At 39.9% G+C, this 57,671-nt stretch carries 52 protein-coding genes and 1 tRNA gene (1 of these 53 running past the window's edge); 29 read left to right on the forward strand and 24 right to left on the reverse strand.

The genetic code is table 11. The features are described 5' to 3' along the window. Window positions 1-684: 684 nt before the first annotated feature. The 5 genes from BIZ36_RS10560 to BIZ36_RS10580 form a co-directional block, all read right to left on the reverse strand. Window positions 685-1,041: a heavy-metal-associated domain-containing protein gene (locus tag BIZ36_RS10560; protein WP_187457873.1), complete on the reverse strand. Its 357-nt coding sequence runs from the start codon at window positions 1,039-1,041 to the stop codon at window positions 685-687. Window positions 1,042-1,062: 21 nt separating this feature from the next. After that, window positions 1,063-3,327, reverse strand: coding sequence for a TonB-dependent receptor (locus BIZ36_RS10565; protein WP_187457874.1), 2,265 nt, complete (start codon window positions 3,325-3,327; stop codon window positions 1,063-1,065). A gap of 15 nt (window positions 3,328-3,342) precedes the next feature. Further along, window positions 3,343-5,838, reverse strand: a complete 2,496-nt coding sequence (locus tag BIZ36_RS10570) for a heavy metal translocating P-type ATPase (protein ID WP_187457875.1) — start codon at window positions 5,836-5,838, stop codon at window positions 3,343-3,345. A 72-nt stretch (window positions 5,839-5,910) separates the two neighbouring features. Continuing rightward, window positions 5,911-6,474 carry an AraC family transcriptional regulator gene (locus tag BIZ36_RS10575; protein WP_187457876.1) on the reverse strand — a complete coding sequence of 188 codons (564 nt, stop codon included), beginning with the start codon at window positions 6,472-6,474 and terminating at the stop codon, window positions 5,911-5,913. 90 nt (window positions 6,475-6,564) lie between these two features. Continuing rightward, window positions 6,565-6,978, reverse strand: a complete 414-nt coding sequence (locus BIZ36_RS10580) for an HYC_CC_PP family protein (protein ID WP_187457877.1) — start codon at window positions 6,976-6,978, stop codon at window positions 6,565-6,567. Window positions 6,979-7,190: 212 nt separating this feature from the next. Between BIZ36_RS10580 and BIZ36_RS10585 the strand changes: the two genes are divergently transcribed. From BIZ36_RS10585 to rodA, 8 genes are all read left to right on the forward strand, one after another. Then, entirely contained in the window at window positions 7,191-8,318 is a 1,128-nt protein-coding gene (locus BIZ36_RS10585) for a hypothetical protein (protein ID WP_222937352.1), read from the forward strand. Between the two features lie 123 nt (window positions 8,319-8,441). Next, window positions 8,442-8,906, forward strand: a complete 465-nt coding sequence (locus BIZ36_RS10590) for an XrtF-associated fRMsr-like GAF protein (protein WP_187457878.1) — start codon at window positions 8,442-8,444, stop codon at window positions 8,904-8,906. Between the two features lie 180 nt (window positions 8,907-9,086). Next, complete coding sequence (gene purH, locus BIZ36_RS10595) at window positions 9,087-10,613, forward strand: bifunctional phosphoribosylaminoimidazolecarboxamide formyltransferase/IMP cyclohydrolase (protein WP_187457879.1); 1,527 nt, start codon at window positions 9,087-9,089, stop codon at window positions 10,611-10,613. 69 nt (window positions 10,614-10,682) lie between these two features. Continuing rightward, window positions 10,683-11,711, forward strand: coding sequence for a rod shape-determining protein (locus BIZ36_RS10600; protein ID WP_013992538.1), 1,029 nt, complete (start codon window positions 10,683-10,685; stop codon window positions 11,709-11,711). Between the two features lie 90 nt (window positions 11,712-11,801). Continuing rightward, window positions 11,802-12,623: a rod shape-determining protein MreC gene (gene mreC / locus BIZ36_RS10605; RefSeq protein ID WP_187457880.1), complete on the forward strand. Its 822-nt coding sequence runs from the start codon at window positions 11,802-11,804 to the stop codon at window positions 12,621-12,623. Beyond that, the gene (mreD, locus tag BIZ36_RS10610; RefSeq protein WP_187457881.1) at window positions 12,613-13,122 is read left to right on the forward strand and encodes a rod shape-determining protein MreD; all 510 of its coding nucleotides are present in this window, start codon (window positions 12,613-12,615) and stop codon (window positions 13,120-13,122) included. Before mreC ends, mreD begins: the two co-directional genes overlap by 11 nt. Before the next feature lie 54 nt (window positions 13,123-13,176). Continuing rightward, window positions 13,177-15,087, forward strand: coding sequence for a penicillin-binding protein 2 (gene mrdA / locus BIZ36_RS10615; protein ID WP_187457882.1), 1,911 nt, complete (start codon window positions 13,177-13,179; stop codon window positions 15,085-15,087). Between the two features lie 8 nt (window positions 15,088-15,095). Further along, window positions 15,096-16,379 (forward strand): rod shape-determining protein RodA, encoded by a 1,284-nt coding sequence (rodA, locus tag BIZ36_RS10620; RefSeq protein WP_187457883.1) that lies wholly within the window; start codon window positions 15,096-15,098, stop codon window positions 16,377-16,379. On the opposite strand, the gene BIZ36_RS10625 is transcribed toward rodA, so the two are convergent. After that, window positions 16,376-17,176, reverse strand: a complete 801-nt coding sequence (locus tag BIZ36_RS10625) for a DNA/RNA non-specific endonuclease (RefSeq protein ID WP_187457884.1) — start codon at window positions 17,174-17,176, stop codon at window positions 16,376-16,378. The two genes, rodA and BIZ36_RS10625, sit on opposite strands and share 4 nt — an antisense overlap. Before the next feature lie 182 nt (window positions 17,177-17,358). Between BIZ36_RS10625 and msrB the strand changes: the two genes are divergently transcribed. The 4 genes from msrB to BIZ36_RS10645 all read left to right on the forward strand — a co-directional run bounded on the left by msrB (window position 17,359) and on the right by BIZ36_RS10645 (window position 19,458). Further along, window positions 17,359-17,820, forward strand: a complete 462-nt coding sequence (msrB, locus tag BIZ36_RS10630) for a peptide-methionine (R)-S-oxide reductase MsrB (protein ID WP_187457885.1) — start codon at window positions 17,359-17,361, stop codon at window positions 17,818-17,820. Beyond that, on the forward strand, window positions 17,813-18,352 hold the full coding sequence (gene msrA / locus BIZ36_RS10635; protein ID WP_187457886.1) for a peptide-methionine (S)-S-oxide reductase MsrA: 540 nt from the start codon (window positions 17,813-17,815) through the stop codon (window positions 18,350-18,352). Before msrB ends, msrA begins: the two co-directional genes overlap by 8 nt. Window positions 18,353-18,469: 117 nt before the next feature. Beyond that, a complete protein-coding gene (locus BIZ36_RS10640) occupies window positions 18,470-18,886 on the forward strand; it encodes a DoxX family protein (RefSeq protein ID WP_187457887.1) in 417 nt (138 codons plus the stop codon). Between the two features lie 80 nt (window positions 18,887-18,966). Further along, on the forward strand, window positions 18,967-19,458 hold the full coding sequence (locus tag BIZ36_RS10645; protein ID WP_187457888.1) for a peptide-methionine (S)-S-oxide reductase: 492 nt from the start codon (window positions 18,967-18,969) through the stop codon (window positions 19,456-19,458). Window positions 19,459-19,509: 51 nt separating this feature from the next. On the opposite strand, the gene BIZ36_RS10650 is transcribed toward BIZ36_RS10645, so the two are convergent. Beyond that, window positions 19,510-21,648, reverse strand: coding sequence for a carboxy terminal-processing peptidase (locus tag BIZ36_RS10650; RefSeq protein WP_187457889.1), 2,139 nt, complete (start codon window positions 21,646-21,648; stop codon window positions 19,510-19,512). Between the two features lie 190 nt (window positions 21,649-21,838). Between BIZ36_RS10650 and surE the strand changes: the two genes are divergently transcribed. The 5 genes from surE to BIZ36_RS10675 are packed head-to-tail and all read left to right on the forward strand — an operon-like array spanning window position 21,839 to window position 26,643. Next, the gene (surE, locus tag BIZ36_RS10655) at window positions 21,839-22,615 is read left to right on the forward strand and encodes a 5'/3'-nucleotidase SurE (RefSeq protein WP_187457890.1); all 777 of its coding nucleotides are present in this window, start codon (window positions 21,839-21,841) and stop codon (window positions 22,613-22,615) included. Between the two features lie 16 nt (window positions 22,616-22,631). Beyond that, a complete protein-coding gene (locus tag BIZ36_RS10660) occupies window positions 22,632-22,916 on the forward strand; it encodes a hypothetical protein (RefSeq protein WP_187457891.1) in 285 nt (94 codons plus the stop codon). A 13-nt stretch (window positions 22,917-22,929) separates the two neighbouring features. Beyond that, window positions 22,930-24,042 carry a lipid-A-disaccharide synthase gene (lpxB, locus tag BIZ36_RS10665; protein ID WP_187457892.1) on the forward strand — a complete coding sequence of 371 codons (1,113 nt, stop codon included), beginning with the start codon at window positions 22,930-22,932 and terminating at the stop codon, window positions 24,040-24,042. 35 nt (window positions 24,043-24,077) lie between these two features. Beyond that, entirely contained in the window at window positions 24,078-24,629 is a 552-nt protein-coding gene (locus BIZ36_RS10670; RefSeq protein ID WP_187457893.1) for a C40 family peptidase, read from the forward strand. Between the two features lies 1 nt (window position 24,630). Further along, complete coding sequence (locus tag BIZ36_RS10675; protein ID WP_187457894.1) at window positions 24,631-26,643, forward strand: ComEC/Rec2 family competence protein; 2,013 nt, start codon at window positions 24,631-24,633, stop codon at window positions 26,641-26,643. Window positions 26,644-26,657: 14 nt separating this feature from the next. On the opposite strand, the gene BIZ36_RS10680 is transcribed toward BIZ36_RS10675, so the two are convergent. Next, window positions 26,658-28,154, reverse strand: a complete 1,497-nt coding sequence (locus tag BIZ36_RS10680; protein WP_187457895.1) for a peptide MFS transporter — start codon at window positions 28,152-28,154, stop codon at window positions 26,658-26,660. A gap of 67 nt (window positions 28,155-28,221) precedes the next feature. After that, on the reverse strand, window positions 28,222-30,453 hold the full coding sequence (locus BIZ36_RS10685) for a S9 family peptidase (RefSeq protein ID WP_187457896.1): 2,232 nt from the start codon (window positions 30,451-30,453) through the stop codon (window positions 28,222-28,224). A 155-nt stretch (window positions 30,454-30,608) separates the two neighbouring features. Here BIZ36_RS10685 and BIZ36_RS10690 point away from each other — a divergent pair, with 155 nt between their 5' ends. Both BIZ36_RS10690 and BIZ36_RS10695 read left to right on the forward strand, forming a co-directional pair. Beyond that, entirely contained in the window at window positions 30,609-31,925 is a 1,317-nt protein-coding gene (locus BIZ36_RS10690) for a hydroxymethylglutaryl-CoA reductase, degradative (protein WP_187457897.1), read from the forward strand. After that, complete coding sequence (locus BIZ36_RS10695) at window positions 31,922-32,839, forward strand: GYDIA family GHMP kinase (RefSeq protein ID WP_187457898.1); 918 nt, start codon at window positions 31,922-31,924, stop codon at window positions 32,837-32,839. Before BIZ36_RS10690 ends, BIZ36_RS10695 begins: the two co-directional genes overlap by 4 nt. A gap of 49 nt (window positions 32,840-32,888) precedes the next feature. On the opposite strand, the gene BIZ36_RS10700 is transcribed toward BIZ36_RS10695, so the two are convergent. The 6 genes from BIZ36_RS10700 to BIZ36_RS10725 form a co-directional block, all read right to left on the reverse strand. After that, window positions 32,889-35,009, reverse strand: a complete 2,121-nt coding sequence (locus BIZ36_RS10700) for a peptidylprolyl isomerase (protein WP_187457899.1) — start codon at window positions 35,007-35,009, stop codon at window positions 32,889-32,891. 136 nt (window positions 35,010-35,145) lie between these two features. Next, the gene (locus tag BIZ36_RS10705; RefSeq protein ID WP_187457900.1) at window positions 35,146-36,435 is read right to left on the reverse strand and encodes a hemolysin family protein; all 1,290 of its coding nucleotides are present in this window, start codon (window positions 36,433-36,435) and stop codon (window positions 35,146-35,148) included. A gap of 198 nt (window positions 36,436-36,633) precedes the next feature. Beyond that, a complete protein-coding gene (gene lptC, locus BIZ36_RS10710; RefSeq protein WP_187457901.1) occupies window positions 36,634-37,242 on the reverse strand; it encodes an LPS export ABC transporter periplasmic protein LptC in 609 nt (202 codons plus the stop codon). Window position 37,243: 1 nt separating this feature from the next. Then, entirely contained in the window at window positions 37,244-38,617 is a 1,374-nt protein-coding gene (locus tag BIZ36_RS10715) for a hypothetical protein (protein WP_222937353.1), read from the reverse strand. Window positions 38,618-38,859: 242 nt separating this feature from the next. After that, window positions 38,860-40,146, reverse strand: a complete 1,287-nt coding sequence (gene bamG / locus BIZ36_RS10720) for a BamG family beta-barrel-assembly machinery protein (protein WP_187457902.1) — start codon at window positions 40,144-40,146, stop codon at window positions 38,860-38,862. Further along, window positions 40,147-40,875 carry a type III pantothenate kinase gene (locus tag BIZ36_RS10725; RefSeq protein ID WP_187457903.1) on the reverse strand — a complete coding sequence of 243 codons (729 nt, stop codon included), beginning with the start codon at window positions 40,873-40,875 and terminating at the stop codon, window positions 40,147-40,149. A 112-nt stretch (window positions 40,876-40,987) separates the two neighbouring features. Here BIZ36_RS10725 and BIZ36_RS10730 point away from each other — a divergent pair. From BIZ36_RS10730 to BIZ36_RS10740, 3 genes are all read left to right on the forward strand, one after another. Continuing rightward, a tRNA-Phe gene (locus BIZ36_RS10730) sits at window positions 40,988-41,060 on the forward strand. A gap of 67 nt (window positions 41,061-41,127) precedes the next feature. Continuing rightward, entirely contained in the window at window positions 41,128-42,102 is a 975-nt protein-coding gene (locus BIZ36_RS10735; protein WP_187457904.1) for a phosphotransferase, read from the forward strand. After that, window positions 42,099-43,385, forward strand: a complete 1,287-nt coding sequence (locus tag BIZ36_RS10740) for an ADP-ribosylglycohydrolase family protein (RefSeq protein WP_187457905.1) — start codon at window positions 42,099-42,101, stop codon at window positions 43,383-43,385. Before BIZ36_RS10735 ends, BIZ36_RS10740 begins: the two co-directional genes overlap by 4 nt. A gap of 5 nt (window positions 43,386-43,390) precedes the next feature. Here the strand turns inward: BIZ36_RS10740 and BIZ36_RS10745 are convergent, their stop codons facing one another. Further along, on the reverse strand, window positions 43,391-44,839 hold the full coding sequence (locus BIZ36_RS10745) for a glycoside hydrolase family 32 protein (protein ID WP_286174696.1): 1,449 nt from the start codon (window positions 44,837-44,839) through the stop codon (window positions 43,391-43,393). A gap of 187 nt (window positions 44,840-45,026) precedes the next feature. Here BIZ36_RS10745 and BIZ36_RS10750 point away from each other — a divergent pair, with 187 nt between their 5' ends. From BIZ36_RS10750 to BIZ36_RS10765, 4 genes are all read left to right on the forward strand, one after another. Further along, window positions 45,027-45,539: a rhodanese-like domain-containing protein gene (locus BIZ36_RS10750; RefSeq protein ID WP_187457907.1), complete on the forward strand. Its 513-nt coding sequence runs from the start codon at window positions 45,027-45,029 to the stop codon at window positions 45,537-45,539. 86 nt (window positions 45,540-45,625) lie between these two features. Continuing rightward, complete coding sequence (locus tag BIZ36_RS10755) at window positions 45,626-46,243, forward strand: TIGR04282 family arsenosugar biosynthesis glycosyltransferase (RefSeq protein WP_187457908.1); 618 nt, start codon at window positions 45,626-45,628, stop codon at window positions 46,241-46,243. Further along, on the forward strand, window positions 46,240-47,055 hold the full coding sequence (locus BIZ36_RS10760; RefSeq protein WP_187457909.1) for a purine-nucleoside phosphorylase: 816 nt from the start codon (window positions 46,240-46,242) through the stop codon (window positions 47,053-47,055). The genes BIZ36_RS10755 and BIZ36_RS10760 overlap by 4 nt, the downstream gene beginning before the upstream one ends. Before the next feature lie 46 nt (window positions 47,056-47,101). After that, window positions 47,102-47,791, forward strand: a complete 690-nt coding sequence (locus BIZ36_RS10765; RefSeq protein WP_187457910.1) for a TIGR04283 family arsenosugar biosynthesis glycosyltransferase — start codon at window positions 47,102-47,104, stop codon at window positions 47,789-47,791. 2 nt (window positions 47,792-47,793) lie between these two features. On the opposite strand, the gene BIZ36_RS10770 is transcribed toward BIZ36_RS10765, so the two are convergent. Continuing rightward, entirely contained in the window at window positions 47,794-48,846 is a 1,053-nt protein-coding gene (locus tag BIZ36_RS10770; protein WP_187457911.1) for an N-acetylmuramoyl-L-alanine amidase family protein, read from the reverse strand. Between the two features lie 247 nt (window positions 48,847-49,093). On the opposite strand from BIZ36_RS10770, the gene BIZ36_RS10775 reads away from it, so the two are divergent. Then, complete coding sequence (locus BIZ36_RS10775) at window positions 49,094-49,894, forward strand: DUF6503 family protein (RefSeq protein ID WP_187457912.1); 801 nt, start codon at window positions 49,094-49,096, stop codon at window positions 49,892-49,894. Between the two features lie 10 nt (window positions 49,895-49,904). Then, on the forward strand, window positions 49,905-50,435 hold the full coding sequence (gene def, locus BIZ36_RS10780) for a peptide deformylase (RefSeq protein WP_187457913.1): 531 nt from the start codon (window positions 49,905-49,907) through the stop codon (window positions 50,433-50,435). A gap of 3 nt (window positions 50,436-50,438) precedes the next feature. Here def and BIZ36_RS10785 read toward each other — a convergent pair whose 3' ends face one another. The 7 genes from BIZ36_RS10785 to BIZ36_RS10815 form a co-directional block, all read right to left on the reverse strand. Further along, complete coding sequence (locus tag BIZ36_RS10785; RefSeq protein WP_187457914.1) at window positions 50,439-51,704, reverse strand: BamA/TamA family outer membrane protein; 1,266 nt, start codon at window positions 51,702-51,704, stop codon at window positions 50,439-50,441. Window positions 51,705-51,755: 51 nt separating this feature from the next. After that, window positions 51,756-52,502, reverse strand: a complete 747-nt coding sequence (locus BIZ36_RS10790; RefSeq protein WP_187457915.1) for a hypothetical protein — start codon at window positions 52,500-52,502, stop codon at window positions 51,756-51,758. After that, window positions 52,480-53,490: a glycoside hydrolase family 113 gene (locus BIZ36_RS10795; RefSeq protein WP_187457916.1), complete on the reverse strand. Its 1,011-nt coding sequence runs from the start codon at window positions 53,488-53,490 to the stop codon at window positions 52,480-52,482. The genes BIZ36_RS10790 and BIZ36_RS10795 overlap by 23 nt, the downstream gene beginning before the upstream one ends. 47 nt (window positions 53,491-53,537) lie before the next feature. After that, window positions 53,538-54,485 carry a hypothetical protein gene (locus tag BIZ36_RS10800; RefSeq protein WP_187457917.1) on the reverse strand — a complete coding sequence of 316 codons (948 nt, stop codon included), beginning with the start codon at window positions 54,483-54,485 and terminating at the stop codon, window positions 53,538-53,540. Between the two features lie 24 nt (window positions 54,486-54,509). Continuing rightward, entirely contained in the window at window positions 54,510-55,226 is a 717-nt protein-coding gene (locus BIZ36_RS10805; protein ID WP_187457918.1) for a DUF547 domain-containing protein, read from the reverse strand. Window positions 55,227-55,356: 130 nt separating this feature from the next. After that, window positions 55,357-55,662 (reverse strand): hypothetical protein, encoded by a 306-nt coding sequence (locus BIZ36_RS10810; RefSeq protein WP_187457919.1) that lies wholly within the window; start codon window positions 55,660-55,662, stop codon window positions 55,357-55,359. A gap of 35 nt (window positions 55,663-55,697) precedes the next feature. Next, complete coding sequence (locus BIZ36_RS10815) at window positions 55,698-56,300, reverse strand: hypothetical protein (RefSeq protein ID WP_187457920.1); 603 nt, start codon at window positions 56,298-56,300, stop codon at window positions 55,698-55,700. A gap of 302 nt (window positions 56,301-56,602) precedes the next feature. Here BIZ36_RS10815 and BIZ36_RS10820 point away from each other — a divergent pair, with 302 nt between their 5' ends. Next, window positions 56,603-57,671 carry the 5' portion of an NAD(P)/FAD-dependent oxidoreductase gene (locus BIZ36_RS10820; RefSeq protein WP_187457921.1) on the forward strand. The gene runs 284 nt beyond the window's last position, so only the first 1,069 of its 1,353 coding nucleotides appear in the window; its start codon is at window positions 56,603-56,605; its stop codon lies off the right edge, out of view.

The following is a 57,671-nucleotide window of genomic DNA, read 5'->3' on the forward strand; positions in this document are numbered from 1 at the left end:
ATTTACTCTACATTAATATAACCGTATAAATTAGAATCTAAATCTTTAACTTTAGCTTCAAAAATTGATTTTAACTGGGGGTTGTAACTATTTCAGGAAATAAATCATCCCTTAAACTGGTATTCACCCACTAGCTTGAGCATCTTCCTCTTGCCCTTTGTTAATTTGTTTATCAATAACTTCAACGGTTCTTTTAGAGTTTTGTTTTTCAGCACTTTCTCTCTTTTTAACAACTCCCTTACTCCACCTCTAGGAGTGAATGCATCCCCCGCCCTGCGGGCACCCCCTTCAAAGGGGAAATATCAATTGTCCCCTTGAGGGGACAGTAAAAACCAAAACGGTTTTTACAGGGGTGTTTTGTTATTGTTTTCTATTCATTATAAATCCCTCAACCGCCCCCAAACCATAACCTTAAAAATAAAAAAACCATCTCTTTCGAGATGGTTTCATTTCCTATTTCTGGGCTCTTTAGCAAGAGCCATCATACTTACTTCTTTTTAGAAGGTGCCTTCTTAGCAGCTTTTGGAGCTACTTTTTTGGCAGCGGCTGCAGGAGCCGGTTTCTTTGATGTTGCCATAATTTGACAGAATTAAATTTGAATTAAATGTAGGCTGTTTTTGAATCTCCCAAATTTAATTATGAAGAATTTAACACTTCCTAAAAAAGATTGTAAACCCTTCATTTTCAATGATGACCGCTATCATCGAAACCATCTTCACGGTACCTGCAACAAGGGTGCACCTTATTGTAAACTTCCTCGGTCGCTTTTAATTCCTTGGTATCATGCCCAACCTCTGCCATGGCCATTTTTACCTGCATGGCATTGGTCTTTCGCTCATCTAAAACCAACGACAGTTGATGAGTAGGTATATCCCACATGGCATATTTAACCCCTTTTACGCCCAGAGCCGCTTTCTCAATACGGGTTTTGCACATATCACACTTACCGTCTACTTCCATCTCCACTTTTTTGTTTTTGTCCTGGGCAAAAACGGATGTGATTGCCAAACTTAAAACAAGGGTCCATACTAGCTTTTTCATTATATCTATTTTTAGTTGTTATTATAATTTTAATCTAAATCCTGCATAAAACATTCTACCCATAATCGGCCGGTATACTATACTCGTATCAAAATACGGTCCAAAAGGGTCATCGGCTCCCAAAACAGGATTTTCTTGCTGCACATCACTTAAATTCTCCCCTCCCACATAAACCTCAAAAGCATTTGAGAACACCTTGGTTACCTGGGCGTTCATTTGGTTGTAGCGCGATGCATTTTCTGCCAATCTATAGGCAACCGGGTTATCGGCTGTATTGGGCAAGCGTTGCTCTCCAAAGCTGTGCAGGGTATAATCAAAACGCCATTGTGCCCCATTTTCTTTGATTCGGGTCTCGTAACTGGCATTGGCAAAAAAGCGATGCTGTGCTTGAAGGGGTTTTTGCAACCTACCCACTTTATAATCTACTTGTACATCGTAATATTTATAAGCGCCCCTTAAATAGGTTCGCGGCAAAATTTCGTAATCTACTTCTGCCTGAAAACTGGTCCCCTGGCTTTCGCCATCGAGATTGTAAAAGGATACTTCCCGTGGATTTTCCCAATCCACCACTATTTGATTTCTGAAATCGGTACGATAATAATCTAGGGATACATTTCCCTTTTTACCCAAGAATGTAAAGCCTTGTAAAAAGCTAAGGCCGTAGTTCCAGGCATCTTCGGGCTCCAGCCCATACACACTTCCACCGGAATCCATTATGTTTATGTTTCTAGAGGAAGCGAACAATTGCTGGTTTTCTGCAAAAATATTGGCCGCCCTTTTTCCCCTACCAAATGAACCTCTTAAACTGGCCCTTTCCCATGGGGTATACCTCAGGTGAAAGCGGGGCGTAATATACGTACCCAGACGGTTATGGGTATCGATACGCAAGCCGGCGGTAAAGCTCAATTTCTCCAAATTTTCATAGCCGTACTCAAAAAAAGCACCTGCCGAGCGGTCGCTTCTACCATAATCAGTGGCACTTACCATTTCTTCATAACCGTCATAGGCAAAGGTGAGCCCTGTTTTAAACTTGTTTCGGGTATCGCCAATGATACTGTTAAAGATAAAATTGGTATAAATGCTCTCATGGTCAATATCGTAGCTTCTAAGTCCAAAATAAGAATCCTGTAAGTGCTTGCTATAACTTGCTTGAAAACCCATACTTTGAAAGGGCAACTCCGGAAATACATAACCCAGCTTAATAGAACTATCGAATCTTCGGGTATCTATTTCCCCTCCCCATATTTCATTGCCGTTCAACACAGGGTTGCTTGCTGTAATTCTATCGGTATTGGGATGAAAGTCTACTTCCCCAATTTGCTTTTCGTCGTTTAAAAAACGAACGTTTAAAAAAATCACGTAGCCCGTTTCCGGATTTTGGTACTGCCAGCGGTTCATAACATTAATTTGGTCCGCAAGGGGCGCATCTAAAAACCCATCGCCATTATCATCCTCTTTTTGGGTTCTTTTATTTCCATGGATGTACAGACCGGTACTCCACTTGTCGTTCAACTTGGCATTCAAATGCGTATTGATTTCATACCGTCCATTTTGGTTGGCATAGCCATTGACAAATAAGGGTTGGTCTGTTAACGGTTTTACGAGCTCGGTATTTATTTGCCCTGATATACTTTCGTACCCGTTTACTACACTACCGGCTCCTTTGGTAATCTGAATACTCTCTATCCACGTACCGGGTGTAAAAGTTAACCCAAAAGCTTGCGAAGCCCCACGTACCATAGGTATGTTCTCTTGGGTAATCAACAAATATGGACTCGTCAACCCCAACATTTGTATCTGTTTGGTTCCGGTAAGTCCGTCTGAAATATTGACGTCTATGGAAGGATTGGTCTCAAAACTTTCGGCCAGGTTGCAACAGGCCGCCTTCAATAGTTCCGCACTGTTGACCGTAACCACGTTTTGCGGACTGTAAAACGCTTTTTGCATCGGTTCTTTTTTCTGGGCTACAACCACTTCATCCAACTCATTGGAGGGTTTTAGAAATACATTTACGGATTTCGGTTTTTTTATGACCAAGGTATCCGACTCAAAACCGATATAACTAACAATCAAATGGTCGTACTCCTTTTTAAACGGAATTTCAAAATTTCCGTCCGTATCGGTAACCGCACCCAAAGGCGAATTCAACCAGTACACACTGGCTCCGGCAAGGGGAAGTCCGTCTCCATCTGAAGTAGCTTCGGCCACTTTGCCCGTCACCGTTTCCTGAGCGTAAACGGCCTGCAATAAAAATAGTAGGATTAAAGAATTTAGTATTTTATTCATCAATTGTATTTCATATTAATTAAGCGAAACGGTTTTTAAACGTAAGGCATTGGCTATGACGGAAACCGAACTAAAACTCATGGCCAACGCCGCCAACATGGGCGACAACAACATTCCAAAAAAGGGAAACAATATCCCCGCAGCTACGGGCACACCCACTGAATTATAAATGAGAGCAAAAAATAGGTTCTGCTTAATGTTTCTCATCGTCGCTTCCCCAAGTCGGTAGGCTTTTACAATCCCCTGCAAATCCCCTTTGACCAGCGTAACTTGTGCGCTTTCAATGGCCACATCGGTACCGGTGCCCATGGCAATACCCACATCACTTTTGGCCAATGCCGGGGCATCATTGATACCGTCACCGGCCATGGCCACTACCCTGCCTTTTGCTTGTAGCTTTTCAACTTCGGCCAATTTATCTTGCGGAAGCATTTCGGCCCTAAAGGAGGTCACCCCCATTTCTCTGGCAACTGCGTGGGCAGTAGCATTGTTATCCCCTGTAAGCATAAGCACCTCAACTCCCATTTTTTGCAGCTCTTGAAGGGCTTTTTTACTGGAAGCCTTTATTTTGTCCGAAATCACCACATAACCAAGAAGTTCTCCATCCACCGCCAGATAAGAGACCGTTTTTCCCTTTTCCTGCTGATGGGCCACAGCCTCTTTCAATTCACCCGAAGGTGAAATGCTTTTCGTTTCCAGCATCTTTAGGTTCCCAAGAACTACCACTTTTCCGTTGACATTTCCCGAAACGCCTTTTCCGCTTTCGGAATTGAAATCAGTGACCTCACTAAGTGACACCCCTTTCTCCTTGGCATAACGAACAGTTGCTTCCGCCAATGGATGTTCGCTACTTTGGTTGACACTCGCCATCAACCTAAGCAATGTAACATCCTTTATTTGCTCGGAAATACCCACAATCTGTTCCACGGAAGGTTTACCCTCGGTAAGGGTTCCGGTCTTGTCCACCACCAACACATCGATTTTGTTCAACTTCTCCAAGGCTTCCGCATTCTTGATCAACACACCATTTTGGGCTCCTTTACCAACCCCTACCATTACGGACATTGGCGTGGCCAAGCCCAGAGCACAAGGGCAGGCAATGATCAGAACCGCGATGGCATTAACCAAGGCGTACACATAAGACGGTTCGGGCCCAAAAATGGCCCAGACAACAAATGTGACAATGGAGATAAGGACCACTATAGGAACAAAGTAGGCCGATATTTTATCCGCCAATTTTTGAATAGGTGCACGACTACGGCTGGCGTTATTGACCATTTCCACAATTTGGGCCAGCAGGGTTTCTTGTCCTACTTTTTGGGCTACCATTACAAAAGACCTATTTCCGTTAATTGTTCCCGAAGTAACCCCATCGCCCACCGATTTCTCCACAGGAACGGGCTCGCCCGTAATCATGGATTCATCTATTGTACTTTCGCCCTCGGTAATTTTACCATCCACCGGAATTTTACCTCCCGGTTTTACCCTGAGCAAATCCCCTTCCTGTATTTCATCTATAGAAACACTTTCTTCTTCTCCGTTAACCAACCTTAAGGCTTTGTTGGGCGCCAGTTTCAACAATTCTTTGACTGCGGAATTGGTCTTGCTATGCGCCCTTGCCTCCAACACTTGACCTAACAACACCAGGGTCAAAATCACGGTAGCGGCCTCAAAATACACGTGTACCGTACCACTTTCGGTCTTGAACTGTTCCGGAAAAAAATCAGGCACCAACAATGCAAAAACACTAAAAAGCCAGGCTACACCGGCACCTATACCTATTAGGGTAAACATGTTCAGATTCCAAGTTTTGATTGAGCGAAAAGCTCGCTCAAAAAACATCCAAGTGGCATAAAAAACTACAGGAAGCGAAAGGCCCAGCTGTACCCAATTCCAATATTTTAAGGGCATTACCATAAAAAGTGGGTTATTAGGTAGCATCTCGGACATGGCAATGAGAAAAATGGGCAGGGTAAAGCTCAAAGCCATCCAAAATTTGGATAATAACTGTTGGTAATTACGCTCCTCCGCGGAAATATTCACTTCTTTTGGCACCAAGTCCATTCCGCAAATAGGACATTCGCCCGCTTTCTCTTCTTCAATCTCCGGATGCATAGGGCAAGTATAAATAGCTCCCGAAACAGAAGTTGAATCGGCCTCCTCGACCAAATCCATACCGCACACTGGGCAATCGCCCGGGGCATTATACGTTTTATTGCCCTCACAATGCATGGGACAATAAAAGGAACCGTTTCCATTTTCAACCGGCTTCTTTTTCGTCCTTTTTTGCTGCGGCACCTCCTTTTCATGAATGGAATAAGAACCACCGTTCTTTTCAAAAGCTTTCTCGAGGGTTTTTAAAGGAATATCCGTGTCCATTTCCAACTCCGCCTTTGCTTCCTCCAAATTAACGGTCACTGCTGCGACTCCAGCCACATTTTCCAAAATATGCTGAACATGTGCCCTGCATCCAGTACAGGTCATACCGTGTATGTGATAGGTCTTCTTCATGCTAATAGAACAAATTACAGTACAAAGCTAAGGGCCATAAACCGTATTGTTTTGACGGTTTATGGATAAGATTTATACAATTTGGTCCAAGGAGGTTCTTTGATTTTGCCCCTTTTTATATTCTGACATGGAGAGTCCGGTTACCGATTTAAACTGGCGGGACAAGTGACTACTGCTCTTATAGCCCAAACTATAGGCAATCTGCGTAAAATTCAATTGGTTCATCTGTACCAATTCCTTCACCCGTTCCATCTTTAACTTAATGGCATATTTTTCTATGGATATACCTTCTCGTCTACTAAAGAGTTTGCTTAAATAGGAATAATCCCTATACAGCTTTCGGGATAGCACTATGGAAATATTCGCATCTTGCTGTACTGAATCCGGATGCACTAATTCTACCAAGCTGGTCTTTATTTTTTCCGAAAGAATCGCCTCGGAATCAGAAATCAATTCAAATCCCTTTTCTTCTAGAAGTTGTGCGATTTTTAAGATATTCAACGGCACTTGGTGCGTTAAAGTAACTGAACCTAAATCTATTTGCGCATCGGGAAACCCCAATTGTGCCATGGTTTGACCGACCATCATTTTGCAACGGTCGCACACCATATTTTTTATATGTAGTACTGTTTTCATTTTTAAGAAGTAATCAATTAGAAAATATTCCTTAAAGGCAACAAAAGTGTTGCACCCAAAAGGGTTTTAACTGAAAAATCTTAAAAAAAATCAAAGGAGGTAAACTTCGTCAAGCAATTGAATATCCTTGACTATTTTGGGGGGATGATAGGAGTTATAAAAGGATTCTTTGGAATCTAACGGCGTCAGAACTTCCAGAAAACTAAGGGTGTAGGCAATCAGGAATTGTTGTTGATCTAAATCCAAATCGTTGTAAACAGCGGTCACCTCATCCTGACCTTCTAGCAGAATCACCTCATTATCACAACATGTTTTTTGATTTAAGGTAACCTCCTGTTCAGCCAAGACCGGCATATCCATCCCACAAGCATCGGCATCTACAAAAAAGGCTACATTGATCAACCTACCCATACAATAATGCTTTTCCACTTTCCAAGACGTGGTGGAAGCCAATAAAAGCAGGGCCATGCAACATGAAAAAATGCGATGTAGGAATTCCTTCATGTGGCAAAATTACGAAATAGACTTTAAATGAAATTAGAATTGGAAAAAATAAGCCCCGCCAAGCACCTACAAAGATATCGGTTAAACAAACTCGGCTTTAACCACTCTTTTAAACAAGGAAAATAATTTAAGCTTTGGAACGTTGTAACTATTTATTGGGATGTGCATAAAGCACATTCACCTAAAACCATTAACGTTTAAATTAAATCCTGATGATGAAAAAAAATATGCTTACAAAATTTACGTACAAAGCTGCGATTGTAGCTTTCTCCTTGTTTGCGGCCAGTTGTAGTTCCGATGACGGAAATGTTTTTGATACTCCTGACAATCCACAACAAGAAAATCCAGATGGTGAGCCCAATGAGGAGGAGGAAGTTGCTACCCTAGTTTTTAACGAGGGAGATCCCTCTAACGACATTTTGGTGGCAGAAGCCAGCGGTGAAGTCGGGACCGAAGTTCCTGGACGTGTCATTTTTACATCCACTGACCTTACGCAAAGAAGAATGTACATTACCCAAAATATAGGAGGAAGTGGAGATATGCCCTTCAACAATTTTGATTTGGACAGTGATGACCTTAAAAAAGCTACCAAGGCGGATGGATCTATTGATTTGGATGGGGCTACCAAAAAAGAAATTGATTTTACCTTTAGTCTACCAGTACCAGATATTGACAATGGAGAAATTGTTTACAGCTTTTGGACCACTACTGGAAAAGGAGATTTTAGGGACCCTACCAAAAGAAAAGCTTTGGGTGTAGGAACCATTACCGTAACCGTTGGTAATGGAAATAATCCTGATGCAGAGGTGATGAGCTTTACCGATGTTCAATTGTTTGCACCGGCACAAGACGGCACCACTGAATCCTTCTTCTCTTTCTTAGAGCAACCGGACACAGAGGACGACCATATTTACCGTATTAATGAAGGTCCTGAATTTAGAGCTTACTGGGACTTTGGCTATTACTATGGAGCTTCAGGGGTTTCAGCGGACGACAAGGCTACCTTGGCATCTGCTTCTACGTTTAATGAGTCGTTTGGATTTTTTGTGGACGGTCTAGAACCTGATGATACAGAAGATGACGCCGAAAACGAAGAACTAAATGAAATGTTCTTCCAACTTTCCGCAAAAACAGGTGCCGAATTTGATGCCATAACCATGGCTAGCGAATTGGCTTCTATCGATAAGACAGATTTTCAAAAATTCACTAATATCAATGCAGGCGACGTTATCGAGTTTGTGGACAACTACGGTAAAAAAGGTCTAATAAAGGTTACGGCCATTGAACCAGGGTTTGATAACAACGATTATATCATGTTCGATGTAAAGATTCAACCATAGGTTTTATTCAACTTTCTGAACTTCAAAAAGGATGCCTTACGGGGCATCCTTTTTTTATTTCCTTGTTAAGAAAATTTATAATCTACGACCAAGGTGATACGTATATTTGCAAAAAAATTGAGCATGTTTACCCAACTTCGCCATAAGGCAATGGAAATATTAAATTCTAACAAATCTCTTGAACAAAAGCAGCAGGAGGTTTGTGATTATCTCCAATCTACCGTTCCCCATTATGACTGGGTAGGTTTCTATTTCAAAAATGGCGACAAAGAAGAACTTAAATTAGGCCCTTATGCCGGTGAATCTACAGACCATACCATCATTCCCTTTGGAAAAGGGATTTGCGGTCAGGTAGCGGTTTCCAATCAAAATTTTGTGGTCCCTGATGTAAAGGCACAAGACAATTATATTGCTTGCAGCATCACGGTAAAGGCAGAAATTGTTGTTCCTTTATTTGTCAACGGGGAAAATATTGGTCAAATAGATATTGACTCCAATACTCCAGACCCTTTTACGGAGGAAGATGAGCGCTTTCTAGAATTTATCAATAAAGAAATTGCCCAATTGATCGAAAAAGCCGCGAAGTAGACAGTTTTATAAACTTGAGAAGGTAAAACATCTACTCTTTGTAGTCGAGTCCGTTTTTGGGCATTAATAGAACTAAAGCGTTTACAACTTAGGCTTATTTGTTGATAACCTCGTCGGTTTTTAATCTATAATCAATTACTTTTGCGTGTCATTAAAGTACGATAACCACACGCAAAGAAAATGAGCACTAAAAAAGCAACCTCCGCATTAATTTCCGTATTTCACAAAGATGGGCTGGAGCCTATTGTAAAAAAGTTCAATGAGCTTGGAATTACCATCTATTCTACTGGAGGAACCGAAAAATTCATCAAGGACCTAGGAATCGATGTTGTACCTGTTGAGGATGTTACCAGTTACCCCTCCATTTTAGGCGGAAGGGTCAAAACATTGCACCCTAAGGTCTTTGGAGGTATTCTTAACCGCCAGGATAACGAAACGGATGTTGCCCAATTAGAAGAGTTTGAAATTCCACAGATAGACATAGTGATCGTGGATCTATATCCTTTTGAAAAAACCGTTGCAAGTGGCGCATCGGAACAGGATATAATTGAAAAGATTGACATTGGCGGTATTTCCTTGATCCGTGCCGCAGCAAAGAATTTCAAGGATGTACTTTGTGTTTCATCCATGGAAGATTACGCAGAAGTGCTTGAAATCATCACAAATGGAGGTGGTAGCACCACTCTTGAGGAAAGAAAAAGGTTCGCCACCAAATCCTTTAATATCTCTTCCCATTACGACACGGCCATTTTCAATTATTTTAACCAAGGAGAAATTCCTGCCCTTAAGATGAGTGAAACCAACGGAAAAACCCTTAGATACGGGGAAAACCCACATCAGAAAGGGTATTTCTATGGCGATTTTGATGCAATTTTCAACAAATTGCACGGCAAAGAGTTATCGTATAACAACCTGTTAGATGTGGATTCTGCTGTGAACCTCATGGAGGAATTTAAGGATGACGCTCCTACTTTTGCCATTCTAAAGCACAACAACGCATGTGGTCTAGCCCAACGTGACACCATTCACCAAGCCTATATTGATGCCTTGGCGGGAGACCCGGTTTCGGCTTTTGGCGGTATCTTGATTAGCAATGTGGAAATAGATAAACCCACAGCGGAAGAAATCCACCAGTTGTTCTGCGAAGTTGTTATTGCCCCTAGTTATTCAGAGGAAGCTTTAGAAATACTTAAAGGCAAAAAGAACCGCATCATTCTGGTTCAGAATGATATTGCGCTACCAAGCAACCAAGTAAGAACTTGTCTAAACGGGGTTTTGGTACAGGATAAGGATAATAGAACGGATGCGGTTGAAGATTTGCAATATGTAACGGACAAAAAGCCTACACAAGAAGAAATTGAAGACTTGATTTTTGCCAGTAAGCTTTGCAAACACACTAAATCAAACACAATTGTACTTGCTAAAAACAAACAGCTGTGTGCCAGTGGAACAGGACAAACATCTCGCGTAGACGCCTTAAATCAGGCAATTCACAAGGCAAATCACTTTAATTTTGACCTCAACGGAGCCGTAATGGCCAGTGATGCGTTCTTTCCATTTCCAGATTGTGTAGAAATTTCGCATAAAAATGGTATTTCTAGCGTTATACAGCCGGGCGGATCTATTAAAGATCAATTAAGCATCGATTATTGTAATGAAAATAATGTGTCTATGGTGATGACGGGCACCCGTCATTTCAAGCACTAATTTCACTACATTTGTCGATAACAAGCACACCCCAATCGAGCTTAGTAACATAACCAAAGTAAATTACAAATGGGATTTTTTGATTTCTTGACTGAGGAAATCGCTATCGACTTAGGTACTGCGAACACCCTCATCATTCATATGGACAAAGTTGTTGTAGACAGTCCATCTATTGTTGCACGCGACCGTATTTCCGGCAAAATCATTGCCGTAGGTAAGGAAGCCAATATGATGCAGGGGAAGACTCACGAAAATATCAAAACCATTAGACCCCTTAAAGACGGGGTTATTGCGGACTTTGATGCATCTGAAAAGATGATCAATATGTTCATTAAGAATATTCCGGCCTTAAAGAAAAAGTGGTTCCCACCTGCATTGCGCATGGTTATCTGTATTCCGTCGGGTATTACCGAAGTGGAAATGAGAGCGGTAAAGGAATCCGCCGAAAGGGTAAACGGTAAAGAAGTTTACCTTATCCATGAACCTATGGCTGCTGCCATTGGTATTGGACTTGACATCATGCAACCCAAAGGGAACATGATCGTAGATATAGGTGGAGGTACTACAGAGATTGCCGTAATTGCTTTGGGCGGTATTGTTTGTGACAAGTCCGTTAAAATTGCGGGTGACGTTTTCACCAATGATATTATTTACTACATGCGTACGCAGCACAACTTATATGTTGGGGAAGCTACCGCTGAAAATATTAAAATTGAAATTGGTTCCGCAACAGAGGATTTACAAACTCCTCCAGATGAAAAATCGGTACAAGGACGTGATTTGCTAACGGGTAAACCAAAGCAAGTTCAGATTTCCTATCGTGAAATTGCCAAGGCATTGGACAAGTCCATTCTAAGGGTAGAAGATGCGGTTATGGAGACTTTATCCCAAACTCCTCCGGAATTAGCTGCCGATATTTACAACACAGGTATTTATTTGGCCGGTGGTGGTTCCATGCTACGCGGTTTGGATAGAAGATTGTCCCAGAAGACAGATTTACCGGTATACATTGCGGAAGATCCTTTAAGGGCGGTTGTACGAGGAACAGGTATTGCTTTAAAAAACCTTGAGCGCTACAAGAGCATCCTTATCAAATAAACCTTAAAAGAATTCGGGGCGATTTCGAAGGTTTTCTATTTCTATTTCCAATCGGAATGGCTTCGCAGGATTCAAAAAAATCTATAGCGAATGCAGCAGATCATCAATTTTATCATAAGGTATAAGAATTTCCTTCTTTATATCCTGTTGATGATCATCTCATTGGGTTTTACTATCCAATCCCATTCATACCATCAATCCAGATTCTTTAACTCCTCAAATTGGGTAACCGGGAATATTTTACGTACTTCCAATAATGTAACTACCTATTTTGGGCTGGATCAAGAGAATCAAAGGCTCATGGAAGAAAATGAACGGTTGCGTTACCTATTGTTCAACAAAAGCTCTTTAGACACTGTAGCCCTCGATTCCGTGCAGCAAACATACACTGTAACTACAGGAAAGGTCATTAAAAACAGTTACGCCCATCCAAGGAATTATATCACCATCAATCAAGGAGAAAAAGATAGTGTAAAACCTGATATGGGGGTGATTACCAGCAAAGGAATTTTAGGAATCGTAGAGAACGTTTCCAATAATTTTGCCACGGTACAGAGCATTCTCAATGAAAAATCCAATATCAACGCCAAAATAAAAAATACAGACCACTTTGGTTCCTTGGTATGGGACATGAAACGTTTTGATGTTGTGCAATTGGTGGATATTCCTAGATTGGTACCCTTAACTATTGGCGATACCATTGTTACTGGAGGAATGAGCAGTATTTTTCCGGAAGGGATTCCTATCGGGACCATCCGAAAATTTGACTTGAACAGCTCTCAAAGTTTTTACAGTATAGATGTTACTCTTTTCAACGATATGACGAACATTAAAAACGTATATATCGTAAATAATAGATATAGGGAAGAGATTTTGGAACTTCAAAACCAGACGGAAGCAGATGATAAGTAATTACTACATCTTAAATGTTTTGAGGTTTATCCTGTTGGTATTGGTGCAGGTATTGGTATTTAACCGATTGAACTTTTTTGGTTTCATAAATCCAATGGTATACATTTTGTTTCTTTATTGGTACCCCATTAAAGAAAATAGGGCCGCATTTATAGGGCTTGGGTTTTTACTTGGGCTGGCAATAGATTTCTTTTCGGATACCATGGCCATTCATACCGCATCTACCATAACCATTGCCTATATAAGACCGGCTATTATGCGCTTTGTCTTTGGTGTAAATTTTGAATTTCAAAGTTTTAAATTAAGTAACACCACTCAGGTACAACAAATTACATTTTTAACGTTATTGATATTAGTACATCACTTGGTTTTCTTTACGTTGGAAATTTTCAGTTTGGCCAATTTCCTATTAGTTTTGAAAAAAGTTCTGGCTACGGGGGCGGCCACTCTTATCCTTTGCTTACTATTCGGTTCGCTGTTTAGTGTTCGGAAGGAATAAAAAACCCGATACATAAATTCGAATAAATGCGATAAAACCCAAATTTCATCATAGATGAAAAAGCTACTTTTATCTTCCATCATCGTAATCATCGCCATCACCTTTTTGGGAAGGTTATCCTATTTGCAGATTTTCACCTTTTCTCCTGACCAGGTCCTGGAAGACCCCGCCATAAAAAGGGTATATGACTATCCGGAAAGGGGCTACATCTATGATCGAAATGGAAAGCTTTTGGTGGGTAACGACCCTGCTTACGATGTCATGGTCATTCCTAGGGAAGTTAGACAACTGGACACCTTGGAGTTTTGCAGGCTATTGGGCATTGACAAGCTAAAATTCAAAAATGAACTAAGAAAGGCACGCATTTATTCACCTCGCCTACCATCTGTTTTTGTACCTCAACTATCCAAGGAGGATTATGCCAAACTTCAAGAGAAGATGCGGCACTACAAAGGTTTTTACATTCAAAAACGTTCCCTCAGATATTATGACACTAAAAGTGCGGCTAACGTCTTAGGCTACATTAGTGAGGTAAATGAACGTGATTTGGCTAAAAACCCCTATTACGTACAAGGAGAACTTACTGGGCGAACCGGTGTAGAAAAACAATATGAGGATATCCTAAGAGGAAGAAAAGGCGTACAATACATTCAAAAAGACCGCTTTAATAGGGATATTGGAAAATACAAGGATGGAATGATGGACACCTTGCCGGAGCAAGGCATGGAAATCAATATTACCATTGATAAGGCCTTACAGGAATATGGGGAAAAATTGATGCACGGCAAAAGGGGAGGTATCGTTGCTTTGGAACCGGCTACAGGCGAAATTTTGGCAATGATTTCAGGGCCTACTTATGACCCCGCTCTTTTGGTGGGTCGTGAACGATCAAAAAATTACAGCAAATTACATTACGACTCTATTGCCAAACCCTTGTTTGATCGTTCCATATTGGCCGAAGGTTCGCCCGGATCACCCTTTAAAACCTTAAATGCCTTAGTAGCTTTGCAGGAAGGGGTCATTACCCCTAATACCACGGTACAATGCTATAATGGTTTTTATGTAGGCCGAAAGAAAAGGGGGTGCCATTGTGGTGGAGGTCTTCGTAGATTGAACGATGGTATCTATAAATCCTGTAATGCCTATTTCGCCGCCACCTTTAGAAAGATCTATGAAAAGTTTGAGACTACGGACGAAGGCATGGATGTATGGGAAAAACATATGAAGAGCTTTGGCCTAGGTCAGTATTTGGGATATGACCTACCTACGGGTAAAAAGGGCAGGATACCGAGTAAGGAATATTATGACAAGTGGTATGGGGATAATAGATGGGCTCCCTCTTATATTATCTCCAATTCAATTGGGCAGGGAGAGGTGGCCGTTACTCCAATTCAATTGGCCAATATGACGGCGGCTATTGCCAACAGAGGGTTTTATTTCACTCCTCATATCCTTAAAAAAGTAGATGGTAAAAATATTAGTATACCAGACTATGTTGAGCCTAAACATACCACTATAGACAAGCAGCATTTTGAGCCTATAATTCAAGGTATGGCCGAAGTATATGAAAAGGGAACCGCAAAATATGTACAAATACCTGATATTAGAATTGCAGGAAAGACTGGAACCGTGGAAAACTTTACAAAAATAGATAGCGTTCGCGTTCAGCTTACGGATCACTCCGTTTTTGTTGCCTTTGCCCCTGTGGAAAAGCCGGAAATTGCTTTGGCCGTATACATTGAAAATGGCTATTACGGTTCTAGATACGCAGGTCATATAGCCTCCCTACTTATAGAAAGATATCTTAAAGGTGAAATTACCCGTACCGATTTAGAAAAACGTATGCTCGAAAGAACGCTTGAATATGAATATGCCAAACCCTACTTAGGAAAGGAGTTCAGAATCAATGAATACGATTGGAGCCAGCATTCAAAACCCTTGGAAGAACTTATTTCTAGAGAATAATCGCATTTATGGCAGGCAAAAGTGTACTTAAAAGGGTTGATTGGCTCACCGTTCTTTTTTATCTATTATTGGTAACCATTGGATGGGTAAACATCTATTCCAGTACTTTCTCCGAAGCCGATTCTTCCATCTTTGATTTTGGCGCGTTACATGGCAAACAGTTATTTTTTATTCTGGCAAGCTTTGCTTCCATCGTCATTTTATTGGCCTTGGAAGCCAGTTTTTATGAACGCTTTTCCAGTTTGCTCTATATTATCTGCCTAGTATTGCTCCTAGGCCTGTTTGTTTTTGGCAAAACAATTTCAGGGGCTACTTCTTGGTACAATTTAGGTTTTTTCAATTTCCAACCTTCTGAACTTGCCAAGGTAGCTACAGCATTGGCTTTGGCCAAATATCTTAGTGATATACAAACGGATATCAAAAGGCGTAAAGACCAACTATACGCCTTTGCCATAATACTAATTCCCGCTATTCTCATCATACCACAGCCAGACCCAGGTAGTGCATTGGTATTCTTCTCTTTGACATTTGTCATTTTTAGGGAAGGTCTTCCCCTCTACTATCTTGGTATTGCCATGTTGGCTATTTTAACTTTTATTAGCACCTTAATGTTTGGCACTATTTGGGTGGTCATATTCATCGCTCTTTTATTGATCCTGTTTTTTCTATTGAAGAACAAAAAATTCAGGGTACCTGTTATACCCTTGTCTGTAGCCGTCATTGTGACCATTTTATTTTCTCTTAGCGTAAATTTTGTTTTCAATAATGTTTTTGAACAACGCCACAGAGACCGTTTTAGCCTTTGGCTTCGATTGGAAAAAGACCCCAATAAATTAGAGCAAATAAGAAAAACTATTGGCTATAATACCTACCAGTCTGAAAAGGCCATAGAATCTGGAGGTTTTTTTGGAAAAGGTTTTTTAGAAGGTACACGAACCAAGGGAGATTTTGTACCCGAACAACATTCAGATTACATTTTTACGACCGTAGGAGAAGAATGGGGATTTATTGGAACAGCAACTGTAGTTCTGCTATTTACCCTTCTTCTATTACGACTGGTCTATTTGGCCGAACGGCAAAAAACAGATTTTAGTAGAATGTATGGATATGGAGTGGTTTCCATCTTACTAATCCATTATTTTATAAATATTGGGATGGTAATTGGAATCTTGCCCACTATTGGTATACCACTGCCGTTTTTCAGTTATGGAGGTTCCGGACTATTATTCTTTACCGCCTTGCTCTTTGTTTTTCTAAAGCTCGATGCCAACCGATTGAAAGAAGGAATCTAGAATTCCCAATCGGCAACATTATTCTTTGCTTCCAACTTTTTTTCTAGCTCCTCCGGTAAGTTTTCAAAAAAATCGATGCCCGTTCTCTTTTCTATTTCATCAATTGGCACCGTAAACTCTTGTAGCGGCCTTTTACTTTCCTGTCCTAAAAATAGAAAACCTACTATTTTAGGCCCGTCTGAATCCCGCCTGGCCAATATCTTATAGTAATATTTGGGTACATCTACATCTTCCTCTCCTATCTCTTCCAATCCATCCTCCAAAACACCCGCTGTAACCACAAATATTTCGCCATACCTTCGGGCCATATTCCTAACTTCAATTTCCAGGCGGTTCCAGATACCGGAATTGAAAGCACGGTTTTGAGGACTTATATTGCTCGTGTAAAAAGTTTCATCGTAGGCTTGCTTAGAAAAGCGCCTATCCCCTGCAGGGCAAAGGTGTCCTCGATCGTACCCAGAACCTCTATAGTTACGCCAATCCGCAGATTTTGTTTTTACTTTAGGATCTTCTATAAAAAATGGCCTTTTTCGTTGGTCACTGGTGAGATGTTCCTTTTTCAACGTATAGGCCACCCACTCTGCCTGTTCATAGGGTTCGTTATAGGAAAGGGTGTAGTAATTATGTTCCACAATGTCGCCTGTAGTAGACTGAGGCATAAAATCACGAGATATATCAGTTCTAAAGGCCGGTATGGCTTCTTCTGTATAAGTGGCTGGTGTATAAAAGTTCTCAAAAATCCAGAATCCCACTACACAACATATCACCAAAATAGAATAAATAGTTTTCTTTTTCATACTCGGCAAAAATAGATAATTACCCAGTATGTAAGGATTCAGTCCATCAGTATTTAATTTTAGACATGAAAGGATAGCAGCTAATATCCGACAAATAACCTGTGATACCAGTCTAAATTTTCGCTAAAGGGATAGGTTGGTTTAGGAAGCTTTTCTATCTTGTTTTATAAAAATAATTGAGTATGATTACATGGAAAGAAGTCATTAATTTTAGTGTTAAGGGAAATCCTGCACCTGATAAACGTGTAGAGAAGACCGAAAAAGAGTGGCGGGAGCTTTTAACACCAGAGCAGTTTTACATTACACGAAAAAAGGGAACGGAAAGAGCGCATACTGGAGCCCTTTGCAGCGCGCACGAAGCCGGAAAGTATAATTGTATTTGTTGTAACACCCCTCTTTTTGATTCTACTATAAAGTTTGAATCCGGTACTGGTTGGCCAAGTTTTACACAGCCTATTAAAGAGAACGCCATTAAATATGAAAAGGATACCACCTTTGGAATGGTACGAGTAGAAGTTATGTGCAATACCTGTGATGCCCATTTAGGACATGTTTTCCCCGATGGACCCGAACCTAGTGGATTAAGATATTGCGTAAACTCAGAATCATTAGAATTACAAAAAGAAGAATCAACACATGAGTAAATCAAATACTGAAATTGCTACCATAGGTGGTGGATGTTTTTGGTGCGTAGAAGCACTTTTACAGAATTTAAAAGGCGTAGAGAAAATTATATCTGGATACAGTGGAGGCAATGCCCCTGGCAAACCCACTTATAGAGAGGTCTGTTCCGGCTTAACGGGACATGCAGAAGTAGTACAGGTCAGTTTTGACCCAAATGTAATTTCCTATAGAGATTTACTATCTGTATTTATGACCAGTCATGACCCCACAACTTTGAACAGACAGGGGGGCGATGTAGGCACGCAATACAGATCGGTCATTTTTTATCACGACCAAACTCAAAAACAAATAGCTGAGGAGGTAGTTAAAGATATACAGCCCTATTATGATGATCCGATTGTTACGGAAATATCTGAGGCTCAAATTTTTTATGAAGCTGAAGATTACCATCAAGATTATTATAGAAATAATACGGAACAAGGCTATTGCAGTGCGGTAATCACTCCTAAACTGGCAAAATTCAGAAAAATGTATGCAGATAAATTAACATAGCCTGTTGCCCTCAAGAAAATAGCCACTTATCTACAGTAATTTGTCAACCAACGACGTTGAAAAAGCAAATGGGTAGCTTAATTGTAATTTTAGAATAGAATTAAAAATCCCATATCTATGAAAACTACTAAAATAAGCTACTTACTGGCACTGAGCTCATTCTCCATTGCCATGGTATACGCAGTTGCGAATTCATTTGTAAATTATGAAACTATTGTTGGAACATTTGAAAAATTAGGATATCCCTCTTATCTTATTTTTGTAATTGGAGCGGCACAGCTGATTGGTTTGGCAGTCCTTATTCTCAATAAAAACAATTGGATGACCGAATGGGCGTACGCCGGATTTTTTATAAATTTTATTTTTGGCATAATTGCCCATTTAATGGCTAAAGAAGGTAATGGTGCAGCTGCTGTTCTTTGTATCATTCTACTTTGGTTAACTTATGTACAAGGTAAAAGAATGCACGAACAAAAAGGTCTAGAACAAGAAGCCAGTACAGAAAACACCAATGCTTTAAGATCCGTTGCTTAGGGTATAAGTTTGTAAATTTCGATTCTTAAGACCTGCTTTAAAGGCAGGTCTTTTTATTTTGTAGAAACAAAATACTAATTATGAAAAAGATTGGTTTAGGTGGCGGATGTCACTGGTGTACAGAGGCTGTTTTTCAATCGCTAAGAGGAGTTTTTAAAGTAGACCAGGGGTTTATTGCTTCCCATGGAAGATATAATACCTTTTCAGAGGCGATTATTGTACATTTTTCAGGTTCGCAAATTACGCAAAGGAAACTGATCGAAATCCACCTGGAAACTCATAATAGCACGAGCAACCATTCTATGAGAGACAAATACCGTTCTGCCATCTATTCCTTTGACCTAGGACAAAAGGTACAGGTTGACAAAATTCTAAGTGAATTGCAAAATAATAACAATCAAAAGATTATTACCCAATCCCTATTGTTCTCAGAGTTTAAAGCATCTGAAGAAAAGTTCAAGAACTATTATATAAAAGGTAGGAAAAAACCATTTTGCAAAACCTATATACCCCCTAAACTAGCGCATGTTGAAGCAAACCATAAAGAGCATTACCAAACTCCCCCTAAATAAAAAAGCTCCAGAAAAACCGGAGCTTAAATAAGATATAAGTTATTATTTCAATTACCCTTTAACAGCTAATTTTCCATGTTTAATATTGTTAACCTTCAAATCCTGAAGAACATTGACTGCCTCTTCGACATAAACATCTTTGGCCAAGCTTTTATGCCATCTATCCCTTTTTTCCCTTAAGACTGAATCTTGGGTAAATAATTCTTCTTCATATTTCAAGGACTCAAATGATAATTTACTATCATATTCATTGATAGTTTTAAAATAATCCGACTTTACTTTATCCTTTTCCTCCTCCTTTTTGTAAGCATCATAATTTAAGGAAATAACCATTTCATCTTGCTGTGATTTTAACCACTTAGCATTCTCCTCTATCAACTTGATCTGAGGGTTATTTTCCATTCTGCGAGTGCTATTGGCCACCGTTTGCTCATAATCTATGTAACCGTCCCAAGGTTTGTAATCGGCAGGAGAAATTTTATCCCACTTCAAAGGATTGCTTTGATCTCTCTCACCAAGGTCTATATAACTATATTTATCCGGCACCACCACATCACTTTTTACCCCTTCCAATTGGGTAGAACCACCATTGATTCTGTAAAACTTTTGAGTTGTAAGTTTAATGGCCCCAAGCTGCCCATGTTCGTTGCTCCTAACTATATTATCCAAGGGTATAACATTTTGTACAGTACCCTTACCAAACGTTTGCTTACTACCAATTACAATAGCCCTTTTGTAGTCTTGCATGGCTGCAGCCAAAATTTCAGATGCCGAAGCGGAAAGCTCGTTCACCAAAATTACCAACGGACCATCCCACTGAATGCGTTCATCCTTATCATCATATACATCCTTCCCCTTTCCAGAAGAACGTACTTGTACAATAGGCCCGTCTTTAATGAAAAGTCCCGCCATTTCCACAACAGTCTTTAAAGAACCTCCACCATTGTCCCGTAAGTCCAAAATCAAGCCTTCCGCTCCTTCTTGCTTTAAACGCTCCACTTCTTTAGCCACATCTGTGGCTGCATTCCTTTCCGTGTAGTCATCAAAATCAACATAAAATTTAGGCAAATCTATTAAGCCGAATTTTTGGTTTCCCTTAATAATATTAGCAGATTTTGCAAAGGATTCCTCCAATTCAACCACGTCTCGCGTTAAGGAAACCTCCTCCATAGAACCATCAATCTTTCTAACGGTAAGCTTTACAATTGTTCCTTTAGGCCCCTTTATTAATTTAATGGCATCATCTAAACGCATACCAACTATATTGATGGGCTCTTCACCTTCCTGGCCTACTTTTAAAATCTGATCACCTACCTCTAATTGACCATCCCTCCAAACAGGTCCGCCAGAAATAATATCCACAATCTTGGCACCTTCAGGCTTTTTCTGTAGACGGGCCCCGATTCCTTCAAATTTTCCGGACATGCTCATATCAAATTTCTCTTTGTCATCTGGAGCGAAGTAAAAGGTATGAGGGTCAAACTCATCCACAATCGTATTTATATATTGCACAAACCAATCCTTACGCTCTAAATCACCAACAAAATCAAAGAACTCATCCAGCGTCTTTTTAGTTGATGCCCTTGCAGAAACTTCGGCCTCTTTTGGGGAGGTTATTTTTGGAGAACCTTCTTGGGCAGAATCCTCATCCTCTCCATTTTCCAATTGGCGCAATTTAGAGTCATAGGTGCCTAACGTGGCATATTTAAGTTGTAATCTCCATCGCTCGTGGAGCTCATCCTTATCCTTGGCAAATGCCATTTTTTCATAATCAATATCGATATTTTCATTTTTTGAATAATCGAAAGGCGTATCCAATACTTCTTGATACAGAATTTTGGCGGCTTCCATTCGCATCATAAGCCTGTCATACACCAAATTGAAAAAACTTATATCAGTGCTCTTTATTTGATCATCCAATTGAAACTTATACTGCTCAAATTCCTTAATATCACTTTCAAGAAAATATCTTTTGGTAGGATCTATAACATCCAGAAAATCATTAAAAATACTTACTGAAAAATCATCATTGATATCCTTTGGCTCATAATGGCCTTTTTGTAGTACGTACGTTATTAAATCGAGAAGTAACTTATCCTTATCATCATTTTCAAAAGACTTATTGGTGAAACCGCAGGAGGCCACTGAAATAAGCATTACCCCAAGTATATAGGCAAGATTTCTTTTCATACAAACTTTATTTCGATTTTTCTAAAAAACCGTTCGCAAAACGATCGGGATTTCTTAGTTAAAACTAATGAATTCCCTAAGATACAGAAAAAACCATGCCACCTCTTTGCGAGTGCCATTAATATTTTGTTAAACGAACGAAGGCCGATATCTTTTGTAAAACGTATTTTTGTACCAGAAATTATCTTGTATGAAAAAACCTTTGATATTGGTTACCAATGATGATGGAATTACGGCACCGGGCCTGCGTGCCCTCATAAGCTATATGAAGGAAATTGGAGATGTAGTGGTGGTTGCGCCAGATAGCCCACAATCCGGAAAGGGTCACGCTATCACCATAGATAACACCCTGTTTTCCACGAAATTGAAGGTAAATAAAGAAAAGGACGCTTCTTTGGAATACAGCTGTAGCGGTACTCCGGCAGACTGCGTAAAATTAGCGCTACAGGAGCTTCTTGACCGCAATCCGGATATTTGCGTTAGTGGAATTAACCACGGGTCCAATTCCTCTATCAATGTCATTTACTCAGGCACCATGAGTGCTGCCATTGAGGCAGGTATTGAAGGTATTCCGGCCATTGGATTTTCTTTGTGTGATTATAGTTGGGAAGCCAACTTTGAACCTGCCCAAAAAGCTATCAAAACCATTGTTAAGAAAGCACTTAAAAATGGCATACCAAAGGGAGTAGTGCTCAATGTAAATATCCCTAAGGCATCAAAAGAAGAAATAAAAGGTATTAAGGTTTGCAGACAGGCCAGAGCCAATTGGAAAGAAAAGTTTGACAAAAGAACGAGTCCGGCTGGTCGCGACTATTATTGGCTATCCGGGGAGTTTGAACTACTGGACAAAGGGGAGGACACTGACGAGTGGGCCTTGGCAAACAATTATATTTCAGTAGTTCCGACCCAATTCGACCTTACGGCCCACCATGCCATTCAGGGTTTAAACGAGTGGGGATTTAACTGATATGAAAACCAACCAAATGAATACAAAAAAAGAACTGATGATAGGATTTCTAGTGGGAATCATTGCCAATTCCATTGGCACACTATTATACATTCTCCTCTTTTCAGACCTCGGTATTATGGAAACATTTCAAGCCGCAATTGAACAAGAACACCTAGGAAGCCTGCTAGCCTTGGGAGCCATTTTAAACCTGATAGCATTTTTCGGATTTTTGAAAATACGAAGGGACCAACGGGCCAAAGGTGTACTTATCGCCACTATTTTAACGGCTATGGTCATTTTGTATTACAAAGTATTTTAACAGCACCCTCCCGATGAAGTACTACATAATTGCCGGTGAAGCTTCAGGAGACCTGCACGGTTCCAACCTTATAAAAGCCTTAAAAATAGAGGACCCAAATGCTATTGTACGCTGCTGGGGAGGCGATTTAATGCAAAAAGCAGGCGGGCAATTGGCCAAACATTACAAAGAAATGGCCTTTATGGGGTTCTTGGAAGTCATCATGAACCTGGGTACCATCTCAAGGGCCATCAATTACTGCAAAGAGGATATAAAAGATTTTGAGCCCGATCAACTCATTTTCATAGATTATTCAGGGTTTAACTTAAGAATTGCTAAATGGGCCAAACGGGCTGGCTTTCATACCAATTATTATATCTCACCGCAGATTTGGGCTTCTAGAGAAGGCCGAATTAAAGATATTAAGCGGGATATAGACCAGATGTATGTCATCCTTCCGTTTGAAAAGGATTTCTATGAAAAGAAACACGGCTACCCGGTTAATTTTGTGGGCCACCCACTCATCGATGCAATCGACAATAGGGAGGAAATTGATGCATCGGAATTTAAAAAGCGAACCGGGTTGCATCCAACAAAACCCATTATCGCCCTGCTGCCCGGAAGTAGAAAACAGGAGGTACAAAAGATGTTGACGGTGATGCTCAGCGTTGTCCCCGATTTTACGGATTATCAATTTGTCATTGCGGGTGCACCAAGCTTGGATGACGCATTTTATCGTCCGTTTTTAAAAAATCCGCAAGTGAATTTTGTAAGTAATCAGACTTACAACTTGCTGGCAATTTCACACGCAGCCTTAGTAACCAGCGGAACGGCCACCCTTGAAACTGCACTCTTTAAGGTTCCCCAGGTAGTCTGCTACAAAGCCAACTGGCTTTCTTACCAAATAGCCAAAAGAATTATCACCCTCAAATATATTTCCTTAGTCAATTTGATTATGGATAAAGAGGTGGTCACGGAACTTATTCAAAACGATTTAACTTCAAAAAATGTTAAAAACGAACTTGATAAAATTCTATATGGACCCCATAGAAACCAGCAATTGGAGGCCTATACGGCATTGGAAAGGAAACTTGGTGGCAAAGGCGCCAGCGCTACGGCTGCATCACTTATAATAGAAAATGCTTAATTTTGATATCCAAGTGACGACTACATCATTTGGGTATGCGTAAAATTCTCATCTTATTTTCTATCGTACTACTGGCCAGTTGCGGTGCTTCCAAAAAAAGGAAATCGCAAACAAGGCAGCCTAGGACCGTATCCGTTCCAGCTGACACCAATGATGACTCATCTACCTTGCCTTCCCCTAAGAAACCTAAAAGATTGGAACGTACAAAAGCAGATGATATCATCAAATCTGCTTTAGAATATTCTGGAGTACGTTACAAATTTGGGGGAACAACAAAAAAGGGAATGGATTGCTCAGGCTTACTTTATGTGGCTTTTGGTGAAAACGACGTTGACCTTCCGAGAACTTCCTATCACATGGCCGAAGAAGGAAAGAATATTAAAATTAAAGATGTAGAGAAGGGAGACCTTCTATTTTTTAGAACCAGCAGACGAGCCAAAAGAATCAACCATGTAGGTATGGTGGTGGCCGTAGAAGACAACGAGATTAAATTTGTACATGCCTCGACCTCTAGAGGCGTTATTGTATCCTCTTTAAGGGAAGGCTATTGGAACAGTGCTTTTGTGAAGGCCACAAGGGTGCTCTAAAATGAGACTTCTCAGATTCATACCCATAAAACTTACTTTTTTTCTGATAATCGGAATTGTTCTGGGAGATAAGATAAGCCCCACTATCATTCCGTCTATTCTAGTTGTAGCCATTTCTTTAGTAGTACTTTGGATACTGTTCCGAAATCACAAAACTACAAGTGTCTCCTTTGGTATTTTAGCTTGCCTTACCACTTGCGGGATAGGGATATTGGCCATTTCTATGGCTAACCCTATCAACCAGCCCAACCATTATTCTCATTTTTCTGAGGGCAACGCGCATACCTTACACTTAAAAATACGAGAAGTATTGAAGCCCACCGCGTTCTCTAACCGCTTTGTAGCAGAAGTAGAGAGCGTAGATGAAGTGATGGCGGAAGGAAGGTTATTACTAAGTACTCCATTAGATTCTAACCTAAGAAATTTTAAGGTGGATGCCGAAATTCTTTATTCAGGCAAACTAACTCCTATAAATGGCCCACTAAATCCCCATCAATTCAATTATCAAAAATACATGTCCCATTTGGGAATTCACCATCAAATTAGACTAGATGAAAACAACCATGTCACTACTAAAAATCCTGACCCTACTTTTCTTGGCAGAGTCTCAGCCTTCCGAAGTTACCTAATTGAAAAACTAAAACTAGAAAATTTCGGCGATGAGGAGTTGGGCGTTATACAGGCATTACTTCTTGGGCAAAGGGACGATATTCTAACAGACACCTATGAGAACTATAAAAATGCTGGCGCTGTTCATATTCTAGCCGTTTCCGGATTACATGTGGGTATTCTTTTGCTTATTATCCAATTCATCTTGAAGCCCATAGAAGCTTTTTCCAGAGGGAAGACCATCAAGCTAATTTGCACTTTGTTACTGTTATGGGGGTTTGCTCTTTTAGCTGGTTTTTCCGCTTCTGTAGTTAGGGCCGTTACCATGTTCTCCTTTTTTGCCTACGCCATTTACATCAACCGCCCCAATAACACCTTTAATATATTGGCATTGTCCATGTTCTTTATACTTTTGGTCATTAATCCCAGGCTGTTATTTCAAGTAGGTTTTCAAATGAGTTATGCTGCCGTAGCGGCCATTGTTTGGATATTCCCACTACTGCAGAACATGTGGTATCCGAAGAATAAGGTTCTAAAATATCTTTGGCAACTTTTATCAGTAAGTATTGCTGCACAAGCAGGGGTACTTCCGATCAGTTTATTTTATTTTCATCAGTTTCCAGGTCTATTTTTTATCAGCAATCTATTGATTATTCCCACTTTGGGAATTATTCTAGGAATGGGGCTTTTAGTTCTATTTCTGGCCTCTATTAACCTATTGCCTTCGGAACTTACATCTCTCTACAATGTCATCATTGGTTACATGAACAAGGTAGTGGCCTGGGTAGCGCAACAGGAGTCCTTTATTTTTAAGAATATTTCTTTTGATGCCGTCCAACTCATCCTAAGTTACGGTATTCTCTTTCTACTAATTCTTTTCCTTTCACGTACCAGTTTTAGAAAGTTCAAATGGTTGGCGGTTTTTATTTTAGGAATGCAGGCGTATTCACTATTTGCCTTATATAGAACCAAAAGCAACAAATCACTCCTTATAGCCCATAAAACGGCAAACACCTTACTTCTGCACCAAGAAGGAGCAACCTTAAATACGTTTGCATCTAACCAAGTTCCAGAAAAAATCATTACCGACTATCAAGTAGCGGAAAGAATTGAAAAAGTTACACAAGACTCCTTGGCAAACAGTTATCAATGGAAGGGCAAAAACATTTTGATTGTGGACAGTACTGCCGTTTATATTTCATCCAAAGAAAAAATAGACTACCTCGTCTTAACACAATCACCAAAATTGAACTTGAACCGACTTATTGACTCCATTCAACCTCAAAAAATCATAGCCGATGGCAGTAATTATAGGAGCTATGTGAAGCGCTGGAAAAAAACTTGCCAACAAAGAAAACTCCCTTTTCACTACACGGGCGAAAAGGGAGCTTATTATTTTGAATAGCTATTTTTAAAAGGCTAGGTCACATCTCCCATCCATTTTTTGATAAACGGGCTTGCAGCAAAGAAAATAATTCCTGCTCCCACAGATACCCAAACCACATTCATAAAAATATTAGGCATTTCGAGTACATTTTCAGGGTCAAAATTGCCTCCGACAAGTCCCGCAATAAGATTACCCAATGCCGCACCTACAAACCATATTCCCATCATCTGCCCTAAATACTTACTAGGGGAAAGTTTACTTGTGGCACTCAAACCTACAGGACTAATTGTAAGCTCACCAATGGAATGTAAAAAGTAAGTGAGAATCAAAGCGAACATCCCTGCCTTAGCTCCGTTTGCAGCAATTTGCGCTGCACCAACCATTACTAAAAATCCGAGGCCCAATAGAATCAAACCAATAGCGAACTTAAAAGGAGTTCTTACATTGATATTCCTAGCAGCCAATTTTACCCAAAGCGCTCCAACTATTGGTGCAAATATGATGATAAAAGCAGAATTAAAGGATTGCAACATTCCGGCAGGCATTTCCCATCCGCCAATAAAACGATCTGTAAAATCCCTTGCAAATAGGTTCAGGGAAGAAGCCGCCTGTTCAAATCCTGACCAAAAGATGGCAATTCCCACAAAGAGAATAAAAATGATAGCCACCTTCTTCTTTTCAATAACATTCAAGCCTCCATTGAACAAAATATTTAAAAAGTAGCCCATGGTGATAAGAACTATTATAATACCCAAGGCCTTGGCAATACCGGTGGCGGTCGTAACATCAATTGCTCCCACAGCCTGTAAAATTCCCAATAGCATTACGACACCCGCCAGAATAGCCATGGAAACCCATTTGTTGGATTTGCCGGTGCTTTCCTGATACTTCACTTTGGGCTCGATACCAATATCTTTAAGGTGTTTGGGAGAATATACCTTGTAAACTATGAGACCTAAAAGCATTCCCAAAGCGGCCAAACCAAAGCCTAAATGCCAATTGTATTCTGCCAAAAGAGGAACGAAAATCTGACCGAAGAAAGACCCCAAATTTATTCCCATATAAAAAATGGAAAAACCGGCATCTCTTTTAGCTCCGTCTTCATTTGCATACAATTCGCCAACCAGGGTACTTATATTTCCCTTAAGCAAACCGGTACCCAATGCTACAAATCCGAGGCCTACAAAAAATATGGCAGGTGAACCAGGAATGGCCAATACCAAGTGCCCAATCATAATCAAGACCCCTCCATAAAAAATGGCCTTTCGTTGACCAAAAACGTTGTCTGCTAGCCAACCTCCCGGTAAGGTCATTAAATAGACGCAAGCAGTGTAAAGCCCATAAACGGCACCCGCTGTTTCGGTAGAAAGACCTAAACCTTCTCGAACCACTTCGGTGGTCATGAAAAGTATAAGAATGGCCCGCATACCGTAATAACTAAATCGTTCCCACATTTCTGCAGCGAACAGTACGTACAGGCCTTTTGGGTGACTAAATTTTGCCTTGCTCGGTTGTGAAATCTCTGACATATAAGGTGTATTTGGTTTTGTAAATTAGAATGGCTCGGGAATTTTATCGAAACCGGACTTCAAAAGTCTAGCCCTTAATCTGTTTTTCCATTTCAGGTTGTTCTTCGCTTTCATCGGAAGCACCTTTTAAATCCCGTAAGTTCTCATTTAAGTAATTGGTCATCTTATTGAAAAGGTGAATTCGTGTATTACCACCATAAATTCCGTGGTTTTTATCGGGATAAATAGCCCAATCGAACTGCTTGTTGGCCTGGATGAAAGCTTCCGCCATACGCATAGAATGTTGGGCATGAACGTTGTCATCTCCCGATCCATGGATAAGCAGAAAATTACCTTCTAGCAACTCAGGATAATTAAGTGGTGAGTTTTCATCATATCCACCAGGATTTTCTTGCGGTGTTCTCATGAACCGTTCCGTGTAGACCGTATCATAAAACCTCCAAGTGGTAACCGGCGCCACTGCAATGGCCGTTTCAAAAACATCATTTCCTTTCAACAAACTGTTGGTAGCCATGTGTCCGCCAAAACTCCAGCCCCAAATTCCGGTACGATTCTCATCAATGTAAGGCAATTTGCTTAACTCTTTAGCGGCAGCTATTTGGTCTTCGGTCTCGTATTTTACCAAGTTCAAATAGGTCGTTTTTTTGAAATCAGCCCCTTTGAATCCGGTTCCCCTACCATCAACACAGGCAATGATATAACCTTCAGAAGCCAGTTGTTGGTGCCAATAATCTCTATAACCCAACCAACTGTTAGATACCGATTGTGAACCAGGACCGCTATACTGGTACATTAATAACGGATATTTTTTTGATGGGTCAAAATCCTTAGGCTTGATCATATACATGTTCAAGTCATTACCATTGATAGAAATGGTGGAGTACTCTCTGGGGCTTAACTCATAGGATTTTAACTTCTCCAAAAGAGCGTTATTGTTCTTAATTTCCTTGATTTTTTTGCCATTTATGGCCTTGTGCAAGGTGTAAACAGGTGGCGTGGTAGAGTTTGAATAGGTATTGATAAAATAAGTGAAATCAGCACTAAAAGCAGCAGAATTGGTCCCTTCCTCGGTTGCCAAGGCTTTTTTATTCCCTCCACTACTATCCACACTATACACCCCACGATTGATGGACCCGTTCTCGGTAGACTGATAGTAGATTCTATCTTCGTTCTGGTCATAACCGTAGTAGTTGGTAACTTCCCAAGGGCCCTTGGTAATTTGGTTCATCAACTTTCCATTTTGATCGTACAGGTAGATATGGTTGTACCCATCCTTCTCGCTAGTCCAAATAAAACTATCATCAGCCAAAAAGGTTAAATTATCGGTCACATCCACATAGGCGTCATCCTTATCCTCTAACAACAAAGAAACTTGATTGTTTTTTGCATTCACAGAATGCAATTTTAAATCGTTTTGATGCCTGTTCAAGGTCTGAACGCTCAAATAGTTGGGGTTGTTCATCCACTTTATACGCGGAATATAATAGGCCTCGCCCAAATCCACTTTTGAAATTTCCTGTGAAGCAACATCCAACATGTGCAAACTAACCACTGCATTATCTTCGCCGGCCTTTGGGTACTTAAATACCTCTTGGGTTGGATACAGCCCCTTCCCGTACATATCCATCGAAAACTCGGGGACATCGCTTTCATCAAATCTTAAAAAAGCAATTTTTTCTCCATTTGCATTCCAAGCAAACGCTCTTACAAAAGCAAATTCCTCTTCATACACCCAGTCTGTAATACCATTGATGATTTTATTTTTCTCACCATCGGTGGTAATTTGTTCGGTCTTTTTAGAAGCTATTTCAAAAATGTAAAGATTGTTCCCTTTAACATAGGCCACTTTTTTACCATCTGGAGAAAGGGCAGGTTCTTGAATCTTTTCTTCTGAAATTTTGACCAGATTCTTTGATTTCAAATCGTATACATAATAAATTCCCAGAGTTGAATGGCGGTATATGGACTCCAATTCCGTAGCCAACAATAATTGAGATTCATTGGCACTGAATTCATAATCAGAAAAGCGCTCAATGTCCTGTAAACTTTTAGAATCCAATAGAGTCTCCACCTTTTTCAAAGTGGTATAATCATATTTATCCAAAGAACTGGAACCTGTGGCATAATCGGTATTGAGAACAGTGTATTGTCTACCATTTTTCATGGATCGTAGGGCGTCTAGGCCTTCGGTCATAAATTCACCACTGTAGACTTTCTCAACGCTTATTTGCTGATTTTGAGCTGATAAAACGGCTACAAATGCAAAAAGGGAGAACAACGTAGAAATGTACTTTTTCATAACTTGTTATAAATGACAATAAAAGGCCCAAGTTTAGTGATAATTTTACAATTAATTAAACTTTCAAGCCTAAAAAACCGGCTGTAGAGGCCTATTTTAAGGGCAATTGACCACTAAAGCTTATTCGCTATCTTTGCCCCTTGATACTTAAGATTATGAACAAACCGGTAGAGGGTTTCTCTAAACTGACCAAAGACCAAAAAATAGACTGGCTTACAGCCAATTACACCCAGGACCCTGATAATGCCAAGGCCCTACTTCATCGGTACTGGAATACAGATGCAAAAATTCAGCAATTGCACGATGAATTCATTGAAAATACCATCACCAATTACTATTTGCCTTTTGGCATTGCCCCCAACTTTTTAATCAATGAAAAACTTTATGCCATTCCTATGGCCATTGAAGAAAGTTCTGTAGTAGCGGCCGCAAGTAAGGCTGCCAAATTTTGGCTTTCCAGAGGTGGATTCAAATCAACCATCTTGGGTACTGAAAAAATTGGTCAGGTTCATTTTATGTATTCCGGAGACACTGCTAAACTTAAAAATTTCTTTGAAGTGGTGAAGCCAAAATTGATTAGTGAGGCGTCATCCATCACTCGAAATATGGAAAAACGCGGTGGTGGCATTTCCCATATTGAACTAAGGGAGCAAACGCAAAAAATGCCCAACTACTACCAACTTCATTGCACCTTTGAGACCCTTGATGCCATGGGTGCCAATTTCATCAACTCCTGTTTGGAGAGTTTTGCTAAAACCTTTAAAAAAGAAGCCCAAATCTTTGCGCCTTTTACCGAGGAAGAGCGAAACATTGAAGTGGTGATGAGCATCCTTTCCAATTATGTTCCCAATTGTGTGGTGAAAGCGGAAGTAAGCTGCTCTGTTGATGAATTTAAGGTAAGCGAGCAGATGTCTTCTCGTCAATTTGCCGAAAAAATGGTGCGAGCGGTCAACATTGCCAAAATAGAACCTTATAGGGCGGTCACACACAATAAAGGCATCATGAATGGGGTTGATGCCGTAGTATTGGCCACAGGTAACGATTTTAGGGCTATTGAAGCAGCAGCACATGCCTATGCCGCCAAAGACGGCGCGTATTCAAGCCTTACCCATGCCAAAATTGAAGACGATACTTTTTACTTTTGGATTGAAATTCCTTTGGCCCTTGGCACTGTAGGTGGCCTCACAAGTCTTCATCCATTGGTGAATCTGGCCATGGAAATTTTAGGTAAACCCACCTCCAAGGAGCTTATGCAAATTGTAGCAGTGGCAGGATTGGCGCAGAATTTCGCCGCCGTTCGCTCCTTAGTTACCACAGGAATTCAGGAAGGACATATGAAAATGCACCTGCTGAACATACTCAACCAATTGGGTGCCAATGAAGCTGAAAAAAATACGTTGATAGACCATTTCAAGAAAAACACTGCCACACATAGTGCCGTAGTGGAGGCTTTTCAAAAGCTAAGGGAATGACCAAAGAATTTTACAGTCACGGAAAGCTATTGATAACTGGAGAATATGCCGTACTGGATGGCGCAAAAAGTTTAGCGTTGCCAACCCGCTACGGACAAAAATTGAAGGTTACCACTATTGAAGCGCCTATAATTTCTTGGAGAAGCCTAGATGTGGATGGTGCCGTTTGGTTTGAATCTTTGATTCCGCTGGAAGCCTTAAAAAACCCAGCGGAACAATTTCGAGATTGCGGGGAAGTTGAACAGACATTAGTTCATCTTTTGAGGGCGGCACAACTATTAAATCCAGAATTCCTACAGACAGAACAAGGATTTGAAGTTGTAACCCGATTGGAGTTCCCAAGAAATTGGGGTTTGGGCTCCTCTTCTACCCTAATTAACAATTTAGCTCAATGGGCCCGGATTGACGCCTTTCAATTGCTGTGGAACGGCTTCTCGGGCAGTGGTTACGATATTGCCTGCGCTCAAAATGATGGTCCTTTAATTTATCAGATCATTCAGGAGCAACCCACCATCGAGAAGGTTGCTTTTCATCCGCCTTTTTATGAGCATCTTTATTTTGTATACTTGGACAAAAAACAAAATAGCAGAGAGGGTATAGCGCGATATAGGTCCTTAATCGCCAAAAAAGAACAACTCCTAAACAGTGTGAATGAAATTACCACTGCGCTTCTTCAAACACAAAATTTAGCCGATTTTGAAGCATTATTAAACCAGCACGAAGAATTGATATCAAAGACCATTCAATTAACTACTGTAAAATCAGAACTTTTTAAAGATTATTTTGGAAGTGTTAAAAGCCTGGGCGCCTGGGGTGGCGATTTTGTACTCGCCACGGGAAATGACGACAGTGCAAAATATTTTAAAAAAAAGGGGTACTCCACCGTTATCCCCTATCAACAAATGATTTTATAAAAAAGGCCCTTCAATAGAAGGGCCCGTTCATTATTGTTTGGTGCATTTACTAATAAAATGCAGACCTATTATCTTCAATTTCAGAGGCATCTTTCAAAGCATTATATACTGAGGTACTTACCCTAGACTCCCTTGTTGATCTCAAAGTATTGGCATACGTACTGTAATTATCCAACTCTGGCCCTACTGTCTTCTTGGTAACACTCAACTTAAAGATACCTGTATTTCCTTCTATAAGTTCTGAAGTTTCTCCTTCAGTTAAAGCGTAAGCGGTACCTACTACAGCAGGTTCTGAACCAGCTCCAGGAATGGTTGGTGATTTTACATTTAACGCAGTTGCAGTGGATACATTTACACTGTTATCCTTTGCTAAATCCTCAAGAGATTTACCCTCATTAGCAGCGATTATCTGTGCGGCCTTGCGTTCCTTCCTGATGACAGGAAGTACCGTAGGGGAAGCATCCTCCACACTCATTAAACCTTCGTCGTATTTTTTGGTCAATTGCACTACGGCATAACCACTAGGCAAATCAAATCGTTTGATATCACCAATGCCTGTTTCGCTATTGAACGCCCACTGAACAATTGCTCTTTGAGCGGATAGACCTGGTAAATTCTCATCGGTTGCATTAATTTTATTCACAGGACGAACGGTGTAGCCAGCCTCTTTGGCCAAGTCGGGAAATGCGGAATCCGAAGAAATTGAATTCATTTCAAACTTGGTAGCATCCGTAAACAAAGTATTGATAGTTTCCTCAGAAGGCTCAATTTCCCTTGCCAAAGTGGCAATTTGGAACAGGTCTCTTTTATCATCAATTTTAATGACATGAAATCCAAAATCCGTTTCCACCATACCTATGGAACCAACGTTATTGCCAAAAGCAAAATCATTGAAAGTTGGGACCATGGTTCCTTCTACAAAATAGCCTAAATCCCCACCATTGGGAGCGGAAGGACCATCTGAATTGTCCCTTGCCAGTTCCACAAACTTAGCATCCGCCTTCCTGGCCTCTCTCAATAACCTTTTGGCCTCGGCTTCCGCCTCTTCCTTAGTTCTTGTTACTTCAGGATTGGCTCTTTCCGCACCCTCAAAGGCAATTAAAATGTGACTTGCCTTTACGGAGCCATTTGCCTTGCGGTTCATCATTTTAGAAACCTTAAAATAATCACCGTCCCTATATGGGCCAAAAACTTCCCCAACCTGAAGGGTCATCAAGGTATCTGCAAATCTTGCCGGTAATTGATTTTTAGCCTTATAAATAGTATCGAACTTCATATCTGAATGACGATCCAAGAAAGCCATCATATCATCGGTTGTGCTAAAACCTTTAATAGTATCATTACGGTCTGTCTGGGAATTGTATTCAACCGTATCATCCATTAGCTTGGTAATGGCCTCTTCCACTTCTTTTTCATCCGCGGCAGAAGCTTTTTCCTCAAAATAGACAAACTGAATATCCCTTGCAGGCTCTTGCTTATAATCCTCCTTATGCTCGTTTATATATGATTGGATCTCACTTTTAGAAACATTTATTGTACTATCCGGAATGGACGTAAAAGGCACCCGCACATATTTGATATCTATTTTATCATTTGCCAATTTATAATCCAGCTCGCCTTCTTTCAAGGTTGCCCCTACACCGGCTTTTATCAGATTAAAATACGCTTGTTGTTTAGCGCTTTCTATAATTGCCTTTTCATCTTGTAACCACAGATCATATTGCGCAGGGTTATTCGCCTTTAAATCCGCTATAAATTCCCTAAATTTATTTTGATCAAATACCCCATTTTCATTTAAAAACTGAGGACTTTGGGAATAACCGGGAATGGTTCCTATGTAATTTAAGATTTGGTCCTGCTCGATATCAATACCCAAATCTTCCAATTGCTGACCTAAAATTGCATTACGGACCTCTTGGTCATACACTTGGTTAACGGTTTGCATGGTAGTTGTATTAGGCCCAGAACGTCTAGATGCCAAATCCACTTTTTGACGAAAATCGTCTATGGATACTTCTTCACCATTAATTTCGGCTATGCTTGAGCCTACTTTGCCACCACTAAAGTCGCTATTGGTAAATACACCGGAAATTACAAAGGCGAACAACGCCAAACCAATAATAAGAATTAGTACGGTGGTACGTTTTCTTATGTTCTCTAAAATTGCCATTTAAGGAGTTTTAAAATCAGTGTGCGAAATTAGTATTTTTTTTGGAATATTAAAGATTATAAAGGCCACACCAACAGCATTCTGATAGGATTTTTATGAGGTAAAGACCAAAATGAAAATGAAAATTCAATCATTTTCAATCATTTTCCACGACCTGAAGGGCCACCAAATCAATTTTGGTATTGGATACCTCCAATATTTTAAAAGAAAAGTTACCTAACTGAATCTCTGAATCTTTTTCCGGTATCTCACCTTTTTGATTAACAATGAATCCTCCTAGGGTTTCATACTCATCACTTTTGGGCAGCTCCAGCTTATAGGTTTCATTGAGATAATCTACTTCCAATCTTGCCGAGAATTTAAAACTGTTATCCTCCAAAACCTCCTCAATCAAATCAGTAGTATCATGCTCATCTTCAATTTCCCCAAATAATTCCTCTACAATATCTTCCACTGTCATAATACCGGAAGTACCACCATATTCATCCAATACTACAGCAATACTTTTTCTTTTCTTGGTAAGAACGTTCAATATATCCTGAATTAGCATTGTTTCCGGAACATACTCCACGGGCAGTAAAATACTTTTAATGGTCTTTGGTTTCTTAAACAGCTCATAAGAGTGAACATAACCAATGATATCATCTATGGTCTCCTTATAAATCAAAATTTTAGAGTACCCAGTCTCCGTAAAAAGCTTCGCCAAATTTTTAGGAGTTTCATTTTGCTCTACGGCCGTTATTTCCGTTCGGGGCACCATAACCTCCCTTGCCTTTACTTCGGCGAACTCAAGGGCGTTTTGAAAAATCTGTATTTCAGAATCTACTTCATCTTCTTCATTCACCGTTTCCATCTGTTCATTTATATAATCTCCCAACTCCAATTTGGTAAAGGAAAGTTGCACTTCGTCCCCATCGGTCTTAAAAAAAGTTTTAAGAATAAAATCGGACACCCATATAACAAAATCCGAAATCAAAGAAAACAACAGATAGAATAGATACGCGGGTATAGCCAAAAACTTCAATAAGTTATTAGCATAAATCTGAAAAAGAACCTTGGGTAGGAATTCTGCAGTAAACAATATGATGAGAGTGGAAATAACGGTCTGCGTCAAAAGGCTAAAGTCTACCAAGACCACATGTAAAAACTCACTATTGGCAGGAAGCATTCCCTGAAACCAGGCCATGAGCAAATCTCCCATAAAAAAACCATACACCACCAGCGCTATATTGTTACCAATAAGCATGGTAGCGATAAATTTGGAAGGTTTTTTAGTAAGGCGCGTTAGAACTTTTGCCAAAAAACCTTCCTGCTTTTTCTCTATTTCAATATGAATTTTGTTGGCAGAAATAAAAGCTATTTCCATGCCAGAGAAAAAGGCAGAAAACAAAAGACAAGCGATTACAATGAGAAGGGCAGTTTCCAAAACTACTACTGATTATCTCTATTTCGTTGTTCAAATTTCCTCCGATAATTTCTTCTAAAAAAGAACATACCTATAGAAACCACAGCAAAAAATATAAATAAATAAGCACTCTGCCGATCGGTATTCCAATCGGTAAAAATGCGGTAAAGCGAAAAGAAGCATACCGCTAAATAAAGATACTCTGTATATCTTAAAATCTTAATCATTTGGTTGTTCCTTTAATGTCATTAACCCAAAAGTCTTGTGGGCATTAAAAAAGCTAATATCCTTGTTGAAATCCATTCCTTCACCATCCATAACAGTTCCGTCTTCGGGATTGGTAAACTTAAATTTTTCTTGGGTAAAAATCCAATCATGGTCCTGATCCCAGTAAAGTTGGGTCGTTTCCAATTTTTTTCCATCGTGACTTTCAATAACCACATTACCCTGCAAATCTATAACATTTGTAGCTGCATAAATAATTCCGAAATCTGCCTTGATAATACTCTTCTCCCCGGTTTCATTAAAAAAATCAATCACCAAGCCTTTGGGAAAAGTCTGGTAAGGGAACACCAGATTTTCATAATTATTGTTTAACGGACTGTTGAGCACGGCAATTACTCTTGAGGTAGCGCTATCCTCGGAACCAAGCTGCTCCCTTGCCTCTGTATAGGTAAGATCAAAATCCTCTGCAATACCTACGGGATATACCAAAGGAACCTTTTCCTGCCCAGACCTTTTGTAAGTGTCCTTACAGCCCCAAAAAAGTATTGCCATGGCACAAACCATGGCAATACTCAATAAATTATTTTTTGTCCTTTTAGTCATCTTAAAGGCTAGGCACCTTTACGCTACCTCCTACCCAACAACTAAAGCTAACAGATTTACCTGCCATTCCAGAGTTGAAGATATCAGTCTTAGAAGGAGCCTTTGCTGAATAACTTGCTGCAGCCTGATTGGCTTGAGAACTCAAAGAAGGATCTACACGTCCAGCTTGACGGGCCATATCAGCCGCTTTCCAATACATAGCTCTCTTCTCAAAAGTGGAGCTACCACAATCATTGGCACTAGTGGCGTAAAGATTAGCAATCAATAAATACGCCTTACCATTTGCTTTATTAGAGTTAATGGCCATTTGAGCATACTTTCTAGCAGTAGACTTACTACCTTTTCGTTTGTTGATCACAGCAACCTTGTAAGCGATATCCGACTTTTTATAAGGGTCTGTTTCCAAGCTCATTGCCTTGTCGAAGTCTTCCAACGCTCCAGAAGAATCTCCATTTTTCATTTTTAAAGTACCACCATAAACATAAGCACTTGCAGAAGGATCCAAAGCCAATTGGGCTTCAAATAATTTTTGGAACAAAGGATCATCAGTACATTCTTTGTTGAACATTCTTCCTACAGCTCTCTTAACCCAGGTTACATCTCCCTTTTTCTCCTCAAAGCTTTTCTCATACAAAGGAATCAAGTTTTCACAATCTGCCAACGCTCCCAATTTGGAATCAACGCTACCAGCTATTTTTCCGTAAGATTCGGAGTTGGTCGTAGCAATTTTCAATTTTCTTTTCTCCTTAGAGGTTATAGTTCCTGTGGAATCCTTTGGCAATAACGTAGTAACCACTTGAGTAAGCTTCTGAATTTCTTCATCAATCTTTCCGGTTACATTATCATAAACATCAAAAACCTCTTGCAAATCTTTGCTACCACCTTTGTGTAAATCTACCAAACTAGAGAAATACAGGTAAAGAGCCTTAGGGTTCTTAAAGTTCTTTGGATCGTTCTGGAAAGCACCATCCAATGTACTATAGATTTCCTCATCTGACCCCATTTTATTTTCATACATCAATAAGGCCTTATCAATGGCAACTACTGCAGGAGTATATCTTTTAGGGAAATACTTGGCGCTATTGTCATAAAGAGCCATCAAATCTTTGATGTAGCCATCCTTTTCCGCACCGGAAGACTTATCGATTTTGTCCTGTAAGATTTTTTCACCTAAGGAAAAATTTGCTTTGTTAATGTCCGGGCAAGTTTCATACACCATCTTCCAAGGAGTATATGCCGCCTCATAATTCTTTACCTTGGCATGTTCCGCATAAATTGAAAGATTGGTCAAACATTCAGGATTTTGCGCCTGGGCATTGCTAGACACAATGAACCCAAAAAGCATGATTGCAGTAAAGTAAATTTTAGTTTTCATTTGTTCAATTTTATTTGTTTTTCAAAAAGTCAAACACTCGTCGCCTTTACTCATGTTACATTTATCTGACGTCTTGCGTTCTAGGTTTTTCAATTTTTGAGGGTCTCAATGTACTAATTTTTTAGTAAGCTCACCCTGTGTTTTCTGTAAATTAAGACATAATGTGTGGATTTCACACCTGTTTTTCAGCATTCTAAAAATTCATGGCATTTTTTTAACAAAAAACCAAAAAAACTTTCAGTTTAATTGATCTTGCGCTTGCTAAACCAAACATCATTTAAGGACAACCCAACATTCACTTTAAAATAACTCTCTTCAATCAAATCCGCTGCGGTTGTTCCTCTTCTTCCCAATTCAAATCCAAGGTTTAAATTTGAAAAGCTATTGCCAAGCGGAAGACCTAATCCAAAAGTTATGCCAAAGTCATTAACCTCTTTGTCATTGATATACATTCCGGTTTTATCCAAACGTACCCCGGCTCGGTAAGTGATTCTTTTTAAATACCCTTCAAAAGAGCTTCGGTTAGGTATGTAATATCCGCCTAAAGCTAACGTAGAGGCATCATCATAAACAAGATTGTCTATTTCCAAGAAGACATTGGAGTAGTCGCTAAGCTTTTGATAACTGTATTCAACCCCTAAAAACCACTTCATATTTTGGCCATAGCCCAAACCTACCGTGGCCCTTGTAGGTATTTTAACGCCGGTTTCCTTTAGGCCTTGTGCTTCTAAATTAACATCTACCGCCTCAACATCTGCTTGGGTCAAAAGGGAAAAAGAACCAATTCTCTTCGTATTTCTAGCGGATAGATTGGCCTGTGTATTTATGCGTAAAGATGTATATAACGTATGCTTATCAGTCACCTCAGGAGTATAGTTGACTGCGTAGTTTAAATCAAACCCACCTATTCTGGAACTTCTTTCGTCTCTCACTCCATATTGGACATTTTCGGTACTCTGAATTCTGGTGCTCTCAATAGTTCCAAAATTATAGTTTGCCGAAACCCCAATGCTAAGGTTTTTTAAAAGCTCATAGCCAATGGAAAAGTAAATTTTGTTCAATCCGCCTTCCCCAGAATATTCATTGATGACCCTTGAACCTTCCACCCCCCTTTGATCAACAAAATTGTATCCTACGGAACTATAGGGCATTACTCCAAAACCAACCCCCAGACCTTTTTTTAAGCTGAATCCCAGGGATAGATAATCCAAACTAGTAACGGCACTACTTTCCTGTGCCGTAAAGCTCTCCAAAGTAGTTCGCTTATGAGAAATTCCAGCAGTATAGGTGGTAATGCCAAAATCCTCGCCATAACGCACCCCTAATTTGCTATAGGCAGCCGGGTTTTGGAGGTTCACATGTATGCTATCGGCATACATGGCAATACCTCCCATCATTTGATTTTCTATGGTAGTGGCCGGACTAAGCTCACCCAAGCCAAAATAAGAATATGGCGAAATGGTTCCGTCTTGTCCATATGCGCCGGATGCGGCCAGGCACACTAAAACGAAGAATATTTTTCTGATCATTTAATGCTTGTTGTATTCCAACAGATAGTTTAAACCCCTTAGGAGAAATTTGGAATCCGCAAATATGGTATTTTTTAGCCGTTTTGACAAGAATGGCGCATCGCCTCCTGTTAAAATAACTGTTAAATCTGTAAACCGCCTTTTATACTGATTAATAACACCTTCTATTTCCTGGACCATACCGTTGACCACTCCACTATGAATGCTATTTTCAGTTGAATTGCCAATAAAATCCAAGGGTTCTTCCGGCTTTAGAAGGGGTAGTTTGGCCGTATGTTCATGGAGTGCATTATAACGCATCTGAAGCCCCGGACCTATGGCTCCGCCCAAATACTCTCCGTAATCATTTACCATTTCATAGGTTATACAAGTTCCGGAATCAATCACCAAGGTGTTGCCTTTTGGGTTTTTATAAAAAGCCGCTGTCGCCAATGCCATCCTATCCACACCTAATGTCTGTCTGGTAGCATAGGAATTTTTATAGGGTGTTTTGGAACTAGGGGTCAATTCATGAACATTACAAAAGACTGCGAGCACCCCAAACACCTTTCTATCCATTTTTCCAACGGAAGAAATAATCCCATCCTTAATTTTTGGGTAATGGTCGCACACCTCTTTTACTTGCCTGGCCAGTTCATCGGCCTTTATATTTTGATAAAATATTAAATTCTCCCTATCATAAACAGCAAGTTTAACTGACGTATTTCCAGCATCTATCACTAGGTTCATACTACAAAGGTCAAAAAAAGGATTTAAACCAATGTCCTTTTTTTTGAGATTTTGTTTGCATATCGAAAAATAGAAATTATATTTGCACCCGCCTAACCAAAGGCAGTGTATTGGTACCTTAGCTCAGTTGGTAGAGCAACGGACTGAAAATCCGTGTGTCCCTGGTTCGATTCCTGGAGGTACCACAAAAAATCCTCACAGAAATGTGAGGATTTTTTTGTTTTTACGCCTATATTGCGTAAAACTCTTGTTTTGAAAGCAATAGATATTTCTACCCCTATCCCAGAACTAGAAAGCTTTCTTTCTGCCAATTCTTGGCTAAATCCTGGAGAAAAGATTAAATCCATTGAAGAGCCTGGCGAAGGAAACATGAACGTGGTCATTCGAGTTGTCACCAATGAAAGGTCTTTTATTTTAAAACAATCAAGACCTTACGTTCAAAAATACCAGCAAATTTCAGCTCCTGTTGAGCGTATTGCCGTTGAAAAAAACTTTTACCAAGCCCTCCTCCAAAACGCGGTTAGTGCGCATATTCCACAGATTATCGGGTACGATAGTGCCGAAAAACTGTTGCTTCTTCAGGATTTGGGCAATTGCGAAGACATGAGTATCATCTACCAAAATCGTGATATTCTAGCCAAACATCTGGATAGGTTGGTGTTTATTCTTGGATTGATACACCGAACCGAGGTCGATGGAAGCTTTCCTGAAAACCTTCAAATGCGTTTCCTCAATCATAAGCATATATTTGTACTTCCCTTTGAGGAGGATAGCGACCTTAATCTAGATGACATACAGGAAGGCTTACAAGATCTCTCCATACCCTTTAAGACGAGTAAGACTATTAAAACAGTAGTAGAACAGGTAGGCCAAAAATACCTTTCACAAGGTAACACCCTCATACATGGCGACTACTATCCCGGAAGTTGGATGACAGAAGATGGGGACCTCTATATTATTGATCCAGAATTTGGTTTTGTTGGATTTCCAGAATTTGACCTTGGTGTTATGGCCGCTCACATTATTATGGCTACAGGAAAGAAAAGTTATCTTAACAGAATTCATGCAAGCTACCAAGGAACCGCAGACAAAAAGCTAATGGCCCAAGTAGCCGGCATTGAAATTGCAAGGCGCATTATAGGTCTAGCGCAATTACCAATGGAGCGTACCATTAAAGAGAAAACAAAACTCCTAAAAAAAGCACGAAAACTAATATTGACTGTATGAGTAGGCTCTACACGTTATTACTTCCCCTTTTATTCTTTATTTCCTGCAAAGAAACCGGCAATACTAAATTGGAGATTCCCGCACCGGTTAAGCAAACCTATCAAACCACCGAAAAACAACTTTCTTCTGAGGAGTATTATGACAAAATTCTTGGTGCTTTGGTGGGTTCTGCCATAGGTGATGCCATGGGGGCTTCCACAGAAATGTGGCACAGAAAAGACATTCAACTTAAATACGGTTATATAACAGGCCTTACGCCTGCCGTGAGACCACAATCTCCAGAAGGCACTTGGGACAACAATCTTCTTCCCGGAGCCACCACGGATGACACACGTTGGAAAATGGCCATGGTTCAGTACTTTGTTCAAAACAATGGGAAGTTAGGCCCAGACCACTTTACGGATTATATAATTGACTACTATCACAGCTTGACCCAAAAGCTTCAGTCGTCAAATGAAATACCAAAAACAGATTTTCTTGACGCACAAATTGAGAAATTGGATTGGATCAAGGAATGGGCTCGGGTCTCAATGGCCTATAAAGAAAATGATAAGAGCTACAGTCAAGCGCTTAGTAGATTCTACGGCGGGGAAATGTCTTGCGCAGGGCAACTCTATACACCCATGTTCGGGTTAATTGCACAAAACTCGGAAGAAGCCTATCAATTGGCTTTTGACCATGCCTTGTTTGATATTGGTTACGCCAAGGATATCTCCGCACTGGTTTCGGCTATGACATTTGTTGCCATGCGTACACAGAGTATAGATTCCATAATTAATACGGCTACATTTGTAGACCCAAACGGCTTTCAAGACAGTAGGCTCGTAGGTAGAATTTCCTATTCCATTGTAGACGCCTCGGTCAAAAATGTATTGACTATAGGTCAATTAAAACTTCAGGACAGTTTGATCAACGCTTGTATTGTACCCAAAGGCTACATTGGCACTCAAGAAAATTGGCTAAAGCAGGAGCGGACGTATAGTTTTTTGGAAGAAAACCAGAAGGCCATCCCTTTTCATGCTGGTGAAATCTGGGAGATTTTAGTAACCGGACTTCAATTTGGAGGGGGCGATTTTGAAAAAACCATGCAATTTATAGTCAACTACGGTAGGGACAATGACACGGTTGCCGCCGTTGCGGGTATGATTTTGGGAGCACAAAAAGGCTATTCCAATCTACCTACCCACTTACGAACCGAAGTCCTAAAAGTGAATCAAGAAAACATGGGTATAGATTTACAGCAATTGGCACATGAACTGGCCGGCCAGCGCATAATGGACTAAGTAGTTTACCAAATCCTCTCAACAGCGCTTATTTCCAAGTCGTTGATTTCTAAGGTTTCATTGGATTCGTTTTTAATCACCAGCCGATTATATAAGTCATTGGGAAAAATTTGCGCGGTCATCACGTATTGTCCTTTGTTTAAAAAAACCTCGATGGAAGACCAATCAACCACTATTTTCACTTCAAAAGGATCTTCTGGCAAATCAACAACAGGCATTTTTTGGATGATTGTACCGAAATTCTCTTGAAAATCAACTTTTCCAGACTTGGACCTATCAATCATAAAATTGCCATCGGCATCAAAACCAAATTCAACCACTTCCCCTTTTTTATTACCAAGCTCCAGCAGAAATTCTGTTGAATTGGTCATAAAACTTATTTCAGATTGCCCTAACTTTTTGTTTTTGATTATTTCACTTCTTTTAGCAGCAACCTCCAGAGCTAATTTTTCGCTATTCTCAACATAGTTACCAAAAGATTTTACCGGGTAATTATATACCAAATAATCGTTCTTTATACCCTTCCGTAGACTCAGCTTTCTAGGCAAGGTCATGGCACTTCTCCAAGTTTTGGTAGGGGTTACTTGGGCATACATCCAGTTGCTCATCCATCCAATAAAAATCTTGTCATCATTAGGAGAATTACTATAGGTTACTCCTGCATAATTATCCGTTCCCCAATCTACCCATAAGTGTTCTTTCTGCTCTGTTGTAAAGGTTTTCCCATCAAATTCTCCAACAAAATACTGTGTACCGCTTCCTTGGTTGGGTGCCCCTGGATTTATACTAATAAGTAGCACCCATTTTTCCTCTTCACTCCCGTCCACCTTCATTTTAACTAAATCAGGACATTCCCAAACTCCGCCATGCGCCCCTTTATCCTTTCCAAAAGTTCCGGTGAGAGTCCACTCCTTTAAGTTAGATGAACTAAAAAACTGTGCGTGATCACCCGCTACTAAGGTCATAATCCATTGCCCCGTTTCCTCATGCCACATTACCTTTGGGTCTCTAAAATCCCTGATACCATCATTTGGAATTACCGGATTGCCATCATATTTCACCCAAGACTTTCCATCATCAGTACTATAGGCGATACCTTGGGTTTGAAATGTATTTCTCCCTTCTTTTTCACCAACAGGATCGTGATACGTAAAAATGGCCACCAATGGAGCCTCTCCTTTCTTTCCAAATCCAGAGGTATTGTCCTTATCAACCACGGCACTCCCGGAAAAAATGTATCCCAAGTCATCAGGGTACAAACCAATTGGTTGATGTTCCCATTTTATCAGATCCTTACTAATTGCATGCCCCCAATGCATTGGGCCCCAAACCGTACTATCCGGGTAATATTGATAGAAGAGGTGATAATCACCCTTATGGTAAACCATTCCGTTGGGGTCGTTCATCCACATATTTTCAGGTGAAAAATGGAATTGAGGCCTATATTTCTCCATGTAATATGAACTTACATTTTTAGGCTTATCAACTAATTCCTTTTTTTCCTTCTTACATGAGGAAACACAAATACAAAAAAGAAAGACCGAAAAAATTAAAGTTCTAGCATCCATAGTTTTGTTTGTCAAATGTCCTGTAAAAAAATTGCCCTTCTAAAGTACTATCTTTACTTTTTAAATGGAACTAATGAAGCGATATTTACTTTTTTCTATTTTCATTTTAGTCTGCCTCAACGTATATGGTCAATCTAAAATTGACAAGGCCTTAAAAAGATGGAATAAGGAATCTGTACCCTATATTAAAGTTGAAGAATTAAAGAATAATACTTCTGCCGTACTGCTGGATACAAGAAAACGTGAGGAATTTGAAGTGAGTCATTTTGAGAATGCCATTTGGGTGGGGCACAACGACTTTCAAATTGACCAGGTTACAGAAAAAATCGTGAGCAAAGACCAAGAAATTGTGGTGTATTGTTCTATTGGGGTGCGATCGGAAAATATTGGAGAGAAGTTAATGAAGGCCGGATACACCAACGTACGAAATCTTTATGGAGGTATCTTCCAATGGAAAAATGACGGACTACCGGTATTTGACCAAAATGGAATTGAAACCCAAAAGGTACATGCATTTAATAAACAATGGGGCAAACTTTTAAAAAAAGGCGAAAAAGTCTTCGATGCGGCAACCGTAAGTAATTAACCATTGCTACTACTAAAACATAACCGGCATTTGGCCATACTAATGAATTCCTACAACAATTTATGTTGAATAGTTAAACTACTGATTTGAACACCAATAACTTACTGCTCATATTTACCCGAAATCCTGAACTAGGAAAGTGCAAAACTCGCTTGGCCGCTACCATTGGAGACCAAGCTGCTCTTAATATTTATAATTTTTTACTGGAGCACACCCATAACATTACCCACAAGCTTGCCTGTTATAAGCAAGTTTGGTATTCTGAGGATATTTGGGAAAATGATATATGGGATGCCACTTTCTTTGAAAAAAAATTACAGAAAGGTGAAACGTTAGGAGATAGAATGGCCCTTGCTTTTAAAAAGGGGTTTGCGGCAGGTTTTCATCGTATTGTCGTTATTGGGAGCGATATGTTCCATCTTGCGGCCAAAGATATTGACGATGCTTTTAATCATCTACTGGATAACGACTATGTTATTGGACCTGCCGAGGATGGCGGGTATTACTTGTTAGGAATGAACACCTACAATGAAGATATTTTTAAGAACAAGCAATGGGGAACCGATACTGTATTACAGAGCACCCTAAAAGATATTACCAATGACAGCTGCGTACTTCTAGAAGAACGGAATGATATAGATTTGTATGACGATATTAAGGATATAGATGCCTTTCAACCATTTTTAAAAAATCATAAGGAATGACACAAAAACAACTGGATGAATCTACCGCATATTTACAATCCAAGGGATTTGAGGCACCGGAAATAGGAATTGTTCTCGGTACAGGCCTAGGTAAGTTGGCCAACGAGATAGATGATGCCATTGAGGCCCATTACAACCATATTCCATTTTTTCCATTGGCAACCGTTGAATTCCATTCCGGTAAACTGATATACGGAACCCTTCAAAATAAAAAAGTAGTGGTCATGCAGGGCAGATTTCACCTTTATGAAGGCTATGATTTTTTAGATATTACCTACCCAATTAGGGTAATGCATCAACTTGGCATCAAGAAATTGTTTATTTCCAATGCAGCTGGAGCCATCAACCTAGATTACAGCAAGGGGGAACTTATGCTTATAGATGACCATATCAACCTTCAAGGAGGTTCGCCACTTGCCTTTAAAGGGGTTAGTAAATATGGAGACCGCTTTGTGGATATGGCGGAACCCTATGATGTGGACATGAAGGAAAAACTCCAGAAGATTGCAAAATCTGAAGGAATTGTTCTTAGATCTGGCGTCTATGCATCCGTGGTGGGCCCTCAACTGGAAACTAAAGCTGAATACCGAATGCTTAAGATTATAGGTGCCGATGCCGTTGGAATGAGCACAGTTCCCGAAGTAATTGTAGCCAACCATCTAAAACTACCTGTGGTGGCAGTTTCCGTACTAACGGATGAGTGCGACCCGAATAATTTAGCACCTGTAAATGTGCAGGAAATAATTGAGGTAGCTGGGAAGGCAGAGCCCAAAATGGTAAAATTGTTCCGAAGACTTATTGAAGAAATATAGCTATCTATTGCAGGCCATTTCATTTATATAAACCCTTGGCAACTAGTTGGAAATATCTATAATCATTCCTGTTTTAAACGAGGAAAAATACCTCGGCATTCTTTTAAACCATCTAAAAGAGTATACCGGGCAATCCTATGTCAAGGAAATTATTGTGGTTGATGGAGGCAGTACAGACCTGACCAAGAATGTAGCCTCCCAATATGAGGTGAAAATTCTGGACTCAGAAAAAGGTCGGGCCAAACAAATGAACTTGGGGGCCCAAAACGCTTCCGGAGCTATTTTATACTTCTTACATGCAGACACCCTTCCTCCTCCAGATTTTCCCACTAGAATCAAGGAAGCAATTTGCACAAAAACTGATTGTGGTTGTTTTCGAATGAAATTTGACCAAAGTAGCCCTATTCTTTCATTCTTTGCGTGGTTTACCAAATTGAACTTTCTGATCTGCCGTGGAGGGGACCAAACCCTATTCATAACTAAAGGTCTTTTTGAACAGCTGGATGGTTTTAATGAAGAGTTTATAATTTATGAGGACACCGAATTTATTTCCAGACTCTACAAAACCGGAAAGTTTCAGGTTTTAAATGCTTACGCCATCACCTCAGCGAGAAAATACCGACAAATAGGTATTGGAAGATTACAATACCATTTTGGCATTATACATTTGAAGAGGTTGTTGGGAGCTACACCAGAGGAACTATATCAGTATTACCAACAAAAAATCGCTCTTTAGGCCTATTTCTCGTAGTCAAGCAAAACTCCTTCAGAAATCCATTTGGCCAATGCCTGTCTATTATCCGGGTCCAAAATTCGGCGTTGGTCCTTCTTGTTTCGAATATTTCCAATCTCGATAAATGTCATGGCCGGATGTGTTTTTTTAACCATATATAACGATGAGCGATCCTCAAATGTTCCAGAATACACCCTGTTTGGCTGAAACTTCTCGTACTTTTTTTGAAAGGTAGTATGTATACTTTCAGATAGCTTTCTACCATTCTTGCTCTTTTCATGATGATAGAAAAAAACATCTATGTTTTGACCAATACTTCTACTGTCCACATGGGTAACGATGAGGCGTTGGTACTTTCCTTTATGTTCTTTATAAAGGTTATTCACTATATCTACCCGTTGCTTTAATCTATTCAATTGATTTAGGGGGATTATTTTATTGGGATAAGCCACCTCGTCACGATCAATTTCCAATACACGTTCATCACGTATACCATCATTTTCATCCCTTATAATGATATATACCATTGCTCCATGTGAAATCAATTCCTTTGCTAACCGTAAGGTAATATCATAGGCATACTCATCCTCAGCAATCATTTTACCTCCATAATTGGCCATAGCTCCGGGATCTGGTCCTCCATGCCCAGAAACCAAATAGTAGACCGTATTATTGAGTCGGTTACTCTTATTGACCACCAAGGAGTGCTTCTTACCAAAAATGGCGTATTCAGTCCCTTCAACCTTTTTTACTTCTTTGGAGGCATCCTCTAATTCCCCAACCACCTCAACAGCTTCAGCTCCTGGGGTAGGTATAAGATATTTCCTGCCCGCATATAAATGCACACTGTCCCTTAGATTATCAACGTTCATGGCGATAAAATCATCATAATGATCATAAGGGTCTACCCCTTGTTTACGCAACAATGACAGAATGCCATCCCCTTTTTTGGCCACAACGGTTGTTAGGGTATCTTGAGCCGCCATCATATTCACCATCATAAATGGGATAAGAAACAGTGGCCTATGAAATATAGCTATGGAGAGAAATCGATTCATTTTCAGGGTTTACCGTGATTTCAAGATCAAAAACAATGCCTAAAGTGTACTACAATACAAAATTATACATCCCGCCGTTAAATCTAAAAGCTTCCCTAAAATTTAGTTAACTATTTCATCAACAGGTATTTTTTAGAAATCTTTAGGGACATTTAATAATAGAATGGGATTGAACTATATTTTTCCATGAGTTTAATGTGTATGAAAACGCATATTTGAACGACTGACCCTAACCTAATACCGACTAATGGCTTATAAAACAATTCAAATCACTCTTCTACTAGGTTTTTTATTTTTTTCATGTAAAACCGATAGTAAATACACCTCCAAAAAAAAGGATACGAATATTTCCAAAATGGATGGCAGCACTATTTTAAGTAAGGCAGATAATCTGATAGTACAAGCCATAGACAAACACGGAGGTAAAAAGTACGATCAAGCGTATTACGGATTTACCTTTAGAGAAAAGGAATATACCTTTAAAAATGATGGTCCGCGGTTTATATACACCGTGAAAGAGGAAAAAGACGGAAACACCATAACCGATTCCCTGACCAACAATGGATTGGTGCGATATATCGGTTCCCGAAAAACGCAGTTAAGCGACAAGGACATTTTCAAATACAGCGAAGCCCTTAATTCAGTCATCTATTTCGCCACATTACCTTCCAAACTAAAGGACTCAGCGGTTAAAAGCACTTATTTGGGAGCGACCACCATCAAAAATGAACCCTATGAAATGGTTCAGGTAACTTTTGAGCAGCGGGGAGGTGGGGTAGATTTTGAAGACGTTTTTCTTTATTGGATACACTCCAAAAAGAAAACCATGGATTACCTGGCCTACGAATACCATACGAATGATGGCGGTGTACGTTTTAGAAGCGCATACAATACCAGAAATGTAGACGGAATTATTTTTCAGGATTATATTAATTATAAGGCCCCTTTAAAAACACCCCTAAATGAACTTTCTTCTATGTATGAAAAAGGGCAACTGAAGGAGCTCTCAAAAATAGAAACCAAAGATGTAGTAAATTTAGGTTCCTAAGAAGAAAGAAATGACCACGCTTGAAGTACTTAAAATGGGCAACCCAGGCCTAAGAACGGTTTGCAAAAAGGTAGTTGAGACAGACATTTGCTCAGATGAATTTCAAACGTTCCTTAAGGAAATGGTAAACACCATGCGCGAGAAGAACGGAGTGGGCATAGCGGCTCCGCAAGTAGGGGTATTAAAAAGGGTTTTTGCAATGGAGGTAACAGATAACTCCAGATATCCTGGTAGAGAATCTTATCCTTTGGTTACCATCATTAATCCGGAAATTAGAATTCTCTCCAATGACACTTTGGACAGTTGGGAAGGATGCCTTTCCATTCCGGGAATACGTGGACAATTAAAACGGGCAGAACATATTGAGCTTAGTGGCGTGGATTCTCGTGGAAATCTCTACAGGGAACAACTAACAGGTTTTCCGGCCATTGTGGCGCAACATGAGATGGATCATCTTAACGGTATTCTGTTTATTGACCGAATGACCGATTTAAAGACCTTAAGCTTTGAAGCGGAATTTGATCAATTCTGGAACAAGTAGTCATCAGAAATATTGACCAATCCCAAAAACAATTCCATTAGAAGCATCTTTGGTTATACCATAGCCATAATCAATTCTAAAGATTGCATTAAAAATACGCTTATGCATTAAGCGAAGGCCTACCCCGGGATAGACACGTAAATTTTCAGAATCCGTAAAATCACCAAAATCGCCACCAGGGTTTCTCCAAGTACCTGCATCCACAAAAAAGTTTCCCTGTAACACAAACCAGTTGACATCGATTAGGGTATGCCTATATTCCGTATTTAGGACAATGGCCGCCGTACCCCGGTCAATTCGGTTTCCAACCCCTCTCATGTTGAGATTATTGTCTACGGTAAAGGGTGCAAACGGGGTTTCAATATTGCTCGCCAGACCCAATCTGGCCCTACTGGCCCAATTTCCCCTATCTCCCCATCTTTCATAATAGACAAAATCATTAAAACCAATTAAAAACTCCGGTAGGTTATTATCCGTACTTCCTACATATTGAAAGTTGAGACTGCTTTTAAACCCCTTCAAGTATTGGTAATGGTACCTAACATTGTCATACTGATAAATGAGTTTCAGCAAATGTTTGTCTACATTTAATTCCTGCGGTACATTTGGATTGGTGGCTCCGGATAAATATTGGTAATCCTCCGTAAAGAAACTCCCCCCTAATTCAATTCTATTTTTAAAGTTGAACTCATGAAGGCCCATCACCTCAATCCCTTTATTTCCATATTTATAATTTGCAGTAGCATTATCAAAGAAAACGGGTTCTTGGGTAGAAAAGTCGTTATAAGCCACAGCAACGCCCCACTTAGGACCAAAAAGGTGAGGTGCTCGTAGTGACAGACCGTAAGAATTGAAGATATCGTGTTGATAGAAGGCCCCTACCGTAATATTTCTTCCAAAAGTATTGAATTCCTGAACCCCTATCCTAAAGGCAAATTTATCATTGGAGGAAGCAAAAAGATTGGCGAAGGGTATTAACGTAAAGTTCTCCTCTACCTTGTAAATGACCATATAACCGTCATCCTTTGTTTGTTCCACCTTAAAAGTGGTATTGGAAATAGATGGAAGCCTGATGAGTCGCGTTACGTCATCCTGTATAAGAAGCGAATCTAAGTAAGTTCCAGAATCGACTTTTAGAAGGTTTCTCAAAAAGGTGGTTTTGGTCCTTTTATTGCCTTCTATCTTAACGGTGTCAACAACATGTTCTTGGGCCCAAAGGCCAGAACAGAAACTATACAGAATTAAAAAAGGTACAAATCTTAAAGCCATACTCCCTTTCAACTAAGATAGGGCATAAGAGCAAAATTCCCCTCCTTAATTTTATTTATTTACAATGAAAGAAACTTCGGAAAATTGATTTACCCAATTGTCTTCACTTACTGATAATAAGGTGAAATTATAAGAGGAGTTCTCCTTCAATGCCGATGGTGTTCCCTTGGTAATATTAAGCACCACATTTTCCAGTTCATAAAACTGAAACAGTTTCTCGTACGTATAAGTTCCGGAAATAAGATCTCTATCGGCATTTGAAATGACCTGAAAATATATGGCCGAATCTGTGTAGGCACCATCTTCCCAAGTGAATTGAGGCATTTGAGGCATTTCGGAATCAATACGGATATTCTCTGGAAGATACTCCGTTGGTTTGGTTTTATGCTTTATTCTAATTGGGTTGGAAACATGGGTCTTCCCCGCTTCCTCAAAAGTGACCACCACCCATTTTTCTTCCATAAAGGCCACTTCAAACTTTGCTAAATATCCATTAAAAACATCGGCAACCGCTAAATGTAATTCGTAATAATTACTAAAATCATTCTTGTCTGCCGTGGCATTTTCAGTTTCAAAATACCTAAAATTGGTTGCACCCTCCCGAGGATAGAAAAATACACTCACCATGTCATCATTTTCATTGCTGGCGGCACAGGCAATAACATTTTCCAGAACCACGGAATCCCCATTTAAGGATTCTTGTAAATTGGACTCCCGATTGTCCATATCCGTTGAACAGGAAACTAAAACAAGAACAAAAAAGATAGAAATCAGACTATTTCTGTTGATATTCCCCATAAAATGATTTGATCACATTTTGTGCCGGCTTGTTTTGCGGCGTAAATCTATTGTCAGTGGCACCTCCGGATTCTTTATGATTTATGAACCATTTCCAAACGTACCCCCCAGCGAACCATTCTTCTGGCCAAAACTCCTCAAAAATAGCGGTGGTAGCATTGGCTTGCCCCTCCATATTCACGGGGTTTTCGTGACGGTCTACCAACCACGGTTTCCAAGCGGTTTGATGAGTGCTCCTATAACCAAATTCCGTAAAAAGCACAGGGCGTTCCATTTCTTCAGCTAAAGCTTTAATTTCAGGTTTGTGTCTCTGCCATCCTTCCCTACATTGGGCAACGGTTGGTGTTTCATGCTCACATAATGGAAAATAGGCGTCTATACCAATAAAATCCAATTCCTTCCAGAATGGGGTTCTCTTATATTCATCCCAATTGGCTGCATAAGTGAGTTTACCCTTGTATACATTCTTGATTTTTGGAATTAGCTTGGACCAAAAATCCGACCTGATGGTCACAAACTTTTCCAGCTCCGTTCCTATGCAAAAGATATCTACTTCTGCTTCGGCAGCTAGTTCCGCATAATTGAGGATAAACCGTTCGTAAGATTCCTCAAAAACCTGCCAGTCTTTCTCCGATTCCAATTCAAAAGAACCGGTAAACAATCCTCTCCAAATCCAAATTTGAGGCTTCAACATTACTTTGACCCCATTTTTATGCAGCATTTCAATATACTGCTTGGCTCCTTTACGGGTTTCGCCATGCCACTGCCGATCGGTATCGAAAATAATTTCAGGTTCTTCCGCATTCCTTATAAACCCAAAGGGCATAATGGCCGCATGGTTGGCATGGATATTCAGCACTTCTTGCACATGGGATTGTGCCACCTCTTCCCTAGAGGCCACAAAACTGATCCCGTTGATTTTTTCAGCACTTTGGCTGGAACACGAAAACTGCAAAAAGCATAGAAATAATAGGCCAAGTAGTCTCATAAACCTTAAATCAAGGCCCCTAAAATACAGTATTTCTAATTACTTGCTTAAAATAACGCTCTTAAGCCAAAACTATAGGTCTCTCCCAAGCCTTGAAAACTATGCCCTCTCACAAAATTGTTATAGGAAACCTCAACATTAAGAGCCTTGGTCAGTTGATATTTCCCACCAAACCCCAAAGCCGTATAATTCTGAGAAAAATTATTACCATTAGCATCCGGATTATCATATCCTATAAAAAATGACTGCTGGGCATTGATAAAAACGGTAGATTTATCCGAAGGAAAATAGCTTAGAAAAACACTCAGGGGAACCACCATACTATTATTGGCAAATCGTTCGCCAATATTATCTTCCGAGGCATTGGCAGAGGCCCTCTTTTCTCCAAAATTGAAGCCCAAATCGGCTTCTGTAAATAATTGCCATTTATTGTTGCCAAATGTTTTGTCGTAAAAGAACTTGGTTTCCCAAAAATAACTTCGTTTGTCCAAGTAAGGAGCACTGGCGACATCTTTAAAAACCGGAATGAAAACAGAGCTTGTAAAGGAGAAATTTCCAATATTGGCAAATGGTTGCACTCTAATGGAAGGGGCAATAGTGGTTAGACCACTACGCGCATCCGTTTCATTGTCCTCAAATTTAAAAGCCTCCAAGGCTTTAGCCCCATTGTAGGTATTGGCCCTTACCTGAAAGACAAAACCAACATTAATTCTTGAACTATTGCTTATCCCAGTATAAATTTCGGTGGTATTTGTAAAAAAGGTTTGCCGTGGTATATCTACTTTTTCACTACCCTCTAAAGTTTGTTTTGTCTGCGTATACAGACCATTGAAAAACTTAATATCCCATTGTCCTTTTTTTAAAAGTTTGGAGGGTGTATAGGTTTGAATATTGCTTTTAGGCTGCCTATCACCATTTTCATCTTCTTGCGAATAGGCAATAAGACACCCCAACAAAATAATGGGGACCAAGATTTTGTTAAGATTATTTTTCATACAACTTTGGTTTATTTGGAATATTTAATTTGTTTTATTCAACGTCCAGTCATACGGATAGTAGGACAACTTGGCATTTTTAGGCAATTTTTCCGTTCTATAGCTGTCTATAAACCCTTGCAGGGTTTGACCATCCCTGGTAAAATCTTCCGTGTACCATTCAAATATTTGGGAAATTTTGACCTTGTTTTTATTGATTCGGATAAACGCTTCGTCATTTAAGGCCCTCTCAGTTTGCTTTTGCAGTTGTTGCTCCAAGTTTTGGGGGGTATAGGCATTTGCAATTATGGGCGGACATCCTAAACCGGCACAGACCAAAACAAAATGGAACCTGGGCTCGTTTGGAAATTTGGCACGTAATAAAACATTCTCAATCTCATTTAAGGTACGTTTTTGGCCTCCCACCTCATGTATGGTCTCATCAAAAAACCCATTAATATCCAAGGGGGACTTAACCGGATAGTTTTCTACAATACCCGCTATCACCAATAAATTGTATGTATTGATCCAAAAGGATTTATATTCCTTTGGATTTTCAACGCCTACCCTAACTTCCTTGGCCAGATTTAATATCTCTTTTAAATCTGTGGTATTGCGTTTAATATTCTGATAGTCCACCCTACCCTCTTTTACATGTGCTTGAAAAAAGGCGTTGGACCTATGAAAAAATTGATCCAAAGTACCTTGACCATAATTGGAGAAGGAAATACTCATCAGAAGAAAAAGAATAAAGTTTTTCATATGTATTGGTTTAGTTTTCAATGGGTCGTAACATTTTTCGCAATCTTACCTGTGAACAGGACAATTCGACCAAAGGAGGGAAAAAGCCCTTGTATCACAAACAAATACAAGGGCACAGCATCAACTAACACTATTGAGCCATTCTCATAGGGGAAAGCGTACTAAAAGAGTATGTAAACCCTACATTGAAAAAGTTGGTATCCCCAATATTTCTACCATTTAAGACTGTTCCGTAGCCTGCACTCAACCCTAATCCCGAGACCACAGGAACATAGGCAGAAAACCCAAAACGAGTATAGTCTACTTTTGTTTCAGGGAAATTACCTGCAAAACCTGGCCCCATGATATCTACCCCATCAGAAGAAGTAGATTGATGGTCCAACCAAGCTTCTCCATAAAATTTAGCAGATGCATATCCTAATTTAAAGCTTCCCAAAAAGCCATTGGGGACATCATAATCTACTCCATTGTTTACGTTAAAATCATCATCGGTCTTTCCTCTAAGACTATAACCGAGAACAACGGTCGTAAAAAATCCTTTGTTAAAAATAAATGTCCGCCTAGGTGTAAATTCGTTTTAAAGGCCCCATTACCGATAGCGAGAATACTGTTGGATTCATATCCAGTTGGAATATCAAAACCAAGGGCGGTAATTCCATCCAATCGGCCTCCTGCAAAAGAAGCACTAAAAGGCCTGTATTTTGCCGCTATGGAAAAATCCTGAAAGCCAGATTCCTCTGTATTTCCACTTATTGGGTCAGGAGCACCCTCACCCTTAGCTGAAATGTATGGGGCATTGACAATTACTGTAAAGGAATCGCTCAATCCATATTTCCCATAAAGACCAAAAATATTTTGGGTTATTTTCTCATGAGCAGGAACAGGCCCTGTTTTTTCTTCGCCAACATAAAATTCATCATAGGAAGTTCCGGTATATGAGGCCGTAATGGATATATCTCCCTTTGGGCTGTAGAATCCGTCAATAAGGCCCTGGGCATTTAGAGATGGAGTCAAAATCACCATTGCTATAATTGGGACAATACCTACTAAAAAATTTGCTTTCTGTTTTTTCATCTTCAAGATTTAAGGGGTTAGAATTAAGTTTTGAAAATGATTCTTAGTGAGTTGTGAAGATTTTATAAAGTCTACCTATGGTCTCATATAGGTCAGAAATTCCTTAAAAAAGTAATCTTCTTTGCTATAGCATATACGACCCTAAATTTTCATTTTCACAGCAAATAAAAACGTAACTTATCACAATTCTATAACAGAAAACACACAATTATATCCTTATTTAAAAAATCTACAAATTAGATTTCTGTGGTAAGATTTTGAATTGTTTCCGACTCAAACCAAATAAAATACATCAAATAGCGATGGAGAAAATAGTCATTATAGGAAATGGTATTGCCGGGGTTACGGCAGCCAGACACATTAGAAAGTTATCGGACAAAGAAATTACAATCATTTCTGCCGAGACGGATTATTTCTTCTCTAGAACAGCTTTGATGTACGTCTATATGGGACACATGAAATTTGAACATACCCAACCTTATGAAAATTGGTTTTGGAAGAAAAACAGAATCAATCTTATAAAAGGGTATGTGGAAAAAGTGAATCCAAAAGAACAATTGCTACAACTGCAAAATGGACAAGAAATACCCTATGATCAATTGATCTTAGCAACGGGATCGAAACCCAATAAATTCGGATGGCCAGGGCAAGATTTAAAAGGTGTTCAAGGATTGGTATCCAAACAGGATTTAGATGCTCTGGAGGCAAACGCCCCTAATAACAAAGTGTGTAAAAGGGCGGTGGTAGTCGGGGGAGGCCTTATAGGCATCGAACTATGCGAAATGCTTCGTTCAAGAGAAATACCTGTCACCTTTATTGTTAGGGAAAGCAGTTTTTGGAACGGTGTTTTACCCAACGGCGAATCGCAATTGATCAATGAACATATTAAAGAGCATCATATCGACCTTCGGTTGGGCATGAACCTAGGTGAAATACATGGCGACGAAAACGGAAAGGTCGAAGCCATCACTATTAAAGAGACCGGCGAGGTTATCGATTGTCAGATGGTAGGTCTTACCGCAGGTGTTACCCCCAATATCAATTTCCTTAAAGATTCTGGAATTGAATTGGGCAAGGGCATCAAAGTGAACAGATTTTTAGAGACCAATTTCCCGAATATTTTTGCGATCGGTGACTGTGCCGAACAGCATGAAGCTATTGGAAACCGCAGACCTATAGAGGCAGTTTGGTATACCGGTAGAATGATGGGCGAAACTGTTGCCCAAACCATTTGCGGAAATAAGACCAAATACAATCCCGGTCACTGGTTCAACTCCGCCAAGTTTTTAGATGTAGAGTACCAAACCTATGGTTGGGTATTTAGTGAACGTAATAAAAAAGAGTATGAAAAGCACTTTCATTGGCGGCATC

Origin of the sequence: Cytophaga sp. FL35, from assembly GCF_014349235.1 — a bacterium.
Classification (GTDB): Bacteria; Bacteroidota; Bacteroidia; order Flavobacteriales; family Flavobacteriaceae; genus Euzebyella.

What these genes read in the sequence shown, in the direction of transcription:
- BIZ36_RS10560 (WP_187457873.1), bottom strand. Translation starts at nt 1,041, where the DNA reads ATGAAAAAGCTAGTATGGACCCTTGTTTTAAGTTTGGCAATCACATCC.
- BIZ36_RS10565 (WP_187457874.1), bottom strand. Translation starts at nt 3,327, where the DNA reads ATGAATAAAATACTAAATTCTTTAATCCTACTATTTTTATTGCAGGCC.
- BIZ36_RS10570 (WP_187457875.1), bottom strand. Translation starts at nt 5,838, where the DNA reads ATGAAGAAGACCTATCACATACACGGTATGACCTGTACTGGATGCAGG.
- BIZ36_RS10575 (WP_187457876.1), bottom strand. Translation starts at nt 6,474, where the DNA reads ATGAAAACAGTACTACATATAAAAAATATGGTGTGCGACCGTTGCAAA.
- BIZ36_RS10580 (WP_187457877.1), bottom strand. Translation starts at nt 6,978, where the DNA reads ATGAAGGAATTCCTACATCGCATTTTTTCATGTTGCATGGCCCTGCTT.
- BIZ36_RS10585 (WP_222937352.1), top strand. Translation starts at nt 7,191, where the DNA reads ATGATGAAAAAAAATATGCTTACAAAATTTACGTACAAAGCTGCGATT.
- BIZ36_RS10590 (WP_187457878.1), top strand. Translation starts at nt 8,442, where the DNA reads ATGTTTACCCAACTTCGCCATAAGGCAATGGAAATATTAAATTCTAAC.
- purH (WP_187457879.1), top strand. Translation starts at nt 9,087, where the DNA reads ATGAGCACTAAAAAAGCAACCTCCGCATTAATTTCCGTATTTCACAAA.
- BIZ36_RS10600 (WP_013992538.1), top strand. Translation starts at nt 10,683, where the DNA reads ATGGGATTTTTTGATTTCTTGACTGAGGAAATCGCTATCGACTTAGGT.
- mreC (WP_187457880.1), top strand. Translation starts at nt 11,802, where the DNA reads ATGCAGCAGATCATCAATTTTATCATAAGGTATAAGAATTTCCTTCTT.
- mreD (WP_187457881.1), top strand. Translation starts at nt 12,613, where the DNA reads ATGATAAGTAATTACTACATCTTAAATGTTTTGAGGTTTATCCTGTTG.
- mrdA (WP_187457882.1), top strand. Translation starts at nt 13,177, where the DNA reads ATGAAAAAGCTACTTTTATCTTCCATCATCGTAATCATCGCCATCACC.
- rodA (WP_187457883.1), top strand. Translation starts at nt 15,096, where the DNA reads ATGGCAGGCAAAAGTGTACTTAAAAGGGTTGATTGGCTCACCGTTCTT.
- BIZ36_RS10625 (WP_187457884.1), bottom strand. Translation starts at nt 17,176, where the DNA reads ATGAAAAAGAAAACTATTTATTCTATTTTGGTGATATGTTGTGTAGTG.
- msrB (WP_187457885.1), top strand. Translation starts at nt 17,359, where the DNA reads ATGATTACATGGAAAGAAGTCATTAATTTTAGTGTTAAGGGAAATCCT.
- msrA (WP_187457886.1), top strand. Translation starts at nt 17,813, where the DNA reads ATGAGTAAATCAAATACTGAAATTGCTACCATAGGTGGTGGATGTTTT.
- BIZ36_RS10640 (WP_187457887.1), top strand. Translation starts at nt 18,470, where the DNA reads ATGAAAACTACTAAAATAAGCTACTTACTGGCACTGAGCTCATTCTCC.
- BIZ36_RS10645 (WP_187457888.1), top strand. Translation starts at nt 18,967, where the DNA reads ATGAAAAAGATTGGTTTAGGTGGCGGATGTCACTGGTGTACAGAGGCT.
- BIZ36_RS10650 (WP_187457889.1), bottom strand. Translation starts at nt 21,648, where the DNA reads ATGAAAAGAAATCTTGCCTATATACTTGGGGTAATGCTTATTTCAGTG.
- surE (WP_187457890.1), top strand. Translation starts at nt 21,839, where the DNA reads ATGAAAAAACCTTTGATATTGGTTACCAATGATGATGGAATTACGGCA.
- BIZ36_RS10660 (WP_187457891.1), top strand. Translation starts at nt 22,632, where the DNA reads ATGAATACAAAAAAAGAACTGATGATAGGATTTCTAGTGGGAATCATT.
- lpxB (WP_187457892.1), top strand. Translation starts at nt 22,930, where the DNA reads ATGAAGTACTACATAATTGCCGGTGAAGCTTCAGGAGACCTGCACGGT.
- BIZ36_RS10670 (WP_187457893.1), top strand. Translation starts at nt 24,078, where the DNA reads ATGCGTAAAATTCTCATCTTATTTTCTATCGTACTACTGGCCAGTTGC.
- BIZ36_RS10675 (WP_187457894.1), top strand. Translation starts at nt 24,631, where the DNA reads ATGAGACTTCTCAGATTCATACCCATAAAACTTACTTTTTTTCTGATA.
- BIZ36_RS10680 (WP_187457895.1), bottom strand. Translation starts at nt 28,154, where the DNA reads ATGTCAGAGATTTCACAACCGAGCAAGGCAAAATTTAGTCACCCAAAA.
- BIZ36_RS10685 (WP_187457896.1), bottom strand. Translation starts at nt 30,453, where the DNA reads ATGAAAAAGTACATTTCTACGTTGTTCTCCCTTTTTGCATTTGTAGCC.
- BIZ36_RS10690 (WP_187457897.1), top strand. Translation starts at nt 30,609, where the DNA reads ATGAACAAACCGGTAGAGGGTTTCTCTAAACTGACCAAAGACCAAAAA.
- BIZ36_RS10695 (WP_187457898.1), top strand. Translation starts at nt 31,922, where the DNA reads ATGACCAAAGAATTTTACAGTCACGGAAAGCTATTGATAACTGGAGAA.
- BIZ36_RS10700 (WP_187457899.1), bottom strand. Translation starts at nt 35,009, where the DNA reads ATGGCAATTTTAGAGAACATAAGAAAACGTACCACCGTACTAATTCTT.
- lptC (WP_187457901.1), bottom strand. Translation starts at nt 37,242, where the DNA reads ATGACTAAAAGGACAAAAAATAATTTATTGAGTATTGCCATGGTTTGT.
- BIZ36_RS10715 (WP_222937353.1), bottom strand. Translation starts at nt 38,617, where the DNA reads ATGAAAACTAAAATTTACTTTACTGCAATCATGCTTTTTGGGTTCATT.
- bamG (WP_187457902.1), bottom strand. Translation starts at nt 40,146, where the DNA reads ATGATCAGAAAAATATTCTTCGTTTTAGTGTGCCTGGCCGCATCCGGC.
- BIZ36_RS10725 (WP_187457903.1), bottom strand. Translation starts at nt 40,875, where the DNA reads ATGAACCTAGTGATAGATGCTGGAAATACGTCAGTTAAACTTGCTGTT.
- BIZ36_RS10740 (WP_187457905.1), top strand. Translation starts at nt 42,099, where the DNA reads ATGAGTAGGCTCTACACGTTATTACTTCCCCTTTTATTCTTTATTTCC.
- BIZ36_RS10745 (WP_286174696.1), bottom strand. Translation starts at nt 44,839, where the DNA reads ATGGAGAAATATAGGCCTCAATTCCATTTTTCACCTGAAAATATGTGG.
- BIZ36_RS10750 (WP_187457907.1), top strand. Translation starts at nt 45,027, where the DNA reads ATGAAGCGATATTTACTTTTTTCTATTTTCATTTTAGTCTGCCTCAAC.
- BIZ36_RS10760 (WP_187457909.1), top strand. Translation starts at nt 46,240, where the DNA reads ATGACACAAAAACAACTGGATGAATCTACCGCATATTTACAATCCAAG.
- BIZ36_RS10770 (WP_187457911.1), bottom strand. Translation starts at nt 48,846, where the DNA reads ATGAATCGATTTCTCTCCATAGCTATATTTCATAGGCCACTGTTTCTT.
- BIZ36_RS10775 (WP_187457912.1), top strand. Translation starts at nt 49,094, where the DNA reads ATGGCTTATAAAACAATTCAAATCACTCTTCTACTAGGTTTTTTATTT.
- def (WP_187457913.1), top strand. Translation starts at nt 49,905, where the DNA reads ATGACCACGCTTGAAGTACTTAAAATGGGCAACCCAGGCCTAAGAACG.
- BIZ36_RS10785 (WP_187457914.1), bottom strand. Translation starts at nt 51,704, where the DNA reads ATGGCTTTAAGATTTGTACCTTTTTTAATTCTGTATAGTTTCTGTTCT.
- BIZ36_RS10790 (WP_187457915.1), bottom strand. Translation starts at nt 52,502, where the DNA reads ATGGGGAATATCAACAGAAATAGTCTGATTTCTATCTTTTTTGTTCTT.
- BIZ36_RS10795 (WP_187457916.1), bottom strand. Translation starts at nt 53,490, where the DNA reads ATGAGACTACTTGGCCTATTATTTCTATGCTTTTTGCAGTTTTCGTGT.
- BIZ36_RS10800 (WP_187457917.1), bottom strand. Translation starts at nt 54,485, where the DNA reads ATGAAAAATAATCTTAACAAAATCTTGGTCCCCATTATTTTGTTGGGG.
- BIZ36_RS10805 (WP_187457918.1), bottom strand. Translation starts at nt 55,226, where the DNA reads ATGAAAAACTTTATTCTTTTTCTTCTGATGAGTATTTCCTTCTCCAAT.
- BIZ36_RS10815 (WP_187457920.1), bottom strand. Translation starts at nt 56,300, where the DNA reads ATGAAAAAACAGAAAGCAAATTTTTTAGTAGGTATTGTCCCAATTATA.